47 protein-coding genes and 21 tRNA genes are annotated in these 57671 nt (G+C 34.6%); 30 read left to right on the top strand and 38 right to left on the bottom strand.

Annotated features, from left to right (window positions below; genetic code table 11):
* Positions 1-373: 373 nt before the first annotated feature.
* The 24 genes from CVD28_RS24715 to CVD28_RS24595 all read left to right on the top strand — a co-directional run bounded on the left by CVD28_RS24715 (position 374) and on the right by CVD28_RS24595 (position 6837).
* Positions 374-447, top strand: a tRNA-Glu gene (locus tag CVD28_RS24715).
* A gap of 5 nt (positions 448-452) precedes the next feature.
* Positions 453-527, top strand: a tRNA-Glu gene (locus CVD28_RS24710).
* Between the two features lie 5 nt (positions 528-532).
* Positions 533-604 (top strand) — tRNA-Arg (locus CVD28_RS24705).
* Between the two features lie 7 nt (positions 605-611).
* Positions 612-705, top strand: a tRNA-Ser gene (locus tag CVD28_RS24700).
* Positions 706-714: 9 nt separating this feature from the next.
* Positions 715-789, top strand: a tRNA-Glu gene (locus tag CVD28_RS24695).
* 89 nt (positions 790-878) lie between these two features.
* Positions 879-952 (top strand) — tRNA-Ala (locus tag CVD28_RS24690).
* Between the two features lie 113 nt (positions 953-1065).
* Positions 1066-1497: a GatB/YqeY domain-containing protein gene (locus CVD28_RS24685; protein ID WP_101597353.1), complete on the top strand. Its 432-nt coding sequence runs from the start codon at positions 1066-1068 to the stop codon at positions 1495-1497.
* 33 nt (positions 1498-1530) lie between these two features.
* Positions 1531-1606 (top strand) — tRNA-Met (locus tag CVD28_RS24680).
* A 9-nt stretch (positions 1607-1615) separates the two neighbouring features.
* A tRNA-Lys gene (locus CVD28_RS24675) sits at positions 1616-1689 on the top strand.
* Between the two features lie 85 nt (positions 1690-1774).
* Positions 1775-1852, top strand: a tRNA-Lys gene (locus tag CVD28_RS24670).
* Positions 1853-1876: 24 nt separating this feature from the next.
* Positions 1877-1961: transfer RNA gene (locus tag CVD28_RS24665), tRNA-Leu, on the top strand.
* A gap of 5 nt (positions 1962-1966) precedes the next feature.
* Positions 1967-2043: transfer RNA gene (locus tag CVD28_RS24660), tRNA-Pro, on the top strand.
* Between the two features lies 1 nt (position 2044).
* A tRNA-Val gene (locus CVD28_RS24655) sits at positions 2045-2121 on the top strand.
* A 5-nt stretch (positions 2122-2126) separates the two neighbouring features.
* Positions 2127-2198 (top strand) — tRNA-Asp (locus tag CVD28_RS24650).
* An 11-nt stretch (positions 2199-2209) separates the two neighbouring features.
* Positions 2210-2284 (top strand) — tRNA-Met (locus tag CVD28_RS24645).
* A 192-nt stretch (positions 2285-2476) separates the two neighbouring features.
* Positions 2477-2563, top strand: a tRNA-Leu gene (locus tag CVD28_RS24640).
* Between the two features lie 13 nt (positions 2564-2576).
* A tRNA-His gene (locus CVD28_RS24635) sits at positions 2577-2651 on the top strand.
* Positions 2652-2711: 60 nt separating this feature from the next.
* Positions 2712-2797 (top strand) — tRNA-Tyr (locus CVD28_RS24630).
* Between the two features lie 78 nt (positions 2798-2875).
* A tRNA-Tyr gene (locus tag CVD28_RS24625) sits at positions 2876-2962 on the top strand.
* 1 nt (position 2963) lies between these two features.
* Positions 2964-3054, top strand: a tRNA-Ser gene (locus CVD28_RS24620).
* Positions 3055-3222: 168 nt separating this feature from the next.
* Positions 3223-3298, top strand: a tRNA-Phe gene (locus tag CVD28_RS24615).
* A gap of 441 nt (positions 3299-3739) precedes the next feature.
* A tRNA-Gly gene (locus tag CVD28_RS24610) sits at positions 3740-3813 on the top strand.
* A 190-nt stretch (positions 3814-4003) separates the two neighbouring features.
* A complete protein-coding gene (locus CVD28_RS24600) occupies positions 4004-5278 on the top strand; it encodes an acetyl-CoA hydrolase/transferase family protein (RefSeq protein ID WP_101597352.1) in 1275 nt (424 codons plus the stop codon).
* A gap of 374 nt (positions 5279-5652) precedes the next feature.
* Entirely contained in the window at positions 5653-6837 is a 1185-nt protein-coding gene (locus CVD28_RS24595; protein ID WP_101597351.1) for a NupC/NupG family nucleoside CNT transporter, read from the top strand.
* A 49-nt stretch (positions 6838-6886) separates the two neighbouring features.
* Here the strand turns inward: CVD28_RS24595 and CVD28_RS24590 are convergent, their stop codons facing one another.
* The 6 genes from CVD28_RS24590 to CVD28_RS24565 all read right to left on the bottom strand — a co-directional run bounded on the left by CVD28_RS24590 (position 6887) and on the right by CVD28_RS24565 (position 10106).
* Complete coding sequence (locus tag CVD28_RS24590) at positions 6887-7201, bottom strand: hypothetical protein (protein WP_101597350.1); 315 nt, start codon at positions 7199-7201, stop codon at positions 6887-6889.
* Positions 7202-7339: 138 nt separating this feature from the next.
* On the bottom strand, positions 7340-8068 hold the full coding sequence (locus CVD28_RS24585) for an NUDIX domain-containing protein (protein WP_142384824.1): 729 nt from the start codon (positions 8066-8068) through the stop codon (positions 7340-7342).
* A gap of 41 nt (positions 8069-8109) precedes the next feature.
* Positions 8110-8760 (bottom strand): hypothetical protein, encoded by a 651-nt coding sequence (locus CVD28_RS24580; protein WP_101597349.1) that lies wholly within the window; start codon positions 8758-8760, stop codon positions 8110-8112.
* Positions 8761-8778: 18 nt separating this feature from the next.
* Positions 8779-9027 carry a hypothetical protein gene (locus CVD28_RS24575; RefSeq protein ID WP_101597348.1) on the bottom strand — a complete coding sequence of 83 codons (249 nt, stop codon included), beginning with the start codon at positions 9025-9027 and terminating at the stop codon, positions 8779-8781.
* Between the two features lie 52 nt (positions 9028-9079).
* Positions 9080-9886, bottom strand: a complete 807-nt coding sequence (locus CVD28_RS24570) for a nucleotidyltransferase domain-containing protein (protein WP_257985971.1) — start codon at positions 9884-9886, stop codon at positions 9080-9082.
* A gap of 25 nt (positions 9887-9911) precedes the next feature.
* Positions 9912-10106: a hypothetical protein gene (locus CVD28_RS24565; protein WP_101597347.1), complete on the bottom strand. Its 195-nt coding sequence runs from the start codon at positions 10104-10106 to the stop codon at positions 9912-9914.
* 211 nt (positions 10107-10317) lie between these two features.
* Here CVD28_RS24565 and CVD28_RS24560 point away from each other — a divergent pair, with 211 nt between their 5' ends.
* Both CVD28_RS24560 and CVD28_RS24555 read left to right on the top strand, forming a co-directional pair.
* Complete coding sequence (locus CVD28_RS24560) at positions 10318-11685, top strand: hypothetical protein (protein WP_101597346.1); 1368 nt, start codon at positions 10318-10320, stop codon at positions 11683-11685.
* 112 nt (positions 11686-11797) lie between these two features.
* Positions 11798-12337, top strand: a complete 540-nt coding sequence (locus CVD28_RS24555; RefSeq protein WP_101597345.1) for a hypothetical protein — start codon at positions 11798-11800, stop codon at positions 12335-12337.
* 47 nt (positions 12338-12384) lie between these two features.
* Here CVD28_RS24555 and CVD28_RS24550 read toward each other — a convergent pair whose 3' ends face one another.
* The gene (locus tag CVD28_RS24550; RefSeq protein ID WP_101597344.1) at positions 12385-13206 is read right to left on the bottom strand and encodes a hypothetical protein; all 822 of its coding nucleotides are present in this window, start codon (positions 13204-13206) and stop codon (positions 12385-12387) included.
* A 154-nt stretch (positions 13207-13360) separates the two neighbouring features.
* Here CVD28_RS24550 and CVD28_RS24545 point away from each other — a divergent pair, with 154 nt between their 5' ends.
* Positions 13361-13666, top strand: coding sequence for a hypothetical protein (locus CVD28_RS24545; protein ID WP_101597343.1), 306 nt, complete (start codon positions 13361-13363; stop codon positions 13664-13666).
* A gap of 40 nt (positions 13667-13706) precedes the next feature.
* Here CVD28_RS24545 and CVD28_RS24540 read toward each other — a convergent pair whose 3' ends face one another.
* The 13 genes from CVD28_RS24540 to CVD28_RS24485 all read right to left on the bottom strand — a co-directional run bounded on the left by CVD28_RS24540 (position 13707) and on the right by CVD28_RS24485 (position 25231).
* Positions 13707-14048: a hypothetical protein gene (locus CVD28_RS24540; protein WP_101597342.1), complete on the bottom strand. Its 342-nt coding sequence runs from the start codon at positions 14046-14048 to the stop codon at positions 13707-13709.
* Between the two features lie 107 nt (positions 14049-14155).
* On the bottom strand, positions 14156-15025 hold the full coding sequence (locus tag CVD28_RS24535) for a hypothetical protein (protein ID WP_101597341.1): 870 nt from the start codon (positions 15023-15025) through the stop codon (positions 14156-14158).
* A gap of 23 nt (positions 15026-15048) precedes the next feature.
* Complete coding sequence (locus CVD28_RS28350) at positions 15049-15207, bottom strand: hypothetical protein (RefSeq protein WP_180954303.1); 159 nt, start codon at positions 15205-15207, stop codon at positions 15049-15051.
* A gap of 155 nt (positions 15208-15362) precedes the next feature.
* The gene (locus CVD28_RS24530) at positions 15363-16736 is read right to left on the bottom strand and encodes an HD domain-containing protein (protein ID WP_101597340.1); all 1374 of its coding nucleotides are present in this window, start codon (positions 16734-16736) and stop codon (positions 15363-15365) included.
* Between the two features lie 85 nt (positions 16737-16821).
* Positions 16822-17598 (bottom strand): hypothetical protein, encoded by a 777-nt coding sequence (locus CVD28_RS24525; RefSeq protein WP_101597339.1) that lies wholly within the window; start codon positions 17596-17598, stop codon positions 16822-16824.
* A 137-nt stretch (positions 17599-17735) separates the two neighbouring features.
* Entirely contained in the window at positions 17736-18467 is a 732-nt protein-coding gene (locus tag CVD28_RS24520) for a hypothetical protein (protein ID WP_101597338.1), read from the bottom strand.
* A gap of 139 nt (positions 18468-18606) precedes the next feature.
* Positions 18607-19794 (bottom strand): hypothetical protein, encoded by a 1188-nt coding sequence (locus CVD28_RS28345; RefSeq protein ID WP_180954302.1) that lies wholly within the window; start codon positions 19792-19794, stop codon positions 18607-18609.
* Between the two features lie 116 nt (positions 19795-19910).
* On the bottom strand, positions 19911-20900 hold the full coding sequence (locus tag CVD28_RS24510; RefSeq protein ID WP_101597337.1) for an HD domain-containing protein: 990 nt from the start codon (positions 20898-20900) through the stop codon (positions 19911-19913).
* Between the two features lie 277 nt (positions 20901-21177).
* Positions 21178-21657: an HD domain-containing protein gene (locus CVD28_RS24505; RefSeq protein ID WP_101597336.1), complete on the bottom strand. Its 480-nt coding sequence runs from the start codon at positions 21655-21657 to the stop codon at positions 21178-21180.
* Between the two features lie 36 nt (positions 21658-21693).
* Positions 21694-22899 carry a serine/threonine protein phosphatase gene (locus tag CVD28_RS24500; protein ID WP_101597335.1) on the bottom strand — a complete coding sequence of 402 codons (1206 nt, stop codon included), beginning with the start codon at positions 22897-22899 and terminating at the stop codon, positions 21694-21696.
* A 154-nt stretch (positions 22900-23053) separates the two neighbouring features.
* Entirely contained in the window at positions 23054-23338 is a 285-nt protein-coding gene (locus tag CVD28_RS24495; RefSeq protein ID WP_101597334.1) for a hypothetical protein, read from the bottom strand.
* Between the two features lie 175 nt (positions 23339-23513).
* A complete protein-coding gene (locus CVD28_RS24490) occupies positions 23514-24140 on the bottom strand; it encodes a hypothetical protein (protein WP_101597333.1) in 627 nt (208 codons plus the stop codon).
* 95 nt (positions 24141-24235) lie between these two features.
* On the bottom strand, positions 24236-25231 hold the full coding sequence (locus tag CVD28_RS24485) for a DUF262 domain-containing protein (protein ID WP_101597332.1): 996 nt from the start codon (positions 25229-25231) through the stop codon (positions 24236-24238).
* Between the two features lie 156 nt (positions 25232-25387).
* Between CVD28_RS24485 and CVD28_RS24480 the strand changes: the two genes are divergently transcribed.
* Positions 25388-25789 carry a hypothetical protein gene (locus CVD28_RS24480; RefSeq protein ID WP_101597331.1) on the top strand — a complete coding sequence of 134 codons (402 nt, stop codon included), beginning with the start codon at positions 25388-25390 and terminating at the stop codon, positions 25787-25789.
* A gap of 164 nt (positions 25790-25953) precedes the next feature.
* Complete coding sequence (locus CVD28_RS24475; RefSeq protein ID WP_101597330.1) at positions 25954-26376, top strand: hypothetical protein; 423 nt, start codon at positions 25954-25956, stop codon at positions 26374-26376.
* 40 nt (positions 26377-26416) lie between these two features.
* Here the strand turns inward: CVD28_RS24475 and CVD28_RS24470 are convergent, their stop codons facing one another.
* Positions 26417-27277 (bottom strand): single-stranded DNA-binding protein, encoded by an 861-nt coding sequence (locus CVD28_RS24470; protein WP_101597329.1) that lies wholly within the window; start codon positions 27275-27277, stop codon positions 26417-26419.
* Between the two features lie 390 nt (positions 27278-27667).
* Here CVD28_RS24470 and CVD28_RS24465 point away from each other — a divergent pair, with 390 nt between their 5' ends.
* Positions 27668-28543 (top strand): YitT family protein, encoded by an 876-nt coding sequence (locus tag CVD28_RS24465; RefSeq protein ID WP_101597328.1) that lies wholly within the window; start codon positions 27668-27670, stop codon positions 28541-28543.
* Positions 28544-28567: 24 nt separating this feature from the next.
* Here the strand turns inward: CVD28_RS24465 and CVD28_RS24460 are convergent, their stop codons facing one another.
* The 17 genes from CVD28_RS24460 to CVD28_RS24380 form a co-directional block, all read right to left on the bottom strand.
* Positions 28568-28981 (bottom strand): hypothetical protein, encoded by a 414-nt coding sequence (locus CVD28_RS24460; RefSeq protein WP_101597327.1) that lies wholly within the window; start codon positions 28979-28981, stop codon positions 28568-28570.
* A 96-nt stretch (positions 28982-29077) separates the two neighbouring features.
* The gene (locus tag CVD28_RS24455) at positions 29078-29422 is read right to left on the bottom strand and encodes a hypothetical protein (RefSeq protein WP_101597326.1); all 345 of its coding nucleotides are present in this window, start codon (positions 29420-29422) and stop codon (positions 29078-29080) included.
* Between the two features lie 16 nt (positions 29423-29438).
* The gene (locus tag CVD28_RS24450; protein WP_101597325.1) at positions 29439-30236 is read right to left on the bottom strand and encodes a hypothetical protein; all 798 of its coding nucleotides are present in this window, start codon (positions 30234-30236) and stop codon (positions 29439-29441) included.
* Positions 30237-30278: 42 nt separating this feature from the next.
* Positions 30279-30611 (bottom strand): hypothetical protein, encoded by a 333-nt coding sequence (locus CVD28_RS24445; RefSeq protein ID WP_101597324.1) that lies wholly within the window; start codon positions 30609-30611, stop codon positions 30279-30281.
* 27 nt (positions 30612-30638) lie between these two features.
* Positions 30639-31130 (bottom strand): hypothetical protein, encoded by a 492-nt coding sequence (locus CVD28_RS24440; RefSeq protein WP_101597323.1) that lies wholly within the window; start codon positions 31128-31130, stop codon positions 30639-30641.
* Positions 31131-31379: 249 nt separating this feature from the next.
* Positions 31380-33143, bottom strand: a complete 1764-nt coding sequence (locus tag CVD28_RS24435) for an ATP-dependent metallopeptidase FtsH/Yme1/Tma family protein (RefSeq protein WP_101597322.1) — start codon at positions 33141-33143, stop codon at positions 31380-31382.
* 173 nt (positions 33144-33316) lie between these two features.
* The gene (locus CVD28_RS24430) at positions 33317-35101 is read right to left on the bottom strand and encodes a flagellin (protein ID WP_101597321.1); all 1785 of its coding nucleotides are present in this window, start codon (positions 35099-35101) and stop codon (positions 33317-33319) included.
* 221 nt (positions 35102-35322) lie between these two features.
* Positions 35323-35910: a prepilin peptidase gene (locus CVD28_RS24425; protein ID WP_101597320.1), complete on the bottom strand. Its 588-nt coding sequence runs from the start codon at positions 35908-35910 to the stop codon at positions 35323-35325.
* Positions 35911-36152: 242 nt separating this feature from the next.
* Positions 36153-41366: an OmpL47-type beta-barrel domain-containing protein gene (locus tag CVD28_RS24420; protein ID WP_101597319.1), complete on the bottom strand. Its 5214-nt coding sequence runs from the start codon at positions 41364-41366 to the stop codon at positions 36153-36155.
* 159 nt (positions 41367-41525) lie between these two features.
* On the bottom strand, positions 41526-45173 hold the full coding sequence (locus CVD28_RS24415; protein ID WP_101597318.1) for an OmpL47-type beta-barrel domain-containing protein: 3648 nt from the start codon (positions 45171-45173) through the stop codon (positions 41526-41528).
* Positions 45174-45351: 178 nt separating this feature from the next.
* On the bottom strand, positions 45352-50058 hold the full coding sequence (locus CVD28_RS24410) for an OmpL47-type beta-barrel domain-containing protein (RefSeq protein WP_101597317.1): 4707 nt from the start codon (positions 50056-50058) through the stop codon (positions 45352-45354).
* A gap of 250 nt (positions 50059-50308) precedes the next feature.
* Entirely contained in the window at positions 50309-54670 is a 4362-nt protein-coding gene (locus CVD28_RS24405) for an OmpL47-type beta-barrel domain-containing protein (RefSeq protein ID WP_101597316.1), read from the bottom strand.
* 170 nt (positions 54671-54840) lie between these two features.
* Positions 54841-55680, bottom strand: a complete 840-nt coding sequence (locus CVD28_RS24400) for a hypothetical protein (RefSeq protein ID WP_101597315.1) — start codon at positions 55678-55680, stop codon at positions 54841-54843.
* A 148-nt stretch (positions 55681-55828) separates the two neighbouring features.
* On the bottom strand, positions 55829-56344 hold the full coding sequence (locus CVD28_RS24395; RefSeq protein ID WP_101597314.1) for a TadE/TadG family type IV pilus assembly protein: 516 nt from the start codon (positions 56342-56344) through the stop codon (positions 55829-55831).
* 5 nt (positions 56345-56349) lie between these two features.
* Positions 56350-56850: a hypothetical protein gene (locus tag CVD28_RS24390; RefSeq protein WP_101597313.1), complete on the bottom strand. Its 501-nt coding sequence runs from the start codon at positions 56848-56850 to the stop codon at positions 56350-56352.
* Positions 56851-57031: 181 nt separating this feature from the next.
* Positions 57032-57235, bottom strand: a complete 204-nt coding sequence (locus CVD28_RS24385) for a hypothetical protein (RefSeq protein WP_101597312.1) — start codon at positions 57233-57235, stop codon at positions 57032-57034.
* A gap of 72 nt (positions 57236-57307) precedes the next feature.
* Complete coding sequence (locus CVD28_RS24380) at positions 57308-57511, bottom strand: hypothetical protein (RefSeq protein ID WP_101597311.1); 204 nt, start codon at positions 57509-57511, stop codon at positions 57308-57310.
* Positions 57512-57671 lie beyond the last annotated feature (160 nt).

Raw genomic sequence — 57671 nt, 5'->3', positions numbered from 1 at the left:
GAGTTGATAAGATGCTGAATTTTTAATCAGCCTTATCACTACATAACATAGCTGGTTCGCAAAGTGTAACTTTTTTCTTAAAAGAATGGTAGAAAAATAGGAAAACACAAGCTGGAAAAAAGCTCTGACGGATTCATTCACCGTAAGGTAGGCTTTACCAATATGATTAGATTAGAAAGGAGTTATGTATGGAAACAAATAAGTACCATTGTTGTGCAACCTGTATCCATTTTGAAGCAAAGAGAGAGAAAAACGGTATGACTTATCGCTGTAAACGATTAGGGTTTGATACCAAAACACATTACTCTTTTGATTGCTGGACTCCGAAATCTAATGTAACAAAATTAATAAAAAAAAGAAACAAGTAAAATTTGGCACGTTGGTCAAGCGGTAAGACATCGCACTTTCTATGCGAAATCAGGGGTTCGACTCCCCTACGTGTCACCAATTATGGGGTATTGGTCAAGTGGCTAAGACATCCGACTTTCTATCGGATAACGTGGGTTCGATTCCCACATACCCTACCAATCATGCCCTCTTAGTGTAACGGATAGCACGAATGTCTACGGAACATTTAGAAGAGGTTCAAATCCTTTAGAGGGCGTTTATATGGAGAGTTAGCCTAATGGTAAGGCACTGGTCTTGAAAACCAGCGTGTCGAGTTAGTAGCTCGGCTTAGGAGTTCGAGTCTCCTACTCTCCTCCATATTATTTTGGCGTGTTGGTCAAGTGGTTAAGACATTCGGCTTTCTACCGAATATCGAGGGTTCGATTCCCTCACACGCTACCATCTTATTATAGCAGAGGGCAAGGCTTGGATTAGTCTGGTGAGGCTCATATCCTTACAAGAGGGGTTCGATTCCCCTCTCTGCAACCAATGGGGCATTAGTTAAATGGGATAACATCGGCTTTGCAAGTCGAATTTGAGAGTTCGATTCTCTCATGCTCCACCAATCCAATAAATACTAAAAAGTAATTTTGTAAAAAATACTTGACAAAAAATTAAATGTAGTATATTATGAAGTAAGTGATAGATACACTACATACCAGAAAGAAGGTAAATAATATGACGTTGCAAAAACGGATTATGGAAGATTTGAAAAATGCTATGCGTAACAAAGAAACGCTGAAAAAAGGAGTTCTTACTCTTATCAAAGCTGGACTAACAAGTGCAGAAAAAGAAAAGCGTTCTGAACTAACAGAAGCAGAAGAATTGGCAATTGTTCAGCGTGAGTTGAAGCAAACAAAACAATCTTTGGCTGAAGCTGAAAAAGCAAATCGACCAGATATTGTAGAGCAAGAAAAAGCAAAGATTGAAATTATCGAAGCCTACTTGCCAAAACAACTATCAAAAGAAGAAATTGAAAAAGAATTGGATACGCTTGGTGTTCAAAAAGGAATGACAATGGGAGAAGCCATGAAAATCGCAAAACCAGCATTGAATGGTAAAGTGGACAACGGTCTTCTATCTCAACTCATTAAACAACGCTTGGCGTAATCATGAAAGGGACTTGTTCCCTTTCCTAAAAATGGGTGTGTAGCTCAGTTGGTAGAGTGTCTGAATCATAATCAGATGGTCGTAGGTTCAAGTCCTACCATACCCACCATATTATTTTGGGTGTATAGCTCAGTTGGTTAGAGCACCTGACTTTTAATCAGGGAGTCGAAGGTTCAAGTCCTTCTACACCCATTAATTACTACTTGTTCACTGCAAATGGCGACAACGACTGTAAATCGACAACGGTGGGTGAACTCCCACGCAAGTAGTAATATTCGGGACTGTAGCTCAGTGGTTTTAGAGCATCCGACTTTTAATCGGAGGGTCGAAGGTTCAAATCCTTCCAGTCCCACCAATAAATTTTAATACCTAACATGATGTCGAAATGGTGGAATTGGCAGACACGATAGACTCAAAATCTATTGCCTTCGGGCGTGAGGGTTCGACTCCCTCTTTCGACACCAACTATCAAGATATAGCTCAGTTTGGTAGAGCACTGCATTTGGGATGCAGGGGTCGCAGGTTCAAGTCCTGCTATCTTGACCATAGGGGATTAGCTCAGTTGGTTAGAGCACTTGGCTTACATCCAAGAGGTCATCCGTTCAAATCGGATATTCCCTACCAATTATGGTGGATTCGTATAATGGTTATTACACTCGGCTGTCTACCGAGAAACAGGGGTTCAATTCCCCTATCCATCGTCTATTATTATTGCAGGGTAGTGTAATGGTAAAACGCTGGACTCATTATCCAGAGATTGAGGGTTCGACTCCCTCCCCTGAAACCAATTATGGGGCTTTCGTATAATAGGAAGTACGTTGCTTATACCTTTATTTCTAAGTTGGAAGAGAAATGTGCATATTTTTCAGAAAAGGAAGAAAGGAAACTTGACATGACATGCACGAAATAGATAGTTTCTTGGGAAAGCAGAAGTATGGGTTCGACTCCTTTAAGCCCCTGCTTAATAAAATATAAATATGTCGGAGTGACGGAATTGGCAGACGTGCAGGATTTAGGCTCCTGTGTCCTTTGTGGCGTGTGGGTTCGAGTCCCACCTCCGACACCAAAATAATAAAATGGTGTTCATAGTATAACGGTTAGTACGTCAGATTGTGGTTCTGAAAGTGAGGGTTCGATTCCCTCTGTTCACCCCAAAAAATTTTACTTTTATATTGACAATAGTCAACAAAAGTAGGTATAATTACTATATACATGGAGAGGTAGCGAAGTGGTTAAACGCAACAGACTGTAAATCTGTCACCGTAAGGTTTCGGGGGTTCAAATCCCTCTCTCTCCACCATAATAATTTTAAAATAAAGTGTGTCACAACGAGTAGTGACGAGAAAAACAATGTAAAGTTCATTATTTTAATTCATTTGGGTAGGTATGCAAACTGGTGAAGCAAGTAGTCTGTAAAACTATGACGTAAGATACATTGGGAGTTCAAATCTCTCCCTACCCACCATAGAGGAGTACCCAAGCGGTCAAGGGGCTTGATTGGAAATCAAGTAGCAGGACAATGTTCTGGCGTGGGTTCAAATCCCATCTCCTCTGCCATACATATTAATGGGGTGCTGATAAGACTACATTCACTGCAAATGAACAAGACTGTCTTATTATTCTTTCTCTATTATTTATAAAAAATTACATATGGGGTGCTGGTAAGACTACATTTATCTGTTAAATAAACCTGTCCGTCTTACTTCCTTTTCCCTATATCCATTACGGACAGTAGCTCAGTTGGTAGAGCACAGGATTGAAGCTCCTGGTGTCGCTGGTTCGATTCCAGCCTGTCCGACCATATGCGGTGTGTAAGTGTACTGGTAATGACACTGAATCCATAGATGCCAAGCCATTAAGAAGGTAGCTCCTTCTGGCTCATAGCTGATGCTCCCTGGCTCAAAGAGAGTTCAATTCTCTCCCACCGCTCCAAAATTACATCATTGTTGAATGAACTGGAGCAATCACCAATAGTATGCAGTTCGACTCTGCGGATTGTCTTATAAGACTAAGTTGTGGGAACAGATTGGCTTGGTACTCGCAGGAGTGCGATAGTCGATTATCGTCTAAGGAATGTGGATTCCTCCTGTTGATTTAATAATATTATTGTGAGGAATACAGTTTGGGTGGCTATGTGAATACATAGAGAAGGATGGTTCGAGTCCTCCGCTTCTAAATGGGACAGCGTATCCAAAGGAAGTACATGGTGTTAGGTCGGTTCGATTCCGACATTCCTCTATATGCGGTTGTAGTTTAATGGTAGAACTCCTGCCTTCCAAGCAGATAGTGAGGGTTCGATTCCCTTCAACCGCTCCAAATTAAGTCGCTATGGTGGAACAGGCAGACACGCTATCTTGAGGGGGTAGTGCCGAAAGGCGTATGGGTTCGACTCCCATTGGCGACATAGATAATAAACCAATGAAAAAGAACTTTTGTTCCTACTCATTGGTTTTTGTCTTTTTTAACATCAAGTAAGACTATCAAGGCAAGGAGGAATTAACTATTTATGCAGTCAAAACAAATAAACAAACATGAAATTTTAAACTTTATTCAGGAAGAAACAGATATTATTCTCCCTTTAAGTAATGGAGAACCTACTGTTCTTTTAGATTTATTAGAAGAAGAGTTTAAGCAATTAAAAGGAGTAAAGGTTCATCAAATATTAGCTTTAAAAGAACGTAACTATATGTATGGAAAATACAAAGAACATTTAGAACACATTTCCTACTTTTTAAGCCCAGCTACACGAAAAGCCTTTCAAAAAGGTGGTTGTCGTTTTGTTCCTTGTCACTTCCATCAAATGCCTACTGTTTTAAAACAAACAACAAAGAAACCTTTGGTCATGGCTGTTGCCTCACCAATAGATGAAAATGGTTACTTTACGTTAGGAACACAAGCAGACTATGTATCGAGCATGATTGGGAATGTCCCTTTTATTTTGGAAGTAAACAAACAAATGCCTCAAACATTTGGAGAAAATAAAATTCATATTAACCAAGTAACCGCTTATATTGAAGTCGATTACCCATTAAGTGAATTAACTCCTGCTCCTATTTCTGAATTGGATAAACAAGTGGCAGGGCATATGATTGAGTATATTGAGAACGGTTCTACCCTTCAAATCGGAATTGGTGGAATTCCTAATGCAGTCATGAGCTTCTTAAAACAGCATAGAAATTTAGGGGTTCATACGGAAATGATTACTGATGGTATCGTTGAATTAAGTAAATTAGGAGTTATTGACGGTCTTAACAAAAACAATTATAAAGGAAAAATTGTAGGTACGTTCGCTTATGGAACAAAAAACCTTTATGATTTTATTCATAAAAATGAATCTATATGGCTTTTAGGGGTTGATAAAACAAATGACCCAAGAATCATTGCACAAGAAGATAATATCGTTTCTATTAATGCTACAACGGAAATAGATTTTTACGGACAATGTGCTTCTGAAACAATAGGTGGAAAGCTATATAGTGGAACTGGTGGTCAAGTAGACTTTGTTACAGGTTCACGTTTTGCTAAAAACGGAAAAAGTTTTATTTGTATGCCTTCTACCGCCAAAGGTGGGACAATCTCAAGAATACAACCACGATTAATTCCTAACTCTATTGTGACCACTTCTAAAAATGATGTGGATTATGTAGTAACTGAATTCGGAATAGCTGAATTGAAATACAAATCCTTGGATGAACGTGCGAAAGAATTGATTCGTATTGCTCACCCTCAATTTAGAGACCAGTTACGTTTTGAAGCGAAACAAAATGGCTTCATTCTTTAAAGAAATAAATCATATTTTTATCTGATATAGAGCTTTAGTGGAAGTCGTATATGGAAAAACCAATGAAAAAGAACGCAATTGTTCCTGCTCATTGGTTTTTTTCGTATTTTATAAACAAAGGATTTGCTTATTTTCATAAGTTGACCTTATGCTTTATTATTATATAAGATTTCCAACTATTTATAGAAATGATTTAAAAAAACTCATAGATGGATTATACCCAAATTCCCCTTTATTAATCGGTATTTTATGGATGTTGAGGGAAAAATATCTTGGTTTCCATAGGATAAATGAACTAATAGTCATTGACTATAGTCTAAATAAACAGTATCATACTATTATGTCAAAAAAACAAAAGGAGTGACACATCTTAGATGAACATATTGATAGGAATAATAGGTATAGTAGTCTTTATTGGTCTTGCTTGGCTTATGTCCAACAACAAGAAACAAATTAATTTTAAAGCAGTAGGTATTATGATTCTTTTACAGGTCATTATTACATGGCTTCTTTTAAATACAAAAGGTGGTCTTAAACTAATTGAGGTCATATCCAATGGTTTCTCAAAAGTCATTAGTTATGGAACGGAAGGAATTAACTTTGTCGTTGGAGGATGGATACCCGAAGGACAATCACCCTTTTTCGTAAATGTCTTATTGATTATTGTCTTTACTTCTACCCTTCTCTCTATCCTAACTCATTTACGAATTCTGCCTCTGGTCATTAAATATATTGGTGGTCTTTTATCAAAAGTAACAGGATTACCAACAGTCGAGAGCTTTAATGCAGTCAATAGTATTTTCTTCGGGCAAAGTGAGTCGATTTTAGCGATTAAATCACAGTTAGATACACTCGATAAAAACCGCCTTTTTATTGTATCTACATCTGCAATGGCTTCTGTATCTGCTTCTATCGTTGGAGCTTATATGACCATGCTTCCAGCTAAATATGTATTAGTTGCAATGATTTTAAATATGTTTAGTGCATTGATTATGGCTTCTATTGTAGCACCAATTGGGAAAGACATTAAAGAAAAGGAAATTGACATTAAAGATATTGTTCAATCCAAAAACATCTTTGATGCCATTGGAATTGGAGCACTTGATGGTGGAAAAGTAGTGTTAATCGTATCTGCTATGTTGATTGCCTATATTGGTCTTTTAGCTCTTATTAATGGAGTTTTAAACGGTCTATTAGGTTTTGATTTAAACACTATTATGGGTTATGTATTTGCCCCAATTGCCTTTTTAATGGGTGTTCCTGCAAGTGAAATGGTTACTGCTGGTTCAATTATGGGTACAAAATTGGTAGCCAATGAATTTGTGGCAATCATGCAATTTCAACCATTAATCGAAACCCTTTCTGATAGAACTGTTGGAATTATTTCTACGTTCTTAATTAGTTTTGCGGCCTTTGGTTCGATTGGGATTATATCAGGTTCAATTCAAGCAATAAATGGAGAAAAGGCAAAAGAAGTATCCAGCTTTGGACTAAAAATGTTATTAGTTGCAACGATGTCTTCTGCTCTTTCTGCAACAATTGTAGGATTATTTATGTAAGAAGATAAAAAAAGACCTGTGATAAATTCACAGGTTCTTTTTTATTGGTTTAAATATCTTTTAACACATCGCCAGATTTAACGTAAACAGTTTTACCTTTGTAATACACTTTGTAGTATCCTTTTTCATAGGATTTTCCAACAGTGTAGATAGAACCTTTAGACATATATCCAGCGTGGTTGAAATTACCAGACTTTGATTTAAGGTAATAAGCATGTGTGTTCTTTACTTTCCCTTTTTCACCAAACACACCTACACCCATTGCATCTGCTTGAACTGTATTAGCGATAACAGGAGCAACTACTGCAGTACCCATAGATAAAGCCATAGTCATAATCATTGCGTTTTTACTCATTTTTTTCAAATTACTCACCTCTTTCATTTGTATCTCATGAATTATATGTAAAATTTAACAAAGTATATCGCTTTATGCGTTTGTATTGTCGTACTGATACCGCTTTCATGAAATAAAATATACATAAAAAAAGAGAGTAGAATCACTCTACTCTGCTTTCTTTAATAAATGGTCGTAAACAATTTTTGACCAGGATTCAAAGCTATCATAATGCTCTGGAAGTTCCCTCTCATGAATCCAGATACCAGTTAATGCTCCTTCTTCTTCTGCTTTAATTTCATCAGTGTCTAATACTATTTCATAGATAACTCCTAAATGGTCACTATCTACTCCTTCATTGGATTTAATCAATCCTTTGACATGAATGTTCTGTACGATTTCTGCAGTAATCCCTGCCTCTTCTTGCAATTCACGTTTTAGTCCATTCAGAATACTTTTATTTAAACTTAAGGCAATCACATCTTCTTCTGCTACATGACCACCTAATAATCCTTTCTTTCCAATCAGGCGAATTTCTCCGCTTCCGCTTTCTCTTAAAATAAAGAAATATCTTTTTTTATGACGAACAATACAGTAAGGGATAGGATGTCTTTGTTCAGGGTTATATTCCAATATGCTTCGTCTACCAATCTTAAATGGTATCTTCGGAAGACTTTCAATTGTAGAAAATCCTTCTGGAATATCGACCATAGAGGTTTCATCAAAATAAATAATGTTTTCTTTCGTACTTGGCTTCTTTTCTTCCAACCAGTCGGCTTTAATATGATTTAAGGCTTCCCATTCTTCTGAATTGGGGTCAAAAGTATCTCGATAATCAATTATCTCCTCTAAAGACTTTCCTTGCACCTCTATTTTTAATTGTTCCAATTTAGACATTCAATTACCCCTCTTTCTCGTTTATTTTGCATTTCCTGTTATCAAACAAATACTTCTTCTTTCATTCGGAAATAGCGTTTTCTGTTTTCTATTTTACTCTCACACCAATCTTGATTCCACTCTGCTTTCAGAGTTGCCATGACACTTGTTTTTGGTTTTTTATAATGAGTTTCACAATGTTCTAATATATCGTCTACTGTTACCCATTTATTCCGTTTCGACTTCATATATTCCTTAATGTTTTGCATTGTAATGGAGTAATCGGTTATCTTCTCTCCTGATTTTACCCCACCAATCTGTCCTTCACTATACTCTTTAATATTTTTTCGTAAACGCTTGTAGGATTTTCTCTTATTCGCTAAACGGTTAAATCTTGCAGGGATAGTAACTTTGAAAGAACGCATTCCTACTTCGATTAAGCCAATTTTATGATAAGTAAGGATTTCCTTCACGCATTTCGGAATAGATTGTTTCCGTTTAGGAATGGCAATATACACATAATGACCTTGTTTTAATCGTTCAATCGCTTGGTCAATTAATTTAAAACTTAATGTTGTTTTTAACTCAACAATAATATTGCACTCACCATTGACTCCTAATACATCACACTTACCTACTTCCCCATATACGTTAGAATAACCACTCTCTAACAAAAACTTTTTAACAGGCAGGAATAAATCTGATTCTTTCAAAGCTGTTCTCCTTCTTTCTTAACTGATTTCTACTTTCTCTATTTCATGTTTGAGAATGTCGTGCAAAATATTATTGGCTAAATCCTTTTCGCAATCACAAGAATATAAGATTTTTTTACAAATCGGACATTCAAATTCTTTGTCTTCGCTTTTTGTCACTTCTTGTTTCAGTCTTGCTAACAGAATCCATTGTTGTACTCTGTCCACACTCGGCTTTCCGTTAAAATACATCGTTAATCCGTTTAGTAATGGTCTTTCAAATGCCATTGAAATTCCTCCTTATCAAAAAGGAAGGGATTTCTCCCTCCCTTTGCTTGTATTATAGGTATAAGGCTGTTTTATTGATGTCGATAAGCATTTGATTAATCTTGTCGTAATCAGGTGTAGCAGGAAGAATTGTGCATTTTTCATATGCTTCTTCTAACTGTCTATCCAAATCATCTACAATTTTCAATGCTTGGTCTAATGTATATTTTCCAAGTCTACAATCTAATAAAAACTCACGATTTGGTCTGTAGGTTGAATAAGTTCCTGTATTCAAAATTTCAATAGCAGATGTTTGAAGACGTACAGTGTGCATAAAAAATTTCGTATCGTATCCAAACTCCTCAATCAAATCTTGTCTTCCAGTACCATTTGATTTTTTAATAATCATCTTTTGTTTTTGAGAATTAGCGTATCCTCTAAACTTTCGATAAATCGCTTTTGACAAGAATAAATGACGATTATCAATTAAGATTTGTCCAAGTTCTGTAACTTTGATGTAATCCTCTGCTCTTACATTCAGGATTTCAATATTGTTAGGTACACCCTGCATGGCATCCTTCACAAACTTATTGATATGAATGATATTGATGTCAATGTCATCTTTTGTGTTTTTAAAGTTTTTACCACCAGCCGTATTGTACTCGTTAAAGGCTTCCATACCCAAGTAATACTCAATTGGTGGGATGCAAACGCCTTTATAGTCCTTATCAGAAGTTGGTGTATTTGTCCCATACGCATAACTTCCTGTTGGAGCAAGAAGGATAGTACGTTCTTCCAACCAAGGTGTTGCAGAAGATTTATCCTCTTTCAGTTGATTCAATTGCTCTTCTAATTTTGAGCCTTCATATGTTTCTTTCATATTCTCACCTTTTCTCTCTTTATTTTTATTCTTCAATACGGAAATAGTCGCTACCACTATGGAAGTCAACTTTTATTCCGTTTTCGCCTTTTAGTTTGGCAGAATGAATACCTTCTCGAATGTGATTTCGCATAAACTTTCCTTCATATTCTTTTCCTTTATAAAAGCAAACGACACCGTTCAATTGCCAATCTTTCAAGCAAAGAAATTTCTTTTTCACGCTTATGCTCCTTCATAGTCAGGATATATTTTGTGTTTTTATATACCTATTATATCTCAAAATAATGATATTGTAAATTATTTTTTACTATTTTTAAAACGCATCTTTAAAAAATTGACTTTCTTTTGTGTGAATTGTTACACTATACACTATACTCAATAGAGATTATCGTAAAGTATTTTTTACATAGAAAGAAAAGAGGGAAATACAAATGGTTTTAAATGAGAATCAAATTAAGAAAAAGCGAACTGAAGGTACTGCTATGATGATATTGGATTTAATTAAGGGATTAGAATTGACCTCTATGATGTCCGATATTTTTATGTACACCGAAGACCCTGTTGCGAAAGAATTAATTAAACGCTATGAATTGCAGTTAGTAGGAGCTTTTGAAGACCCCGAAGAATTTAAAAAGAATTTACATATGTTTTATCAGGACACCGCTTCTTATATTAAGAAAAATAAGCTCTATAAAGAGTTTTATTCCTTTTGTTATTTTGTCTTCTCTACCCTTTCAATGAAGCGATTAGAAAGAGAAAAGGATTTTTCCTATGGTGATGCCTTAAATTGCTATTACAACATTCTCTTTCAGCAAATGAATTACTTTGTTCCTCACCCTAAGATTGCATATGGGTTGGATACAAGCGGTAGATTGTTGTTGAGACAAGAAACTTTTCCTAATTTAGATGTAATTATTATGAACGCCTATCTTAATAACAAAAAGAATTTCACAAAAGAAAATCTATATAAGAAATATCAAAAGATTGGATATAACATTCGTTCAGAGTTTGACTTTCAACGCTATCATTCCAATGACCAATTAATTACAAATATGACACTGGTCATGGCGTACTTTATTAACGAACACACTATTCAAATTAATCCGAAAGAGCAATATATGGTTGCTGAAGGAATTGAGTTACCAAAAAGGAAAGTGAACACAGATAAATACAAAACTTTATTACAGGAAAAGAGATACTTTATCCCGAAAAAGGGATTACTTGCACGATATGATAATTTCAAAGACATTAAGGAAATTTATTTTCAGGAAGTGTTTACTGAAAACCGTATTGTTCTACTCTACAAAGTAACAGCCACAAATGGAAAAGAATTTTGTGGGTTTTATGATAATAAATTGGAGTTATTTTACTCTCCCTGGGACTCTACTGATTTTGGTGGTATCTATCATCGGGCAATGGAAAATGTCATTTTAGAAAGTTATTGCTATCTAACCACTGATATAGATGAAAAGATAAAAGGAATGGAGATAGAAAGAAGACTCTATTTAAAGCAAGAAGTTCCTGTACTTTCTACAAAGCCCCTTCCTTCTGTTGAGTTTTTATATGAGGAAAAAGATGAATCTGAACAGAGTAAAAATAAGGAGAAGCAACTCCGACTATTTGATAAGAGAAATTATAAAGAAGGAAAAGTAACAATTCATCCGTTCGTCAGAAGGCTTCCAGCAGGAGCTAAAGCCAGTGATGAAGCAATAGCGTTGGCGAAGTCTTATCACTACGTATTACGTGAAGGAGAGACCTTTGTACGCCCATTTGAAAGGACTTCTTATCGAAAAGAATAAAAGCCCTTCTCCCTTTCATGAAAGGTTAGTAAATAAACTATAATGTTGGTATAGATACACAAATTAGGTGATTGTACTTTCAATCAACATGACAAAGGGAGAGATTTTACTTATGACAAATCAACTACACTATTTTGAGGCAAAAGAAGAAGTTTTATCAGCAATTCAACAATCTTGGAAAAAACACCAATTAGATGCGTTGCAAGTCATTTCGTTGCTTTCTTCTTTATCTGCAGAAATTGCAGATGTAGAACACAAATCTCAAAAAGTTAGAAAAGAGTACGAAGAAGAGAAAAAAGTAAGTAATGACCATTTAATCGGAAAAAGAGTAAAAGTAAATGTGGGAAATGATACATGGGGAGAAGTTATTGTTCCTGGTTTTCCTTACTTGGTAACGTGTGAAGTAGATGGGAAATATGGATTAAGCCCTATTTCGGATGAAATAACAGACGAAGTATTGGTTGAAAAACATTACCATAAACTTACGGTACACAAAACAGATGTAGAGCTATGGAAAACACCTATGGAACGATTTCTGAATCCAGAAAGAATTTCCATGCCTGATATTGATGTCGATTTTGACAATAAAGTGCATGTAGCTTCTGATAAACAATCAGAATTTGATGCTAATTTTACAGAAGAAAAGGAATAAGCACATAAAAAAGACGCATTGGAATTATCCATGCGTTTTTTATTTTTCTATCTCACCATTTTTAATCGGTAAAGTAGAAAACTGATTCCGAGCGTCAAAGACGAAAAGACTATCGCTATACTGGAAAAGGCTAAAACATAAGCATTATACTTGCTGATAGCCACAATTACTTGTTGACCATCCACTCCAAGATAGCTTGAAACGGTATTAAAGATTACTAACAAGGCAAATACCATGACCAAACCATGAGAAGATTCTTTAATATCTGCAGAGCTTAATGCAATATGAGAAGAAATACTGATAGACAGAATAATAAATAACCAAAAATACGGATTCATTACGTTAGACAGAGAAAATAAGCTCTTGAATAACGTAAATGTAGAAACAAACATAGTTTGAATCATATCTATATTAATCTGTCCTGCCTGAACCTTTGTGTTTAGGTATTCTTGGAAAACTTGATAAGAATTTGGAACAAAGAAATACATACACATGATTAAAGCCAAAATTCCGCTAAATACAGGTGCTAATCCAATAAAGAAAAGACCAATTCGTTGATAAATACTTCTTGGATTATAGGCATGTTCCACATATCCTAACACACCATTAGGGTCATTTAACTGCAGAAATTTCACCTTGGTTATCTTGTGACGGAATAACAAGCACATAAGGGCGTGTCCAGCTTCGTGTATAGGCGTTCCAATCCAAGCGGTTAGCAAGATTCCCTTCCTGCCAAATACTCGTGTTATATAGCGGTTAGAACGCTTCTCTAAGTACCCTAAAAGGAATCCAACAGCAATAAAAACACCCAATAGATAAAAAAGTTGGATACCACTAATTAATAAGACATATAAAAATGATTGTTCCATAAATAGCTCCCTTCTATTAAAATCAAAGTATCTCTTTATCATATTCTATCCCTATATCTTTATCTCCATATAAAAGGCTACGAATGGTTTTATATAATCATTTCATGGTCAGTGAATAGAATATAAAAAAGCCATTTGCAAAGGAGAGATAAGAGTGAATCCTGTTAAAACCGTTACCATTATATCTTCCAGTCCAGTCACTATTCATGATATTTACTCTGTTATAAAAGATGCATTAGGTTCTTACTTTTCAAGCAATTATCATGAGTTTCCATCTAAAAATGAAATCGTTTTCTCTGGTGATGAAGATACCATTCTTTCATTAGAAGAAAAAACACCTACTATCTATCAACTGTCTGTTTCATCACAGACAATAGAAGTCGTAAGAGGCATGATTGGTTATTTAGAAGAAGTAATGGAAGAGACAACTGTTGATTGTAGCTTAAATCCTTATTCATGAAAAATAGAGGCGTAAATAAACGCCTCTATTATTTAGGTATTTACTCTTGTTCAGAAAGAGCGTTTGTTAATTTCTCTCTCAATCCTTCATATTCAGGTGGCAATACTTCAATTAGCTCCTCCGCTTGTAGAGAGGTTAAAAGAGGTACATAAGAATCTTTGACATCCTCTACACTTAGCGTAAATAGCTCCCCTTCGTTTGTACGAATCGTTACGGATTCTCCTGTTTCATTAATAGATTCAATGATTGCTACAGGATTCCCTCTAACAAATAATAGATTATCGTTTACTTGTGGATTCCACCAGTCTAACACTTTCTCGATTTCTTCATCCTCTACTTCCAAATGAAATACATTAACCATTTCCTGCAATACTTGTTCCATTTTTTACTCTCCCTTATCATGCGTATAGCATTTCCTTTTTTTTAAAATACTTTATATTTTAGGTGTTCCTTTTTGTTCTCATAACAGACGAAATGAACCTTTCCGTTTTACTGGATAGGCTCATTTTGAAAGAAAGACGTAATACGATTAATTTTCTCTCTTGCATCTTCGACTTCTTTGTTTTTCTCTTGTTCTTTTTCTAATACTGCCTTTACGTTTTCCTCTATTTTGAATTTTTGAGAAATAAGGGCGTGTTCATATTCATTATCTAATTGAGTTATCTCTTTGCGGATTTCTCCCAATTCAAACTCTTTTGTTTTTAATTCCTCTTTTGTTTGTTCAATAGCTTTTTCGATACTTTCCAACTTATCATTTTCAGTGTAGTATGCCGAAAATGTATTAGAAATTAAGGTTTGCCATTCTCCATATACTCTTTCGTATTTTTGAATATACGATTCAGATAGATACTTTTGTAAGAAAAACACAATGACACCTTGAAACATTTCTTTATACTTTCTCATGTTTTCAGGGTTTCGATATTTGTTTTGTGTAAACAAAACCCATTGTTCAGGTTGAGAAAGGGTTTGAATAAATTCATTAGAATCCAAAATATCTTGATACGCTAAAATGCTTTCTTTAATAAAGGCATGGTCTTTATATATGCCATTCCAAATATCAATAAGCGTTCCCAATGGAAAGTTCATTTGCTGTAAAGAATCTTTGATAACAGATGAACTCTTTAAATACTCATTCACAAAGCACGTAACTTCTTCTGCCTTGGATTCACGTAGATTTAATTTCAGTTTAGGTACATCCCAAGCTGGGATAATTTCTGTTCCACGATAAAAAGTAATTTCTTCTATGCCTTCATTCTTTTTATCCAACCATCTTTTTCGTTGTTCTTTTACCAGTTGATAGTTGACCCCTTTTTCATCTTGAAATGTTCCAAGAATATTCTTTTTCCTTTTAGACAGCATCTTCTTCCCTCCTTTTTTCTAAATTAAACAGATAAATAACCAACAATAATTAAACCTGTTCCTACAACACCAAAAGCGTTATACAAATTACGGTGGAAAGGATTTTGTTGCGTCAAGGCAACTGCAAAGAATGTACCAGCAATAGTCGCCCCCATAAGCATTAGAATTTGAGCTGTTCCCAACCTATCTCCTCCTTCTTTTTTATAAAAGAATCAACTTTCTTTTAAATAGTTTATTTTATAATCAATTTTATCATAATCATTGACTAAAAACAATGAAGTAAGTGAGTACACAAAAAGAACACACCCTTATGGATGTGCTCTTGTTCGGAATAAACTTATTCAATGTTTCTAAGAAGTTGATACGCAATCATCATCATTTTCTTTCCTGTTTCAGTCCGAATATAATTCAGGTCTAAATCTCCTAAACGAACCCTGTCTAAATTGTCACAATCCTTAAAGCGTTTGAATAAATCAATGGCACGTTCTTTATCCTGAATTCCTTTTTGTGTTTTGATTTTTCGTAAGCCTACTTCATCACGAATACAATGGTACTTCATAATGAACTTTAAAATACGGACTTCTTCATTATTTAACCCTCTTGTTGTTAATTTAAGCTCTTCCATTTTATAGACACTTTGTAAACCATGTTCTTCATCTTCCCAATCATGCTCTCTTCCAATATCATGATAAAGAGAAGCGTAAATAAGAATTTGGCGGTCTTCTTCAGATAAGTCGTCTAAATAAGACATAATTAGAGATAGGAACAAAACACGTTTGATATGACGTTTTCCATGTATGCCATCTGGTTTGTGAAACCAAGACCCTTTTAACCTTTGGTGAGCATATTCTTGATACATTTCTACAATTCCTGCCCGATTTAATTCTTCAAAGAGAGAATCACTTAAATTATAAAAACCCATATTTTTCACATCTCTCAAAGTTTCAGGAATCACCAGAATTTCTTCTTCTCCTCTATCTCCGATGTTTCCATCTCCTACATAATCCACAATATCCTCTACAAGCACTCTTGCTTGATAAATGCTACTCTCTGTGGAATTAAAACGAAGAGCAAATCGTTGAGCTACTTCAAAGTCCAATGTCCATGAATAGGCTTCTTCTGGTGAAGCTGAATGGTCTTGCATCCCACGATAAATAGTTACATATCCATCAGGTTCAACAGGGATATGTTTCAGAAAACTTTTATCAGGATTCAAAGAAAACAACTTTCTAATAAGTGTTTGGTCAATATCCTGAAATCCGTATTCATTACGTGTATAGAGCTTACGGAATATTTCATATTGTTTTTCTTCTGGAATTTCTTCTATGTGTTCAAAGAAGGTGTCAAATCCAAACTGAGAATCAACTTCTGAAAAAAGAGCAGAATAATTCCCTTTTTCCCAATATCGTTGAAGTCTTTTCTTTTGAGCTTCTACGTTATCACCGTTTAAATGAAGTTGAAATACAGAAGGATTCAGAGATGTAACAGGTGCAAATACAAACCCATCTATATACCAAAAAGGATAAAGACCTTCTTTTGCCATGTATAAATGATTGATGGAAAGACCATTTTCTTCAAATACTTGTTTCAACTCCTGATATGTATATGGATTAGGGTGAATTTTCTTCACATCATCCAAATTATCTTCTTTAACGGGCATTAAATCTTTTCTTTTTAAAGGTAGCTTTACTTCACGAAATGTTTTAGACATTATATACACTCCTTTTCTTGTTTCTTATTCTATCATGTTTCATCATTTTTGTAAATTTTATTTTACAAACAAAAAGAAGCACCATTTAGATGCTTCTAAATAAACCATTGGAAATTTCCTTTTTCATTGTATCTGAAAAAATATCGCAAGTCTGTAACTCCTTTTTCTCATAAAGAGCTTTATACTCTTTTAGTTTGAGAAGCGTATATAGTTGTTCTTCTTTTCTATTGTTTTTCTCCATTTCAGGGTAAGAATAACGAAACAATTGAACAGCCATGAACCAGGCAATATCATTTTCTGTTTTATTTTCTATCAAAGATTCTAATTCATCAAGAATGTCCCAAAGTTTTTCATCATGAAAGACTTTTTTAGCAAAGTAGGAAACTGCTAATTGCTCTTCTCTTTTTTGGAAAATAGGATAATTCTCTAAACGCTTTAAAATCCTCAAATAAAGCCCCTTTTTATTTGATACAGGAAAGTATTCCATCATTCTTTTAAACCAAACAGGGAACTCATATGGGTCTAAAACAATATCGAAATATCGAAGTGAACTATCTTTATACGCACTTGTCATTTTATGAAGTTTGAATTTTAGATTATCACTAATACCCAATCTTAACGCTATTTCATATAACTCATTTGCCATAAACATATTCAATTCATTCGCATTTTTTTGCAACACCCATTCTTTTATGTTTTTTTTCTTCTCTAACCATTTTTGACGATTATAAGAACTATCTACAAATAGGGCTAAATTCCCCATTGAGATAATATCTTCTTTCATAACATAATGTTTTAAAAGAAATGTATTTAATTCTAAAAATTCTTTTCTTATTTTTGAAATATCTCTATTCATTTGCATACTATCCCCTCCTATTTTTTTATCATTATAGTAGTTTCATTTAATAAAAATTCACTATAAATGAGGGATAAGGGAGAAGTATTTCCTTTAAAAAACAAAAACAGAAACCTTGATTAAGGTCTCTGTTTTTTCTGGTATTACATAGTTGGAATAAAGGTTTTTGCCAACTGTATAATGTGTAACTTATACATATATAGATTGATTTTTTCTTTTATGATATCTACCTCTGTATTTTCTGTTACTTTTACATAATCATTGTCATATATTTTTATATTATCAGTTAGCATACCACCTTCAACTTCTCCGATATAGAAGTAATCTTTTGTTTTGTATAAGGCATAAAAAACCCCTTTAAAAGCTGTATCAAAAACGGTTATTTTATCTTTTGGAATGCTGTTTTTCAAGAAGTAAAGGATAGAAGGACAAGTCATTTCTTCTTCTGTAAAAAAGTGTTGTTCAATGAAATTTTTATTTTTCTCTGAATAATGACAAATCGCATATCCATATTCACTTGGAAAATGGTAGGTTGCGTATAATCGACCATCGAGTAATTCGTCAGCATAAACCACTTGTCCACCTTCTATTTTGAACGCTTCTTCTTCGTTTAAAACCTGACAATGTATTTTTCTATGTCTTTCTCTTTCATTTAAGAATTTCTTGAAATCGTCTCCCCTTAAGAGAGTGAAATCTTTTTTCACCATTGGTTCTAATAATACCCGAACCTCTTCTTCTAATTTATAAAAAGGAATAACACTATAATCCTCACGATAAACGAGTTTGGTTACAATCTCCTTTTGTTCATTCATTACCAATTCTACAAAGTGATTTGGTAATTTATCTGTTGTTCCATAATAACGAGTTAAACTCATAAGTAAATCCCTCCTAATTTTATTGGATTTTTTATCTTACAGAAACGGAGGGAAATTTATGAAAAAAGGAATGGTGAATTACGTTTGACTTGCAACAAAAAAGAACCCCGACAATAGTCGAAGTTCTTTCAAATAGAGATTAAGCTCTCATTTTATACATTTCTTCTGCAACGATTTCATCTTCATCATCGAATGATTTACCTTCAATCATTTCAAACAATTCAAGAAGTTCGTCTTCAGAAAGTGGGCTTGACTTTAAGTTGATAGTATCTTCAATACCCAATTCTTTTGCATATCCATAAATCATAGATGCGATAGCTTCCGCTTCTTCACACATAGCTTCTGGATTAACTGAAAGATTCAGCATTTCCAAGATGGAATCACGAATAGCATCAATTTTAGGATTGTTGAAAATGTTCTTTTGTGCAATTCGTTTTGCTGTATTTTTTACAGACCCCAAAGTACGAATAGCAATTTTGTCGTTTTTCTTGATTGTGTTAATCACTCGACAAACATTTTCAAATGCATCATTCAGCGTATTTCCGATAATTTCATATAAAGTTTGAACCGTTTCTTGATTTAGACCTTCATTGATTTGCTTTTGAATGTCTTCGTCAAACATACTAAGGTTTTCTGTAACAGGAAATGCTTTTGCACCAATTGTCATATAAAAACTATTTGCATATTCTTCTTTAGAAGGAATACGTGACATGATAGTGTTAAACACTTTATCTTTGTCAAGAGCATTTAGTTCATCCAGTGAAATCCAAACAATTTCTTTAAAACGTGCAATGATAGTATCCCAATTGGCAACAATTTTATCTCTTGTTGCAAAGTATTCTTCTTTTTTACCAGGGATTTTCACAAACACTTCTTTACCATCAATAATTTGCTTTTCAACCTTTCCGTTCACCATTTCCATAAAGGCGTTGTAAGAATCAATCGTCATGAATTTATTATCATATCCGATAGAATTACGCTTACGTTGAACACGAACTGTTGATTCAATATTGATTAGCTCAGTCTCATATGCTTCTGGAAGGAAAGTAATTTTCCCCATTTTCATATGCTGTTTAAAAAACTCGTTTGTTTCTGTACCTTTTGTTGTTAAGTCAACACCAAAAAGTTTAGGTGAAACTTTTACATAGTTACGTCTGCGACCAATGTGTTCAGAAACGATTAGCCCTTGCTTACGAATGTAAGAAGAAAGGTCTTCAATTCCTACTACAGCACCTTCTCTTTGCAGACCAGCTACCAATTCCTCTGTTTTTTCTACATCAAATCCTAAGTTGTTTACCTCTTTGAATGAAGTTACTACGTTTGCCATATAAAATCTCTCCTTTGAGTAAGTAAAATGATATTTTTAAAATTCATTTGCAACCTGTTTAAATAAAGTAAAGCGGAAGGGAAGAAAAATTTCTCCCCTATCCTATTAAAAGATAATTACTCTTCGTCATAAGAACCAAGGAACATTGTCTTTTGGAACAATTGAACGAATGATTGTTCAGCACCAGCATTTCGGTCAAGGAATTCAAAGTTTGACATTTGAACGTCTAATGACTCAATCAAATGAAACGCAATTGCCTCTCTTGAACGTGGAATAAACAAAGCACCGTATCCTTGCTTTCCTTTAGAAGAACCAAGAACGTGTTCAAGAACAACTCGTTGCTCTTCTGGGATAGATACTTTCGCCAATTCTTCCAGTACAATTTTCATGGATATATAGCTGTCCTCAAACAACTCTCCTTCAATTGTTTTTTCGACACGTTGACCATTCTTTTTAAATGCTTTTGGTTTTCCAATGTCATGCAACATAGAAGACGCTTTTAATAAATCACGATTCAATTTACTAACAAAGTTATCTGTGTTGTGATTCCAATTATCAAAAACATCGGCAACTGCATCACACAAGCGAATTGTACGAACAACGTGAGCAAGTAAGCCACCATCAAAAGAATAACCACTTTGTTGTGAAGCAGGAGCAGTAAAGAATAACTCTTTTACATCTTCTCTGCTAAATACAGCAGTGACAAGATTACGAAGGTTTTCGTCTTTAAAACTCTTAAATACTTCTCTCAACTCTGCTTTCAATTCTTCAATGTTTACCACTGTCACAATTGGTCTTTCAAGTTTTGTGATTTTTTGAATGTCGATGTTTGTGTATTGACCTGCACCAGTGCAAATCACTTCCACTTCGACATAATCACCATCTTGTAACTCTGCAACTGCAGGGGCAACAGGAAGGTTACTCCAAACACGAGCAAATGCTGTACCAGTGTTATCAGTGATACGAACCAAAGGATATTCTCCATTTGAAGAACCTTTGATTTGTTTTGAGAAATCACCAACAAGAACTGCTTTAGCTCCTTGCTCTAATTGTTGAACTTTCACTTTACCCAAGTCTTTTAATTCTTTCACATTGTTGTTTGCCATAAAAAAATCTCTCCTTTTTAATAAATAAAAACCTGTTTAGTACAAAACTGTATTATGTTCTAATCCCATTATAGTTCCAGCTTAATTCAATGTCAAATATTATTGACAAAAAAATTAATTGAATATATAACGGAATTAATGACCTTACAAAAGTTAAAACAAAGTTCATCCTTGTTTGTAAAGTTTATATATTTTATTTTTTTTGGTGCATATTATTCAATGACTAAAAACAATGTTGAACAAAAGAAAAAAACCCCTTACGAAATGTAAGAGGTTCTTAGCTTAATGTAGCTTTTAAAGCTATCAAGGCTTCTTGAATATCTGTTTCAAATGGAGTACCTTTTGCTAAATCTACGTAATATTCTTCTGTTTCCTGAACGTAACGTCTTCGGAATTTTTCGTTTGCTATCGTAGCACTTAACAGGTTATGCAATCTATCAGCTAATTTCACCATTTTGGCTATGATGTCTTTTTTGATTTCTTCGATGTATTCAATCATCTGATATCCTTTTATTTTGGTTACACGCTTAACTGCAGTTAGAACCTTTTCCCCACCATAAAACAAAATTTCTTCCTCTTTAGCGTCAGTATCTTCCAATAAATCATGAAATAAACCTGTCAAGATATAAGGAGTATCAAATCCCTTTTTTTCTAATATCTCTGCTACTGCTATTGGATGTGTAATATAGGCTTTTCCACCTATTCTTTTTTGTCCTTCATGTTTTTCTTTTGCATACATTAAGGCTTGAATTATCATTATTTTCTCTCCTTATCAAAGGGTAAGAATATCTCCTCACCCTGCTTCTTGTTTTTGTTTGAATACATTATTTTTTACTTGTAAACTTGAAAACCCTTCGTTGTTTAAGGTAATCGTTCGCAAGTATCCACCACTGTCAACTCCACCTTCTAAGTTGAAACTTTGCGTATCAGGTGTGTATGGAAGTAAGCCATGATTGCGGTGTCCATGAATTTGATAGCGGTTTGTCCCTTTTTCATTCGTATTAAAGATTTCATCAATAGGTGTTTTGTAATCTCCTACACCACGAATAATTTGCTCTGCAGAAACAAAATGAAGATTTTTAGGGATAACAGGAAGCCCTCCATGTGTGACCAATACTTCCTTATCTTTATAAGTGTAGTACACCAATTCTTTTAATTTTCGACAGAATCGTTTCGCTTCTTTTTTGTTAATTCCGTACTCTTCTAATTCAGGCTTTGTATCTTGTTCAAAGACAAGGGAATATGCTTTTTCTCCATTCGCCCATTTCCACAGGTGACGCTCATGATTTCCCTCTAAGAAAATGACATTTGGAAGTTCCATAATGGAAAATAGAAATTCCAATACCTCTCCATTTTCAATACCTCTGTCAATGAAATCACCAGTAAAAATATATAGTTCATCCTCTTTGATTCCCTCTTTTAAATAGCTCATAAGGGCAGTGTAGCAACCATGAATATCTCCAATGTGGTGAATTGCTTTGTAGTGAGAATAGTCAACAGGAGACAGATAAAAGGCTTCTTTTGCATCCTGATAATGAACAATTTTCATGCCATCTGGTACTCTGCTTGTGTGAAAGCGAAGATAATGTTTTTCAATGGTAGCTTCAGGAACTTGCTTATGTTCATCACGCATAAGGTTTCGTTCTTTTGCTACTTCCATTGGGATAGATGAAAAATCTACAACAATGATTTCATATCTATATTTGTCAGCTAATGCACGATACGCCATCATATCAGATGGTTTAGAATGGGTTGCATCAATAATAACAAAATCCCCATTATACATTCGTTTATCTAAAGTTTCATACAACATATGCCATGCTTCTCGTCTCCCATACATTTGATTGATTTTAAATTCGCCACTTTCTGTTAAAAGCGGTGACTGTAATGCCATTCGGTACATATCTGAATTTAATGCGTATTCATCTACTTTCAATTCTTTTAACAAGGTGCTTTTTCCTACTCCTGGTGCTCCTCTTAGAAGAAATAACTTTCTCATTCTTCTTCTCTCCTTTCTTATTTTTATCTATTTATATAGGTCTTTTTGTTCTCTGTTTTGTAATTTAATTGTATCATGGAATAAAGGTTATGTAAATTTATTTTTACATAAACAAAAAGAGACTATCGAAATAGTCCCTTCTTGTCAAGAAATCTTATCGACTCTTGTTAGGAGAAATCTTGACGCTCCGAATCGTCTGATTCTTCCCCATCTGAATCTCTACGGATGCAGTCTCTCCATACAACTCCTTAATTGTCCTCAACTCGTTAGCCAACGAAGAGTGATTTGTCGTATCAGTGGTTTCCTTCTTCTTAAACACCTTGTTCAAGAAAGAATCCGAAGCCCTTTCTACCAGCTTGTTCAGGAACGCAGTCAGCATATCCTTTGCAAACGGAAGCAGAAAAACCAGAGCACTCAGAGCCACTGCCTTCGCAGACATTGAAAACAAACCTCCTATGATATGTTTATCGAACAATAACCCTATTTATTTGTCCTTCTTGTATCATACTTTCTCTCTACCTGTTTTATAATCCTTTAAGAAACAACCATTTTCTTCTTTTCTTGTTTTTATCCAAACCTTATTGCCGACATAAAAAATGAAGGAACTAAGCCCTTCACTTAAAACAGCAATATTCGGGATGTTTTTCGATAGATTCTTCAAATACATTCCGACAGTATTCTTCTACCTTATCTTCTTCTCCTTCTTCTATTGAAATCATGTCCTCTAAAATAATGGGATTAGCGGTAATGTTATGGCGTAATTCATGCACAAGTGTTTGCCATATTCCCATTGCTAACTCCTCTTTAACATCAGACAGTTCATCCTTTAATGCCAGTTCTTCTGCTAACGAACGAATCAGCTTTACATTAACTACCACTACATTATCCATATAGAAGTTAATCCCTACTGCTCTATCCATGTCCATGCTTTGGTCAGGATACTCTTCGATTAATTGGTCATATTCTTCCTCATTGTTCAGAAATACCACTTTATCGACAATCATGAGCATATTCAAATCCACACATTCTTTAAATATCCGAAAGAAAGCATCCTTGTTAAATTGTAGCGAGTTAAATTGAAAGACTTCCTCTATATTTAACTCTTCTAAATAACGATAACGAAAGAACTTGTCTTCTTCATTATCATAAACCTCAATGCCTTTGTTGGTTTCTTCTTGAATTTCAAAACCTTCTACCTGTAAGACCAATTCCTTTATTTGTTCCTTTGTCATTAGATTCATGGCAAAATCCCCTTTTTCATCAGTTTCTATATTATAAAAATCAAGGGAATTTCTATGCGTAAGATAAAAATAAAAACACCTGATAAACAGGTGCATCAAGAAGAAGCGATGGCTTCATTTTTTTCATATACATTGAAACTTTGTTCAAAGGCTTTTTCAATTTCATTTAAGCGGATTTGTACATTTTCTCTTTTAGCACTTCCACTTTGACAGGCTTGACTATATAAACTCTCTTTTTCTAATTCTTTGTAAAATTCATCAGCCCATAAACCAAAGTATTCAGGAGAAATTCCTTTGTCTTTGGCACGTTGGACTAAATGATAAATCATAGGTAAATGAATCTTTTTGATATACTTCTTCTTTTTCGGGAACGCTTCATCTAAGAAATCTAATCTCGATTGAACTTCCTCTACTAACTCGGTTTCTAACGGTTCTTTCTTGTATCCTTCTACAAACGAACGAAGCTCTTTACTGCTAAAACCAGTCTGTCTATTTTTTGTCAACATTACTAAATGAAGAGCGGATTCTTGGTCAGTATATCGGTTTCTTGAAATACTTGCTTTATTTAAAAAGAAGGAGTGGTCAGATAGATTTTCAACTGTTTTCATATTTTCCGTTCCAAGAAGCACTCTGGTACTTTCAATGGCTTTTAATGGAACGCCATTGTTTAATCTAAAAAACATTTCTTCAATTTCTTCATCTGTAATATTTTCAAATCGAGTAATCGTAAATGTTGTTTGGCTCAAAACTTTTTGAAATGATTCTGGCAGTTCGGAAAATGTCTTTCCAACAATCTCTTCTCCATCAACAGAAGGTGTCCTGTCCGAAAGGGCAAATTCATCTTTTAAATAGGATAAAACAGTGGTTAATCGTTGTTTTCCGTCAATGAAAGAATAGGTTTCACCATCAAATTTAGCAAACATAGGAGGTACAGGGAATCCTACTAACAAACTGTTAATCAATAGTGACTTTCTGTGTATGTCCCAAATGTTCCCTTTCCTTTGAATAGCAATATCAAAATTAAGTTTACCTTTTTCCTCCATAGACTTAAACTGTTTGATGTTCCAAGGAATTGAACTTTTCTTTAACACATCTACCCACTCTCCCTCTTCCCTCTATTTACCATGATTATAACATGAAACCCATTCTTGTACAGAATCAAGTGCTAATAGACCTCACCTTTTTCATTTTTATTTTATCTAACCACTATAATAAACAAAGGAAACAAAAGAAAGGAGTCTATATCAGTGCATAATAAAATTACATTTAAAGAAAGACATGATTTTTTCAAAAAGAAGGATTACATCTTATTCTTTTTCTTTTTGCTCGTAGTAGGAGAAGGTGTGGATAGTTTTTTAATGACTGTAATTATCAATAGTGTATATGCCCTCATATATTTTTCGCTAATTTGGTTTATTGACAGAAAACCTATTTTGCTAAGTGAAAAAATGGTTTCTCAATGTGGGAAAAGGCTTCCTATGAAAATGATTCAACATATTGTTCATAATGGGAGATACATTTATCTAAAATTTGAAAGAAATCAATATATAAAAATCTATGACCCTCAACAAAAATTAAAAAAATTGATTTTATTGAATCAAGAATCACTCCACTTAACCAACCAAAATATTCAATACTTATTAAAGTGAGCAACACGATTAAGCTCACTTTTTTTATGTTCAGAAAACAAATAAATACTAAATTATACCTCCCCCTCCTAACGCATAAGATAAAACATATTTATATAAAACAGGTTTAATTTTTTAAAAACTTTTAAAGGAAAGACATTTATTTAAAGGGAGAGAATTTACTTATGATGTTAAAAAACAGAACGATTTTACAAGAGGTTCAAGAGAGAGTAGAAGCGAAAAGAAAGATTGAAGAAGAACGTAAGGCAAAACGCAAACGTATCATTTTCGTTCGTAGATTAGTTGCTCTATCTTTCTTAATGATTGGTATGTTCACAATGTTCAGCTTTGCCAGTGATTTGTTTGACGAAGATGTTCGTGAAGAGAAAAAAGTAAGTGCAATTGAAAAAGAAATTGCTAAGTATGAAAAAGTTGAAGTTTTTATTCAAGAGGGTGACAGAGCTTGGATTATTCAAGAAAAGCTGACACCTGGAAAGGATATGAGAGATATGCTTTACTTAGTGGAGCATATTAACGAGCGTGACAGTATGGGGAATGTCAAAGCTGGTGAGGTCATTACCTTTTTAAAATTTAAAGATTCTAAATAAGAACAAAAAAGACCGTTGTAGAAATACAACGGTTTTTTCTTTACATATAATTCATGTTGACCATTCTCTTAGCTTTTATTACCGAATCGAGATAATGAAACGTGCCAGTTTTTAATAAATGAACAGGGTATTTGCCTTTAGAAGACTTACGAGCAACCAACTCATAATCGTTATCCATCATACTGGATACCAAATTATAGTGTTGTTTATCAATACGTCTATATCCTAATTGCAAACCTAATTTAGTATCCTTTTCATTTTGAACATCTTCTTTTGCCTCTACTTCTAATTTATGAACTCCAACTTCAAGGGCAATACGCTTCACTTCTTTTTCCTCTCCATTTTCTTCATATTTAAAATCAAAGGCTCTGGAATGGATTCTTCCTTTAAGGGTGATTTCTGTTCCTTCTTCTGCTTTATTTAACAATTTTGCATAATCATCAAAAGCAACGACAGGAATAAAATCAAAACCAGTTCCATTTCTTTTTACTTTAACTTGCCCCTCCGCAACAAACCTTCCGCTTGTACGCTCTTTCAAGTTAGTTTTACCTATGATTTCTCCAGTTATTTGAACAACATTTTGTTGTTTTGTATCTGGTCTTGCGTTTCTTACGCTAACAGGAGCTACGAATACTTCTTTAATTCTTTTACCCCAAGAATTTTTATTAAATGTACGTAACATCCCTTCTATTACCACTAACTTATCTTTTTGTGATAATATCCTTTCAAAAATTGAATCCTTAAATACAATGACCTTTATGGTGTTGCTAATGCTATTAGCCGAAGTAAAACGAATTTCAGTTTCCAATGCAGTAATGATTTTATCATTTGCACCTTTAAAACTATGATTAACTTCAAAAACGCCTGTGCTCACACCTACTACTTTAACTTTGTTTATCATGATGAAAATCCTCCCTGGTTTATCGTTAAAATGTACTGTATATACCTCAATGGCTTTACAACAGAAACATATTCTCCTTTAATAAAATGATATTAAATATCTCCTTAATTGATATAGAACATATTGTTATTATATTATTTATTTCACCTATCTATAATATAGGGACAAGTCAAGGCGTGAGGAAACGAATCGAGAAACGAAATAAAGATTCAATTCCTCCACATTTACATAGAAGAAGAGGTTAATCCCTCTTCTTTTTTTATTGAATAAAAATCACATAAATATTTCAATTTGTTTGCCAATTCTTTTAAATTATCGTTTACTTTCATTGAATATAGTCAACGGAAATGTTATAATTAGACTATAAACTATGTAGAGAGGAACTGATTTATGAAAGAAAATAATAAAACATATAAAAATAGTAAACTTGAAACATTCTTCAACATCTTCTTCATCATTATTGGTGGAATCATTGCAGGATACGGACTGGAATCCATTTTAATTCCAAACAGTGTATCAGATGGTGGTGTGACAGGGATTTCTATTATGTTATCGGCTGTTACAGGGGTTTCTTTAAGTATTTACATTATCCTTCTCAATCTTCCATTTTTGTTCTTAGGTTATAAACAAATCGGAAAGACGTTTGCTATCCGTTCACTTATTGGGATTATCTCCTTATCTATTTCCACATCTGTCTTGCACCATGTTCCAACGATTATTGAATCGAATCCTTTTTTAGTTGTCGTAAGTGGTGGTGTTCTATTAGGGATTGGCATGGGATTAGCCTTGCGTAATGGTGGGGCTTTAGATGGAACGGATATGTTAGCAGTTTTAATTGCAAAAAATACACCGTTTTCAACTGGTGACATTATCATTGCGATTAACATTGTAATCTTCTCATTTGCTACATTAGTATTTGGAATTGAAGGAGCTATTTCATCTTTGATTTCTTACTACATTGCTACGAAAGTAATTGAAGTTATTGAAGTAGGTTTTGATGATTCTAAATCTGTCAAGATTATCTCTTCAGCACCAGAGGAAATTGGCGAAGCGATTCAATCACGTTTAGGTCGTAGTGTAACTTATACAACTGGTACTGGCGGTTTCTCAAAAGAAAAAGTGGTCATTATTCATTGTGTGATTAACCGTATGGAAGAAAGTAAAATGAAACAAATTATCAAACACTTTGATAACAATGCGTTTGTAACATTCAGTGATGTAGCAGAAGTTAAAGGTGGAAACTTTAAGAAACGTGATATTCACTAAAAAAAGAGAGGTGACTTTTTAGGGTCATCTCTCTTCTTCTTTTATCCAATCCAGCCCTTCATCTTGAGCTTCTTCACGATTCGTTGTTCCTACAATTCTACCAGTATTAAAATTAATCACATTTTCTGGTACATCAGAATCGAAACGATTAGGTGTCACCAACATATCAAATTCAACTGCATATTCTTTATCAAAAAATACAATAGAACTCTCTACATCTTCTTGATTTGCCTTTTCTAAATCAACGCTTTCTTCCATTTTTGATACATTCCAACCTAAATCTACAAATAACTCTTCTAAATTTGAATCAAAGTAAATTCCTTTTTCGCCATCCCATTCAACCATATCATTTTGTGTGGGCGTTACCATGTACGCAAGAATTTCATTCGCATTTAAACCTTGTTCTGACCAGTTAAGTAAACTTTGTAATTTAATCATAAATGATTTCCTCCTTTATTTTAAAACCTTTCCTATTATAAGCGTATTAAGCCCTAAATATAAAAAACCCCACAATAATCATTGTGAGGCTTCTACCTATTGTTTGTATTTATCTTTTACTTTATCAACAATTTCAAATCCAATACCAAGTTCTTTTTCAATTTCTTTTGGATTCTTGTTTTCAGCTATCATTTCATTAAATTTCATCAGAATGTTGTATCCTTTTGCTTCTTTTACATAAGGAATCACTTTCTTCAACTCTTCTTGATTCTCAAAGAAGTAGCTGATAATCCCACGAACTAATCCTGAATTATCAATTTCTACATCTGCCAATAAAGAGGCTTTTTCTTTGATTTCTTCTAATTGGTCTTTGTTTTTGTCTAACAATAAAATGTTTAATTTTCTGAATAACTCTGATTCCGTTAATTGTTTGGTTCGCATCGTTAAACACTCCTTTTTATCTTCGAGCTTTTCTTCTTACAATATCAGTTGGTTCTTCCTGTACCGTTTCTGGTGAAGCAGATACCACTTCCGCTTGTGTTATTTCTGAAAGCACTGGTTGACTTTCTGGTTCTGACGAAACTGTGCTCCATGCTCCATCATATCTCACACCATCAATATCGGACAATCTAAGCTCTCTATCTTTTCTTTCAATAAATTCATTTACCGCTCCTTCTTCAGTATATGGGTGACTACTGTAAATTTCCACTACTGAATTTGAAAACTCACGAATGGTCGCATATCTTTCGTGATAAAAAAGCACATACATCGCAAGAGAGAACCCTGCAATGGCTATCATGGATACAGTTGGATTTATCAAGATTTGAGATACAACCTCTTGGTATGTTTCGATTTCTTTTGGAGAATCTTTTACTAAGTATAGTGTAAGTGCATAATACAATGCTACAACAGCAAAACGCATGAGAGCACCCTGAATAAAGAGCTGAATTAAAAACATACTCGACTTCATTTTTCGATAATCTCTACGATAATATGCAGTAATGTCTCCTCTAAGCATTCTCGGCTTAACGAACAACCAAAATAGAACTGCTAATACTGTAAAGCTAAAATCAAGTGTCGCTAAAGCGAGAGGGTACTCATGCCAAAATAGATAAAACCCTGCAAAAATAAAAAAGTTTAATCGAAGCATTAGTCCCTGCCCTTTAGCTTTATGCTCTAATAATTGATAGTGCATAAGGTATGTCTTTTTCTTTTCAAATCTCCGTTTAAGGTTTCCATGCGTAACGGTTTTCATATTATTCACTCCTGTTTGTATATCTTTCCTGTTTTTTTCGTATTATAGATATTTTTTTCCAGTTTTTTTGTTTGAGTAGAAAGTTTTTGCAACGAAAATTCGTTCATTAGGGAAGGTTGTAATGACTTTATCTTTTTCTACGATATAGATGATTTCATCTTCATCCATATAAGATACACGCCCTGGTCGTTTTTTCTTGTTTAATTCGACCTTTCTTACCTTCTTCATTTTTTCTCTCATTCGGCTACTGATTTCAATTAAAGTTAATCCAGGTGAGCACTTTGATGCATACTGAGTCATTGCATGTCCTGTGATTAAAAATTCAGAAATATCATATTCGACTTCATCTACATATTGGAGAAGTGCTGTATCCATAATCCTTTCCTCACCTTCTGTTCTAAATTATTGTGCTGATTGTGTTTCAACCTGAACCTCTTCAGGTGTTACGTTGTACTTCGCTAATTCTGCTTTCAAGTTATCTAATGCTTGTGCCACTTCTTCTGTATCAAAGTTACGGAGTTTATCACTTAAATCTTGAATAAGTGCTTCTTTATCGATGTTTCTGATTTCGTCAGATGCTTTCGTTAAAGCTACTTGAAGACTATCATTAATCGTTTTTTCAATTAATTGTGTCTCTACTACTCCATTTTCTTCTCTTCGATTGGAAAAGTCATCGTATTTTTCTTGAATTTGTTGGCTAACTTCTGGTTTTAAGAATTTATCTAAGTGCAATTTTTCATTTAAATCTCCTACTCCCCATATAAATCCTAAATGGAAAAGAAGATAAATAACACCTAATACCAAAATGACCTTAATAAATGATTTCAATAAGAATCCAATGATAGCCAATACACCGACTATAGCGACAAATAAAATAATCCAATTTGTTTCCACTTCTGCTTCACCTCCTGAATAAAAGTTTCCTTCTATTATATACAGGTAGGGCTTCCTTCAACATTAAAAGGTTGGCAGATTAGATTCTATTACTCTTATCCTAAAGTATATAGAATAGGAGGTTATCTTGATTATATCACAATGGCTTTTAAGCGTAAAGTATTTTTTACAAAAAAGTTTATTTAGTATATAATACTTCATTTTCCATTTGTATGATATAAAAAAAGATGGAGATAAAATCTCCACCTTTTACGCAGATATAGGTTGTTTGAAGACAATCTGATTTAATTCGTCTTCTTCAATCGTTTCTCTTTCTAAAAGTGCTAATGCGATTTCTTCCAATAAATGTTGATGTTCTGTCATAAGCGTAAGCGTCTTTTCATATATCTCTTTAGACATTTTCTTTGCTTCTTTTAACACATCATCATCTTTTACTCCACTTAGAGCTTCCACATATAGCATACCGAATTCATCTGTCATTCCAAGCTCTTTTATCATACCTAATAGGATATTAGTTGCTTGTTTAATATCTTGACTTGCCCCTGTGGTAATCAAGGATTCATCTTTTGTTAAAAGAAACTCTGCAATTCTTCCTGCATATAGAGTTTGAACTTCACTTATCAGGTCTTTTTTCGTGTGAAGACCCGCTTTTTCAGGAATAATAAAGGTTACGCCCCCTGCTCCACTTGTAGAAGGGATAATCGTTACTTTCGGAACACTTTTTTTGGTTAAGAGTTTCGCTACTAAGGCATGACCAGCTTCATGCCACGCTACCAATCGTAGTTGTTCTTGGTTCACGTCTTTAGTAGACTTCTTATCTCCTCTCATAACCACTTTGTAGAAGGCATCATCGACATCATTGTTATCAATGCTTTCTTTTCCTTTACTTACTGCAATAATTGCACTTTCATTCATAAGCGTTTCCAGTCCTGCACCAGAAAATCCAATGGTCATTTTTGCTAACGCATCTAAGTTTACATTGTCCATGATTTTCTTATTTTTCGTGTGTAATTTCAAAATTTCCTTTCGCTCTTTCAATTCAGGAAGTGGAATGGCAACATGTTTGTCGAAACGCCCTGGTCGGATAAGAGCTTCATCCAACATCTCTAAACGGTTGGTTGCTCCAATCACAACAATGCCTTCAGAAGAAGTGAATCCATCTAATTGAGTAAGAAGAGCGTTAATCGTTTGGTCTTTTTCTGTATTGTTATCTGTACCACGTTTTTTTCCTACTGCATCAATTTCGTCTATAAAAATGATGGCTGGTGCTTTTTTTCGTGCTTCAGCAAAGAGTTCACGCACTCTTCTTGCACCTACACCTACATACATTTCTACAAAATCAGAGCCACTGACACTAAAGAATGGTACTCCTGCCTCTCCTGCAATGGCTTTTGCTAAAAGCGTTTTACCAGTCCCAGGCGGTCCGTACAGGATTGTTCCCTTTGGCATCCTTGCTCCCATTTCTTTATATTTTGCAGGGTTTTTCAAGAAGTCGATAATAAATTGAACATCTTTTTTTACCGTTTCATTTCCTGCAATATGGTCAAAGCGAATAGGTGGAATTTTACTTACCTCTGTTGCTTTCGTTTGAACAACTTGGTTCTTCATTTGAGCTTGTGGTGTATTCTTTTTCATGAAGAAAGAGAATACTATCATAATCAATAAAATTGTTCCAAATGTAGATAAGAAACTAAATCCACTTGAAGAGCCTTCTTCTTTTACCTGAATATCCTCTTTCAATAGAAACTCTTTAAAATTTTCCGTTCGTGGATTATCAGTGGTATAGATATTATCTTTTTTATCCGTTACTGTAAAAGTAGAATCTCCGTAGTTAATCGTTGCTTCTTTTAATTCCCCTTTTTCTGCTTTCGTTAGAAATTCATTGTACGTAATTTCTTTTGGCTTTTTATCATCACTGCCTAAATCAAAGATATATGCGGTAGAACCAATAAAGACCAACACAATCAAGAGTGGCAGGATAAATACGTTAAAGAAACCCCCTGTTTTTTTCATGTTACGTTCTCCTTTTTTGTAAAATCGTATATGTCATCTTTTTTTGGTAGTTATCTATATTCTATATTAATGATTTCTTTGACTAAAGTCAATGATTTATGCAATTTTTAATGATGTTAAAGTATAAAAAACAAAAACGCATAGCCCTAAAGCTATACGTTCTGATTACCGTATTATCCCATTAACAATGAAACCAATTGTTTTTGACGTTCCATATTGAATTGGAATACGTTTATATTCATTTGTTCCAACATTTGATTTCTTGTTCTTTCCATGATTTCTTTTGCTGTATCGACATCTCTAATTCGGCTTAGATGGTCATTTTTTATATCATTCATTTGGGATTCATAGCTCATACGATACTCCAAAATTCTTCTCTTAATATCTAATTCACTTTTCCCATTTGAAATCACGTCTAACACATTTTCTTTAATAAAATCAGGGTTTAACAAATCTTCTAACTCTTCATCTGAAGGAATAGATGGGTTTGTTGGATTCGTAGGATTTGTTGGCGTTGTTGGGTTTGTATCAGGTTTTTCTTCCTCCCCAATGTTAATATCTATGTTAATATTCCCATCGTTTCCTCCAACTCCGATATTTATGCCTCCACCAATTCCACCAAGACCAATATCAATTCCGATACTATCATTATCTTCCTCTTCAAGAGAAGGTTGACCTTCATTTGTTGGAGGGGTTGTTACGTTTGTATCTTCATTGTCAGAAGGGTTGGATACATTTCCACTATTATCTTCTGTATTTCCTGTGTTATTTTCATTTCCACCATTTTCAACTGGATTGCCATTTCCAGTATCAGGATTAGATGGATTAACATTTTCACCGTTATCTCCTACGTTTTCGTTTCCACCTTCATTGCCAGTGTTGTTATCTCCCCCACCGTTCTCTACAGGATTACCACTTCCAGTATCGCTACCAGGAGTAGTAGGGTTGGAGTTATTGTCAGTCGTTGGAGGGGTTGTTACACCACCATTATTGTTTTCGTTAGGGTTAGATGGATTTGTTGGTTCGGTAGGCTTAGAAGTAGAACCTGTTGAATCAGGTTTGCGATTAAACTTATTAAAGAAATTACCCATTCCGTCAATTAAGTCTTCTACGCCATCCTCAATTTTACTTACTATCTCTTTTACCTGTTCTTTATTGATTTTGCTATCAAACACTTTTTCTAACATGGATTCATGATTTTTAAATTTAGATGAATAGGTGTCCATTGTTTTTTTATAAGACTCTACAGCCTTTTGTGTGCTCATAGCATTTGTTGGCAAACCCTTGTTCTTCAATAATTCACTGGAAAGAATATCAACAGGATTTCCTACTGTTTTTAGCGTATCTTGTACAAGCGATTGACCTTGAATAAGGGAAGATACAGTCTGTACTAAAGGTTTAGTTACTTCTGTTAATTCTTTGGTTAAAGTATCAATGCCTTTTAATACATCATTTTCTTTTCCAATGTTTGATTTCAAATTTTTAATCGAAGAAATGTCAGGGAGTTTAATTTCTAATAAACCTTGGCTTCCTGTTGATAAGGAAATTTTGTCCTTTCCAAAGAGCTTTTGTCCATTAAATGTTGCTGATTCAAAAATATTTTTCAATTCATCTGTCAATCCATTTACTTCTTTCTTAATGGTTGATTGTTCATCCTTAGAAAGAGTATCCGATTGATACCTTTGTGCTAATTCTTCTAAACGAAACCCTATTTCCTCTCCTGCAGTCAATACAGTATCTACCGTATCAATAAAGGAAAAAGCGTCTTGCATATTTCTTTGTGCCATTTGACTTCCTCTAATATCGCTTTCTAATTTAGAAGAAATTCCATAATCAGCAGGATTATTAATGCTTACCCCTTTTGATAGCTTTTCGTTTGAATCCTCAATTTTATTACTATATTGATTCATTCTGTTGACAATAGATAAGTTGCTTGAATAAATTCCATTAATTCTCATAATGTACACTCCTTCATAGGTTTTTTTAATCTCTAATCCGAGAACCTTTATGAAGTCTGTACCTATTTAATTTCATCACCTTTCGTACTTTTTAACCAATACCAAAGACCTAAGTCTTTTCAAAAAAATAAACTTAACCTATCTGCTTAAATTGAACAAATCATGGATAAGTTTATAAAATTACCATTTATGTGATAATCACATATCCTATTCTATTGCATTTATATGAAAGCAATAAACATATAAATTCCTGATAACGCAATGCAGGGACCGAACGGAAAGACATCGTTTTTACTTTTTCGTTTAAAAATTAGTAAAAGAACCGCAATGATAGCTCCTGAAAAGAACGCATATACAATAAATTTAGACACAAAGAATGTACCTGTAAAAAGACCAATTCCTCCTGCCATTTTTACGTCTCCACCGCCCATAGCTCCTGTAAAAATCATGACCATTAAGAAGAGCAAAAAAGCAATTACACCACCTAATAGGAGTTGTTCATAATAGTCTTGATAAATGTAGATAAATCCACCACCCAATAATGCAACTGCTAAGTTATAAGAATTGGGAATTTCTTGATATTTTAAATCTATAAAACTCGATGTAAGCAATATCGTTGAGGCTAACCCCACTACACCAAGCGTAGGCGACCATCCGAGTTTTTGAAATAATAATATCCATATTCCAGTGTTTGCTACGATTGCTAACCACTTGTATAAGGGACTATATTGATAGCCAATCTTGTCGCTTACAATGTTCATTCCAAATTGAGAGATTACAGCAATCAGTACAATATATAAGATGTCCACGCCTCTCCTCCTTGTTGTTTATAGTCAATTTAATTACCCTAACTTTAACACGAACGTATGAGCGAAACAATAAAGTTTCGGTTGTACCCCTCTTGACCTTACCCTTATTTTATTCATACTTTATTCATACTTATTTATTAAATTTACCTCTATTAAGTTGTATTTTTTATGATACTTTTCATTCTTTCTTCTTGTCTTTTTCATAAAAAAAGACAGTGGTAAAAATCCACTGTCTTTTATTATTATGGTTTTAACTTGATAGTGATACCAGTGTTATAAGGTACGGATTTATCAATTCTTACATAAGAAACTGTTTCTGCTGAAAGTTGTCCAAGGTTATCTACTGTTCTTGCAGTAACCTTCGTAATGCCTTCATTAGATACATTGAACGCTCCTGCGTAAGTTGTCCACCCTTTCGCTGTTGCTCCTTCGAGCTTGTATTCCACACGTTTTACCCCTGATTGACTATCCGTTCCTGCAGTAATACTAACAGAAACAGGTGTATCTTTAGTCCACTCTTGGTTATTCGTGATAGAAGGTACTGTTGGAGGAGTCGTATCAATATTAGAAATCGTTATAGATTTCGTTGTTTGATTTCCGACTAAATCTTCTGCTACAAAGGTGTACGTTCCGTTTTGTGGCACAGGATACGTTGCAGTGCTTCCGTTTACCCATGTTCCATTCGGAAGTTGGATTCTCTTCATTCCAAGGTCAGCATCCGTTGCATTAACGGTAATTTGAACTGGTGAAGTAGTCCATGTGGTCGGATTTTGCGTCAACGTCATTTCTGGTGCTACGCTATCTTGGAATGGAATATGCTTCACATCAGATACGTTTCCAGCTTCATCAATGGCTTTAATATGAATATAATATTTGCCATTGTCTGTTACAGGGATTTGGACTTTTTCACTTCTTGAATCCACTGTATTATCAGGGACAGTTGAAGCGTTCTTATCAATCACGTAAGAATATCCGTCAATACCAGTTGTGACCGTAACCTTTTTCTTTTCAGAAGCAACCGTATCGCCTTTATTGCTTACTGCTTTTACGGTATATTCATATTCCGTTCCATTATCCGTTGGCTTTTGAATATTCATGAAGATATTGCCACCACTTGCGTTTACATCAATAGTAGATACTGCACTTGGTTTTGCTTTATCAGTAGCTTCTCTATCTTCATAGTCAGATAGAAGACCTTCATAAATCTTCGTATTACCTCTGAATAATTGGGCTTTTGTTGCATAGCCAAACTTAATGTCATCGATATAAAGATTTCCAGTTGTTTGAGAACCAATATAGAATGAACCACCACGAACCGCTACATCATAATCAGAAGCGTTGGATACTTTCGTATTAATACTGAAAGTTGTCCATTCACCACCAGCAGGAACATTACGAGCATTGAAACTCCAAGCTCCCCTCCAAGGTCTCGTTGTTAGTTTTTCACCAGCTTCAATATCCCTTGAAATTCCAGTATTTAGTGTAATGGTTTTTGTTGTTGTGTCAATGGCTCTAACTTGGTACATATATTTAACACTCGTAGGAACGGTATCTGTTGTAATATAACTACCTAAGTTTATTCCAGATAAACTATCAACTTTGATTTTGTTGCTTCCTTTTACTGCTGTTTCAGTAGCAGAAGGAGTAAGTGTATTAATCGTTTCTCCCCAACCACCGTCACCGTTTGGCATAACCGTTCCACCTACGTCAGATTTTGCTTTGAACGTCATACTTAAATCTGTTCCGTTCGGGAATCTTTTTGAACCAAACCAAGCAATAGAACGATTGCCAGAGGTTGCAGGGAATTGATACCAGTTACCACCATTGTAAGTGTTATTGATTTTAAATGACTTGCTTCCAGTAAAGGCTTCTTCTGATGTGATAGATTGTCCTCCACTACCCATTCCAGTTGGCAACTCTTGTCCAGCTTCAAAACTTGTAATAGAAAGAATGTCTTCATCTAACATATCAATAGCCCATTCTGATTTCACATGGTCATCTTTTTGATAAACCGTTAGTTCAGGTACATTTAATTTTACTTGATATGGTGTTTTATTCCCTGCTCTGTCTTCAATCTCAAAATTATAAGTCTGTCCTTTTGTTCCATTGAAGGTAGCAGTTGTACCATAGGTGTATTCACCATTTGGTAATTTAATAGATTTTACACCAGAAGCATCATCACTTGCAGTTAGTGTTACCTTGAAGGTTTCTCCATCCACGCTTTCAACCGTATGTGTAGCGGTTGGTGCTTCTTTATCAATATTTGTAATCGTAACCGTTTTAGTAGAAACATTTCCACCATTGTCTGTTACTTTAAACGTATAACTACCGTTTTTATCAACAACATAAGACGCTACATTTGCACCGTTTACACGATTTCCATTTGGAAGTTCAATGCTTTGGATACCACTAATGCTATCATTTGCATTTACTTGAATGGTTACTCTATCGTTTGTCCATGTTGTAGGATTCACCGTTTCGTCAATCACTGGTACTCCTCTGTCAATTTTCACTGTTTTGGTTGTAACTGCAGAGATATTTCCAACACTGTCGATTACTCTTGAATTGATAGTTGTAACTCCCTCATTTGTAATCGTAATTGGAGATGCATAGGTAGTCCAAGACTTCGTAGTTGCCCCTGAAAGCATATATTCTACTCTTGATACATTAGAACCACCATTATCCCCATTATCATCCATAGAAACTGTTACATTTTCCGTAGTCCAGTTTTCATTGGCTGTTACGGTTGGAGCATTTGGATTTTCTTTATCAATATTTGTTACACTAACTGGAAGTGTGTACGTTCTTCCTGCATTATCTGTAACAAGGAAATTGTACGTTCCGTTTTCCGTAGCAGTATAAGTTGCTGATGCACTATTTACGACTGTTCCATTTGGAAGTTTAATAGATTTTACTCCACTGATTCCATCTGTTGCTGTTACGTTAATAACAACATTGTCCTTAGTCCATGAACTTGTACTCTTGGTTGCAGTTGCACTTGGATTTCCTTTGTCCACTTTAACCGTATAAGGAACAGTTGCACTTGTATTACCAGCTTCGTCAATGCTTCTGAAAGAAATAGTGCTTGTTCCTTCATCATCAAAGAGAATATTTCCATTGTAATTAGTCCACGCCCCACCATTTAAAGAATATTGAATTCTTGCATCGGAAGCTCCATTATCCGTTAAACTTGCAGACAAAGTTACATTTCCTGTCGCCCAAGCACCATTAGTATATCCATTGGAATTAATAGTTGGAGCATTCGGATTTGTTCTGTCAATTCGCACTACTTTCTGTGAAGTAGAAGACACGTTACCAGCATTATCAATGGTTCTTGCAGTAATCGTAGTTTCTCCTTCTGCTGTAACAGAAATCTGTCCAGTATAGGTTGTCCAGCCCTTAGTCGTTGCACCAGATAACATATATTCTGTTCGATTTACACCAGCAGTTCCATTGTCAGAACCATGAGTAATGGTTACAGGTACAGAAGAAGCATCTGTCCAGTTCGTTCCTGCATTAATGGTTGGAGCATTAGGGTCTTGATTATCAATGTTAGAAACACTAACTGGATAACTTCTTACATTACCAACATTGTCTTCGACTTGGAACGTGTAAGTCCCATTTGAAGGAGCTGTGTATGTCACAGTTGAATCAGCAATCCAGTTTCCATTCGGTAATTGGATTCGTTTTACCCCTGTACCGCTATCTGTTGCATTAGCAGTAATCGTAACACTTCCATTAGTCCAAGCACTTGTGCTGGTAGAAAATGTCATAGAAGGAGCAACCGTATCTTGATACATTTCTCCAAGGTAGGTTTCGGAAGTATTGACATTATTTCCGTTAATAGCCTTTACATAGACTTTATAATAGGTATCCGTTGGGAGACCAGTTACGGTTACAGAAGTAGCAGTTGTATCACCGCTTTTTATCACTGCATTATCAGAACTTCTTCTTACTTCATAATGATATTTTGTACCACTTGGGTTTCCATTTGCTCCCCAATTGGCTACGACTTTTCCATCAACAGAAGCATCTAAACTTCCTGTTGTTGGCTGATTGGCTAAAGTATAAATGGTGCTAACTGAAGAATAACCAGTGTACACATTACTTGTATTTTTCGCTCTTACTTTATACTGATAAAGTGTATTTGGAATTAATCCAGTTTCACTTCTGGAAGTTCCAGTTCCCATATTTACCGTTGTTCCATTATGAACACGATTAAGCTCATAGGTGGTGCTATCTACGTTTCCACTTTTATCAAAAGAGACGGTAAATGAATCATTGTCTACATTTGAAAAAGTTGGTTGACCAGGAGTAACAAAGTTATTCACATAAAATTGCTTTGTATTTGAAGACGACACGCCCCCTTTATCATCCATAGCCCAAACTTGTAAGGTATGCCACCCTTCTGCAAGATTGCTTGGCAACGTATAGTTATAGTTAAATGATTGATTTGAACCATTAGCGGTTAATGACGTAAGAAGATTTTCAGTTCCTCCATCAATTGACCATTTAATTTCAAGATTGTCACCAATATCTTCATCTCTTGCTGTACCCGAAATAGGAAGCGTTTGACCACGATAAAAAGTTTGATTATCTGCTGGTGCTGACATGGAGAAAGTAGGATTTGTGTTACGAGGACCCATCCCAACAATCCATGATTCTTTTCTGGATTGGTAAGGAGCAATGCTTTCAGGATTATAATAAAACCCTGCCCCTGAATCACCAGGATAAATAACTTGTCCTTCATAGAAACTACCTACTGCCATTGGATATTGTTGATTATATCGACCAAGGAATATAGAATCCGCATTTGTTACATTGTAAACATCTTGGTAATATCCAGTTACTTGAACCCCATTATTGAATGCTTCCCATCCATTCGGGATAATTCTAAATGGAGAAGCGTCATTTCCATTAACCATTGTATCAATATTAAAGGAAGCTCCTGCAGTCTGATATGAACCAGTTAAGTTTTTCATTTCAATTTCTGCTTTCATATATGCCCCTTGAGACGTGGCATTTACGATGCTTAATCGAAAAATATAATCAAATGTTCCATCTGTTCTGACTTGTTCAATCACCCCATTATTTACTGTAAATGATTTTAAAGTAAAATTACTGAAGTTTCCTGGATATCCAGTAGGGAATGATTCTCCTCTTGAAATATATAATCTTGCTGAATCTTGTCCATAGAAGATAGTTGCTCCGCCATTTATTAATTGAATCCCATATCTCGTATTGTCTTTCATCCATACTCTTAATTGAGAAGATTCGATGGTTTTTTGAGAAGAACTATTGTTTGTAACTGTAATTGTTTCAGCGGCCTCTGCTTTCAAAGGTGATACAACTAATGGAATACTTGGTGCAAAAACAGATACTAAGACTACTGCTGACATTCCTGAATTAGCCAATACTTTATTCCATTTTCTTTTCTTACTTTTTAGTTTAGCCAAGGTATTTTCCCCCTTTCTTTCAAAATAAATTTTTTTACTAAATCATATTATCATATACTTTAGTCAATATATTTAAAACTTCTTTTATAGTCAATTTTATCACATAAATAAATAAAAATAAACAGCGAAGATACATTACCTCCACTGTTTATTAAGGTTTTATGGCTTTAATTTAATCGTGATTCCAATATTATGTGGAACACTTCTATCAATTCTTGCATAGGAGGTTGTTTCATTAGAAAATTGACCTACATTATCGACTGTTCTTGCAGTAATTTTCGTTTCTCCTTCATTGGATACTTGGAATGTTCCAGTATATTTAGTCCAGCCTTTTCTCGTTGCCCCTTCTAATTTATATTCCACTCTATTAACGCCAGATAATGTGTCTGTTCCAGCTTGGACAGAAACAGAGACAGAAGGTGTGTTCACCCAATCTTGATTATTAGAAATAATCGGAGAGGTTGGAACAATCTTATCAATATTAGAAACAATGATGGATTTATTTGTTTGATTTCCAAAATAATCTTCCGCTACAAAGGTGTAAGTTCCATTTTGAGTAGCTGTGTAAGTGGCATTAGCACCATTTACCCAAACTCCATTTGGTAACTTAATTCGTTTCATACCTGATACCTTATCTGTTGCCTTTGCTGTAATGACAATAGATTCAGTTGTCCACTCATTATAAGAAACAGAAAGCTCTAACGTAGGCATTTCATTGTCTACATAATGATAATGAGAAACAGAAGATATATTTCCAGCGTTATCTACCGCTACTACATGCAAGTAAAATTCATCGTTGTTTGGCACTTGAATGTCATTGCTTGTTGTTTCAATCGTTCTATCAGGAATGGTGTTAGGTGACTTATCTATCACATAACTATAACCCTTTAATCCAGTTTTTAACTCAACTTTTTCTACATTGGATTGTACTTCATATTTTGAATTTCTTGCTTTTAACATAAATTCAGAAGCAACTCCCATATCTTCAGAAGAGAAGCTAAAATCTGCACCGTTATTATGGTCAGAGGTTAAACGAATCGTTGGCTCTGTTGGTGAAGCGGTATCCATTCCCATTCGGTCAACCCATTCGGTTTCGGTAGTCGTTTGAGCTAAATAATATAAAGTGTTCGCAATAATTCTCGTTTCTGCTTCACTTATAGAAGGGAAAGAGTGACCTGAATTAATAATCGCTGTATTATTATAAGTATGAACGTAAAAATTGTTTGTCCCTACTTCTCCTGTTTTTGGTGATATATTAATTTCTTTGAATGGCATACCAACAAATCCTGTTGGATTTACCGTTTGCATCCAGACTTCTCCTTTACCAAACACATTCAAGCCATGTTGAGAAGGAATCGTATAGCTCTGTCCAATTTCTCCTACTTTAAATGGATATTCGGTTAATAAACCTTTTTTAGCAATTTGCACTTTATTACCAGTAGGCCAGTAGCTTGAATAGTCACAACGTACATTTTCGATTAATTCAAAAGAAACCGTAGGGTATAAGTTCCCACTTGCATCTCTTCCTGAATAAGTCGGACATGCGTTATACGTTTGATTAGAGAAAATTTCAACTCCTAATTCTGAAGATAATTTATTTACCCCTCTATCTAAACCTTTGTATCCAATGGTATGATGCGAAGTCATAAATCCTCCACCGTCTTCAATGAAGGTACGGATATATTCTATTGCATTATCATTTGGATATAGTCTTTCAGGCTGTAAATTCCACATTCCATAGAAAATGGTATCATAATTCCAAATACCATCTGTTTCTTTTATATGTTTAGATGGATTAGCGTTAAAACTGGATAATGAAACAGTATCAATTATTACATCATCAATTCCTTCTTTCAATAACCATGTTTTTAAAATACCAGAGTTTGGAACGGAATTTCCGTCTAAGTCAATTTGCCCTTCTGATAATCCTGTATTTGGTATTCCTGATTCATCTGGATAAATGTTTAACACTTTTACGGTTGATTTTGAAGGAATACTTTCCCATTCACCATTTGCATTTTTACGATGAAGAACATACGTAGTTGGAATGTCAAAAGGATTATTCCAATTTAATTCAATCGTATTGTCTTCTTCATTTGGTTCTCCTTCTAAAATCAGTTGATGATAGATATTATCAATCTCTACGGTATAGCTTTGTTGATTTCCAACCGCATCTTCCGCAATGAATGAATAGTTTTGATTTTTGTTTGCCACATATTGTATCGTAGAAGCATTTACATAGTTTCCATTAGGAAGTTTAATTCTCTTAATGCCTACATTATCTATTACAGTTAAGGAGATGGTTACAGTATCTTTTGATAAGGTAGAACTCGAAACAGTATGAGTAATGCTTGGAGCTTGTGTATCGTTTCCAATAACAGATTGTGGAGAACGATTACCAGCATTATCTACCGCCACAATTGTTAGATTTTGATAATCATTTGGATTAATAGAGATTTTAGTCGATGTCGTTTCTTTTAAGAGAACACCATTTTTATAAATTTGATATTTTTGAACGCCTGAAAGGACATTTACCGTTTTTGTTTGACTTTTCGATGATTCTACCCCATTTTTATCCATGCTGGAAATGTTGTACGTATAATCTGTGCCATTATCTGTAGCAGAATTCCATGATAATTCAATTTGCCCCCCTACATATTTCGCTTGAACATTGGATGGAGTGGTTGGAGAAGTCTTGTCTGTCGCTTCCGTATCTGTAAATTGTGACAAATAGGATTGGTCTTCTGAAATTCCAAGATTTACACCATTTCTATAGATTTTAACTTTTGTAGCATAACCCATCTTTAAATCGTCAATATATAGAATCCCATCCGTAGACCATGTATTTCTCATATCAAATCCATCTGCATAGAAGTCGAAATTCGGATGATAGGCTTTGGCATTAAATGATAAAGTATGCCATTGGTTATCATTTGGAATCGTAGCAGAGCCAAACGCAACACCAGCCCAATCATTAACAAGAACCCTTTCACCAGCATTAAAAGCCTCTTTTAAAGCTGTATATGCCCTTCCAATAGGACTTCCTGAAGCAAAGGGTTGAATTCCTTTATGAGTTTCATCCATTTCAAATTGTTGGGTTGCACTGTTCCAATAATAGAATAATAGACCATAGTTGTGATTTTGGTCTCTTGAACTAACAATGTGATAAGGATAACCAGGTGTAAAACTTAAATTCCCTGATTTTGTGTACACTTTAAAACTATTAGGAGGCGAATTCCAGTTCACTTGTTGAGCATAATAAACCTCTTCACCAGTCGTTGTTCTTAGTGGAAGCCCTGCTTTTCCCCAAGGACTCCCATTGTGAGCACTTACCACATGCGTTGTGCCACCTACTGCTTTGACATTAAAGGTAATACTTAAATTAGAATTATTGGGGATGCTACGACCACCATAATAATGAGCACTGGAATCGGAGTAGGTACTTGGATACCAATAAGCATTTCCTGTATTCCCTCTTCTCGTATCCGTTAATTTCAAACTGTACGAACCTGAATGTCTATCTTCCGTTGCAAATGATTGATTTCCAATTTTACCGCTCCCACCACCATAAAGGCTTGGTCTCTCTTGTCCGTTCTCAAAAGAAGTATTATACAAAATGTTGTCGTATGGCATCTCTACACCCCAACGTAAATAAGCAGAATTTCCTTGATTATCTGCTTGAATTAAGTCAGGAACAGCAGTGTTAGAAGCATAACTTTCAGTTGGGAGTAAACTTACCGAACTTACCGTTGCCAAAACACTTAAGAATGTAGAAATAAGCAATTTCTTTTTCTTTCTTTTTCTCACTTTATCACCTCTTTTGTTTATTTTTTTATTGCTATTGTATTCTATTAAAAAAACCCTTATTTTATAGAATCGTTTCTATTTTCTTCTTTTATTTGAAATCGCATGATTGTTTTGAGTATAGTAACGTGCAAAAAATAGAAAAAAGGGACTTATGCAAAATAGCAAAGCCCCTTTCTTGTTAGGGTTTAAGTTTAATTGTAATACCAGTGTTGTGAGGGACACTTCTATCAATTCTGACGTAAGAAGTATCTTCTCCTGAAATCTGACCTACATTGTCAATTGTTCTTGCAATAATTTTGGTTTCCCCTTCATTGACAATTTGGAATGTTCCAGTATATTTAGTCCAACCTTTTATGGTTGCCCCTTCTAACTTATATTCCACTCTATTTACACCAGATAATGAATCTGTTCCAGCTTGGATAGATACAGCTACAGAAGAAGCGTTTATCCAATCTTGGTTATTAGCGATAGAAGGAGAGCTTGGTGCTGATTTATCTATATTAGACACTGTTATCGTTTTGGTTGTTTGGTTTCCAACCAAGTCTTCAGCTACAAACATATAAGTTCCGTTTTGTGTAACGGTATAAGTGGAATTTTCTCCATTTATCCATGTTCCATTTGGCAACTTAATACGTTTTACTGCGGTTTCTTTATCAGAAGCAGTAGCAGTCAGAACCACATTTCCTTTAGTCCATGCTGTTTGGTCTGCAACAACATTCAAGGTAGGTGCTCCACTATCGACATAGTGATAATGAGAAACTTCACTCATGTTTCCTACTTTATCAATCGCTACAACATGGACATAGAAATTACTGTCAATGTCTTTGTTCATGGTAAAAGAGGCATTTCTTGTATCAATCGTTTTATCAGGTACAGTTGTTGGATTGTTGTCAATCACATAAGAATATCCATCTAAACCAGTTGTAATCGTAGCAGTTTCAGTGTCCGAAGTTGTTTTTGCTCCGTTTTGCTGTCCAGTTGCTTCTACATAATAATCATACGTAGAACCATTGTCTGAAACAGGAGTAAAATCTACTTTTACTTTGTTATTTAATCCGTCAGCGACCACCGTTTGAATCACTGGTTTGTTTGGTGCATCGACATCTTGTGAAGTATGGTCATCCCAAGAAGTAGATTGTGTCTTTTGAGCTAAATAGAACAACGTATTGGCAAGAACCTTTTGTTCATCAGGTGTTGCTTGTCCGTTACTATGTCCAGTTTGAATCATAGCTGTGTTGTTCCAAGTAGAGAGATAGAAGTTCGCACTTCCTTGTCCATTTATATCTGTCATTCTTCCACTAAAATTAGTGTAGTCCATCCATACGTTTCCATAAGTCACTTGTCCAGTATTATGAGAAGCAGGGACAGTTAAAATGGTATTAACATCTCCGATTGACCAAGGATAATTGGTTAAGAAACCTTTATTTTTTACTTTAACGGTTACAGTTCCAGAACTTCCACCTGTTGAACCAACTCCATTTGCAACAGGGTCAAGAGTCGATACTTTCATGTTCAAGTCGTCTCTTAATTGGTTTGCATTGGTATTCCAAACCATCGGATACATAATGGTATCGTGTCCTGATAAATAACCTTGTCCATCTGCAATCCATGATTTTAAGGCACTTACCGCTTGTGGGCTGTAATCATCTTCCGCTCTAAATCCGTTACCGTCTAACGCTCCTTCAAATACTACATCATATTTCCAAGAACCATCAGGATTTTTTAAATACGCATTTGGATTTGCGTTAAATTCAGGGATAGATACAGTATCGACATCAATCAATCCTTGCCCATACCCTTTTGCATGTTCACCATTCGGTTGCTCCATCCATTTTTCAATCGATGAAGATATAGGAATCGTTTTGGATTCTCCATTCCAACCTGTAAACGTAGTTGTTGCATCTGTTCTTGGATACACATTCAATACTTTTACATTGCTTTTTGCTGGAATAGATTGATAGCTTGATTCAGTGCTTTTCTTCTTATAAATCATATATTTATAGCCTTGCCATGCATCTGCCATTGTCCAATTTAAGTGAACATAATCTTCTTCTGGAACAGGTGTAGCAGTTAATTCAGGCTTAAAGGTAATATTGGAAACCGTAAGTTCATACGTTTTTTTATTTCCTACATTATCCTCGGCTTTTACTTCATATTTTCCATTACGGTTAGCAACGAATGAAGCAGTTCCACCATTAATGACTGTACCATCTGGAAGAGTAATAGATTTTACACCTGATTGACTATCAGAGGCAGTCATATTCACTCTTACATTCCCTTCTGTTAAACCAGAAGTAGATAAAGAATGTGAAATAGCAGGAGCAGTTTTATCAATGGTTGTTACACTCACGACTTTAGTTGCAACATTTCCGCTATTATCTGTCACCTTAAAGGTGTAGTTACCATTTTCTTCAACAAGATAAGAAACAGCATTCATATCATAAACTTTATTTCCATTTGGAAGCTCAATACTTCTAATCCCATTTAAGGCATCATTCGCATTAAGATTAATCGTTACTTTATCTTTTTGCCAAGTGGAAGGACTAAAACTATGAGTTACATTAGGAGCGGTTTTATCAATTTGATATTCTCCTATTGTTCTCGTAAATTTATTTCCAGCATTATCTTCTCCTTCAATGTGGATATAGTTTTTACCCTCTTGACTAACGGTTACGTTAATATCCGTAGCAGAAGAATAAGCACTCCAACTTCCTGAATTACTTGCAGGAGGCGTTGAACTCTGTGTCACTGCATAGCGTTGATGCTTAAATCCGCTACCACCTTTATCAGAAAACTTTATATTCACATTTACATTGTTTGAAGTCCAGCTTTGAGAGGTAGGATTTACAATCGCTTCTGGATTTTCTTTATCATCTGTTATAATGATATTTCTGCTAAATTCTTCTGACCAAAGATTTGCGTCATTCTTCACTTTTAAGGCAATTCGATATTCTCCTACACCATAATTTCTAAAATTAGTTAAAGGTGTGCTTCCTGAATAAATTTGAGTATTATTCTTATATACTGTCCATGATTTTTCTGTTACATTTCGACCAGCAGGGTCATAAGATGTATCAGAAATATCTAATGTTTCATACATAGATTTCGTATGAGCATCAATCGTAAAATTCGCAACAGGTTTTGCAACAACAGAAGAAGTTGTAATATAACGTGATTCTGGTGAAGACCAAACACCTTGATGGTCTTTTACTCTTAATTGGACAATATAATCATTTCCAAGTGGTAAGGAACTTGGTACTTTCCCAATAGTCCAATCACTATCAGTTGTCTTTTTCCATTTCCACTCATACTCTGCAATGCCCTTATCTGTACGTGATTCCATATCCAAATCATAAGAATAATCTTGAATCGTGATAGCGAAGTTACTTCCATTATTTCTTACAATACTTGAAAACGATGCCACTGGTCGTCTATGAGCATAAACATAACGTGGGTTTGGATGTTTGTCTCCAAAACTAATATCATATTGACCAGGTTTATCAAACACCATTTGAAGGTCTTTTTGCCACTGATTCGCCCAAGACGCTTGTCCTAAACTATTTTCAAAATAATTATAGTTATGGTCAATTCTCCATCTTCCAAGCGGATATTCTGCTGTTTGTGTATTGGTTGCTAATGACGTTGGAGTAACAGAAATATCAATTGGCTCACCTACCAAGACATATTGACTATCGCCTGTTTCTTGCTCGTTTAACTGGCTAATAATATAATCGGCTGTTTTATTAATTGAATCCTCAAAGTTATTGTTATCAAAGAAAGCACCTTCATTGTTAATCTTTCTTATAAAACTATTGGTTTGGTCTTTATTTGTGTTTGTACCTAAACCAACATAATGAAGTTCCTCATTAATAACCCTTGGAAGAATCTCACCTAATGCTGTTGAACTATCAAAATCTGCTACTTTATCATCATCTACATTTACAATAAACCGTTCTGAACCATCATTCCATTTTGGTTGTTTAATAATGTCATTGAAGCTCTTCGTAAGTATTTTTTTGATATTGTAGTTAATGGTATTTCTAAGCAAAGGTGCAAGGTTTCCTGAATGGGTTGTATAATATTCTGCAGTTGTGGTTTGGACAAAAATTGTTCCAATTCCATAATTAAATTCAGCCACAGTTGGTCTACCAGCACTATTAGACATATAAACTATCGTACCTTGTGGTAAGTTTGTAAGATAAGAGTGAGATGCATAACTTCCTGTTACTGTTGAGGGAATTCCTTGTGTAACTGCATGATTTGGAATCACAACATAGTTTGTGCCATCATAATTGCTAATATGCTCAATTCCAGCGGGTCCGTTAGTCCAGAAACTACTTCTCCAACCCTGGTCGGCCGCATTGAATTGTAAAATACCTCCACCTCTAATCCAGTCTGTAATTCGATTCATGTTTTGATTTAAAACAGTGTAAAATGACTGTGGTTGGTCAGAAGTAATAAAGATATGAGAATATCTATATAAATCTAAACTTGGTAATTGTGACGATGTTTTTACCTCTGGTGTGTAACCTAAATTTCTTAACGTATCAATCACAACTTCTCTACTATCCCAAGCCTCTGCGTCTTGAAGAACTAATGCTGTTTGGGTTTTATACCCTTCTACACCTGTAATGTTAATACGGTTACTTCCAATACCCTTTTCGATTAATTTATCTTTCAATGCAGTTTGGTATCTATTCATATCTACATCTGTTTCGTTTGTTGTTAAAACAATATCTATGTTTGCTTTTGATGATAATTTTAATTGTAATTCATCTTCGCCTGACGCATATGCTTTAGGAGTATATACATTACTTGAAGAGATAAGAGCTAAAGATACCATACCAGCAACTAATTGTTTTGAAGTTTTTTTCTTTTTACTCAATTATTGTTACCCCCTTTTATTATTCAATGTAAAATTCACAACATAGTCTAAAGACTATATTCTCATTCCTATATCAGTATTTTAATGAAATTTTCATTCATTTATTACCGTATGTATCATCAAAAATTGATTCTTAAATAAAATCTATCAGGAATAACATACCATTTTTATTGACTATAAACAATGAATCCGTTGTTCTATCCATTTCTATATAAAAAAGAGACCTTGCATAAGCAAAGTCTCTCTTCTATTATTTTGTTTCATTGAAGCGGATTACATCGTAAATGTTCCCATCAATGAAACCGATTTGTGCTTTTTGAGAAGCATCTTCGCCACCAGGGAAGTAAACGGTTTGAATATCATAAGGTGATACCAGTAATTTACGTTGTGCAGTTGCACTTGCATAAACTTTTGCACCGTTTGGAGCATCTTTTGGCATTGTCACCGTTTGAGTATAGTGGTCTCCTGCTTTACGCATTGTACCAACGAACGCCTTATGGTATCCGTTATCTCCAACGATTTCAACCTTATAATCAACTTTATCTTGAACCACTTCGACATCTACTGCTTTCTTCACATCAACGGAGAAGGTGATATTACCACCAGACAACATTGGTTGTGGAGCGAAAGCCCAAACTTTCGGTGTGAATGGATTTCTTGTACTAAATTCTAATGGATTTACTACTTCTTCAAGCGTAAAGTCTTTAATCGTCAACTTATCAACAATGATAGTATCACTTACGATATTGCTTACGTTACCAGCTTTATCGACAGCTACGATAGATACTGTTTTTACTACCCCAAAGTCTAATGTCCAAGGAATGGTTATAGGACTATTTGGTGTTGGTTTAGGAAGAGTATATTCTCTGTCTCCTTCAATTACTTTAACAGTTTCAATTCCACTTCCTGCAATATCAGAATATGTCAATGTTAATCGAACATCTCTTGTTGCAGAGTATTGGTCTCCATTGTTAATCACAATATTTGCAAGAGGTTTTGTTGTATCAAGGAAGATAGTATCTGTACGCACATCGGAAATATTTCCTGCTACGTCAGAGATTTTCAAGTAAACAGTTTTTACTCCATCTCCATTGGAAAGTACCCAAGGGGTTTCTTCCGTATAAGGCATTTTTGTCCAATTTACATTATCATTAGACAAGTAAATGTCTTTTACTCCTGTTAAAGCATCGCTACCCTTCAATTTAAGTGTAACGGATTTTTCTTTTGTGAAAGGAGCATCCTCATTGATGACAAATGCAGAAGCAGTTGGCTTTGTCATGTCCAAGATAATAATGTCTTCAACTGGTGGTGCAATGTTTCCGACTTTATCTTTGTATTGAACCCAAACGTGTTTTAATCCGTCTACTGGTGAAAGTACCCAATCTTTATAAGTTGAATAGCTTTCCCAAACTGACCAAGCACTTTCTTCATTTCTGAATTGCATATGAGTGACACCAGAGTATAAATCTTCTGCATGAAGTTCTAAATCTACCTCACGTTTATTTGTAATCAACACATTTTTCTTAATATTGCTTACAACGTGATTAATTGTTCTTACATGTCCGAAGTTATCTTCTGATTTGAAGACATACGTTCCATTTTCACTTACACGATACGTTACTTGGCTTCCGTTTACCCAATTTCCATTCGGTAATTGAATCCGTTTTACGCCTGTTGCACTATCTGTTGCTTTCGCAGTCAATACAATATCTGTATTCGTTAGATTTACAATATCAGGAGTAATCGTTAAGTTTGGAGCGTTTTGGTCGATTTTCATTGTCTTAGAAACAACGCTTGAAATATTTCCAGCATTATCGACTACTCTTGCAGTAATCGTTGTTGTTCCATCATTTGAAATTCGTACAGGAGCATTATACGTAGTCCATCCTTGTGTTGTATCACCAGATAAACTGTATTCTACTCTAAAGCCTGATACTCCACCGTCTCCATTATCTTTAATGGTTGCTACCACATCTTGGTCAATCCAAGTGTTTTCAATACCATCAATCGTGATAGTTGGTGCGTTTGGTGTAACTTTGTCAATATAATTGACATTAACACTCTTAGTAATGGTGTTTCCAGCATTATCGACTACTACAAAGTCTTGAACACCGTTGGTTGAAACAACATACGTAACGTCTGTATCAGTTACCCAATTTCCATTAGGAAGTTTTAAACGATTCACACCACTGACTGAATCTCTTGCACTAAAGTTAATAGTTACGTTTTTATTAGTCCATGTAGAAGGATTTGCAGAATAACTTACGGTTGGGTCAGTTTTATCAACTTGATATTCTCCAATTGTTCTTGTCATTTTGTTTCCAGCTACGTCTTCTGATTCAATGTGGATAAAGTTTTTGCCCTCTTGACTAACGGTTACGTTAATATCCGTAGCAGAAGAGTAAGCACTCCAACTTCCTGAATTACTTGCAGGAGGCGTTGCACTTTGCGTTACTGCATAGCGTTGTTGCTTGAATCCACTACCGCCTTTATCTGCAAAACGAATATTTACAACAGCATTATTTGGAGACCAATCTTGTGAAGTTGGATTCACAATGGCTTCTGGTTTTTCTGTATCTGTTGTAACGGTAATGTTACGTGCAAATTCATCTGACCAAAGGTTTGCATCGTTTTTCACCTTTAAGGCAATACGATAACTACCCTCTCCTGCATTAAGGAAATTGGTCATTGGTGTTGCACCTGTATAAACAACAGTGCCATTTTTCGTTACAGTCCATAATTTCTCTGTTACATTTCTTCCTGCAGGGTCATAAGAAGTATCAGAAATTTGTAATGGAACAAATTTAGAAATTGTACTCTCTCCTACATTGAAGTTTGCGACAGGTTTTGCAACAACAGAAGAAGTCGTGATATAGCGTGATTCAGGGTCAGACCAAGCTCCTTGATGGTCTTTTACTCTCAATTGAACAATGTAGTCATTTCCAAGCGGTAATGTCGTTGGAACTTGTCCATTTGTCCAGCTATTATCCGTTGTTCTTTTCCATTTCCATTCACGTTCAACAATACCTTTATCTGTACGTGATTCCATATCCAAGTCATAAGAGTAGTCTTGAATATTAATAGAGAAGTTGCTTCCATTGCTTCTTACGATACTGGCAAATGAAGCGACAGGCTTTCTGTGAGCGTAAACATAACGTGGGTTTGGATGTTTGTCTCCAAAACTAATGTCATATTGACCAGGCTTATCAAAGACCATTTGAAGGTCTTTTTGCCATTGGTTCGCCCATGACGCTTGTCCTAAATTATTCTCAAAGTATTCATAATTATGGTCAATTCTCCATCTACCTTGAGGAAATTCAGGAGTAGCAGTGTTTTTTGCTAATGAGGAAGGAGTAACAGAAACATCAATTGGTTCTCCTACCAATACATATTGACCATCCGTAGTTTGCTCTTCTTGTAATTTTTGAACAATATAGTTAGCAGTATTTTCTAAAGCAGTTTGATAATTCGTGTTAGAATAAAATGCTCCATTATTGTTATTGCGTTGAACGAAGTTCTCTAATTGAGATTGGTTTGTAGTTGTTCCTAATCCAATAAAGTTAATTTGTTCATTGATAAAACGTGGCAACATTTCCCCTAATGCAGAAGAACTATTGAAGTCAGGAACAATTTGGTCGTCTACGTTTACCATGAATCGTTTAGACGTATCTCTCCATTTAGGTTCTTTGATAACTTCACGAAAATCTTTTGCTTTTGTAACATTTAACTTTACATTCTCAAGAGAGAATTGTCCAATGTCGCTACAACCATGACTGTAATGGTCACTGAAGAAACCGAAACCAAATCCAAAATGTTCATCTAATGGAAGATTTCCAATTTCCGCACCAGTATTTTGATTATAGACAGTAAGTTTATTCTTTTCCATTTTTAATTTAAAAGAACCACTACTACCCATATTAATCGTACCAATTCGGGTTGCTTTGGAGTTAATACTACCATTTGCTCCCCAACCACCAATAAAAATCTGTTCACTCGGACTGTTGCTCCAATTTTTTAATTTGAATAGAGTTGCTTGTCCTTGTTTTGGAAACATCAAGGCATATCCATTCATAAGTCCATTGGTTACATGTGTGTTGATTAACACCCCTCCACCATCAAAGCTATCCCCATAGTTGAGACTATAAGAAAAGCTCATTTCTTGCTCTTTGATTTCAGGGTCAGTATTGTTTGGCGTATAGATTTTGTTAAAACCTTCATAGCTTTCATTTCCGTACATTTGTATTCTTGTACCGTTATTTTGGAAATAAATTCTACCAACATGAGAATGAACATCATTGTTCCAAGCAAATGATTCTTGTAGGTTTTGAGAGTTTGTTTCTACTGCTTGAATATTGATTCGGTTTAAATTAACACCTTTTTCAACTAATTTGTTTTTTAAGTCATTTCCGAAGTTCGCTACATTCATCTTCGTATTTCCTAATGTAAGAACAACGTCAACGTCTTTATTCGATGTTAAAGATAATTGTAAATCATCGGCAGTTTCCGCATGAGCAGGAGTAACAACAGCAGTCACATTAGAAGCAATAAGGGTCAAAGCTAATGCACTGGTTAAAACTCTTGTTGTTTGTTTTGTTTTTCTTTTCTTTGCCACACGTTATCCTCCTTTCTTTTTTCGTAATTTCATTTATTATCTTATGCATCTATAATATGCTTTATAGATTACAAAAATAATAATAAAGACTATATTCAATAATATATATATTCCATTATAATGAAATATTCATTTTTTATTAAGGCAATTTTTGCTTTAGTTGGTTTATCTTACTTTTTTTCTTTAAGTTCTTTTGTATCTTTATTGTAAGTGAAATCAAAAGCCTTTCCGTCTACATTTGCATGAATGGTTTGAATGATATCTTGTGTTTCCACTTGAATTTTTGCATTGTTACCATTTACGTCTTTATCTTTCAATACAACCGTTTTAATAAATTCTTTCACAATGGATTCTTCCATATCAGAAGTTGGTTGCATAATGTATGCTCCATCCATATTGAATGTCAGTTCTTGATTCCATTCAGCTACAATAAATTCCTTTTTCTCTTTCTTTTCTATATCTGTCATGCTTTCTTGTGGAATGACAATATCATGTTCATGGTCGTGTCCTTCTTCACCTTCATGACCTTCATGGCTATCCGTTTCTTCTCCACTTTCTTCATTTGCTTGTTCTGCTACTTTCTTTGCTTCTTCCATTACTTTAACTGGAAGTTCATTTTGAATATAGCTCATTTCGTTGACCTTTTTATCTTTTAAAAATGTCATGTTGGCTTCTGCTTCGTATTTCACTTTTTCGTTTTTATTAAAGCTATGAGCTTGAATATCATTAATGTCAGCGTAATAATCTGCTCCATTGTAATGAATACGATTAGAAGATGCATACATGTTGAACGCATAAATCATATCATCATGAGATACAAACTCTGTTGATTTACCCATTATTTGACTTATGGTTACATTTAATTGTTCACGTTGCTCTTCTAATTTGTGAGCCTCTTCTTTATTGACATCCTTTTCTTTGTTTAACTCCATATACGCATAGGCATTAGAACCAACTAATCCAGCTATTACAAGCCCTGCAACAATGGCTGTTCCTTTCTTTTTTGTCATTCTTATTCTCCCTCCTATTATCTACATAGTTTCTCTTTTGAGTTTATCATATTCGTAGACTATAAGCAATATTATATGTATTTTTGACTATTGGGAATAAAGAAAGAAAAAAAGAGGATAAATTTTCTTTATCACTCTTTCCTTCTTTTTAATGATTGCTTTTAAATTGTACTTGGCTTACTCCGACTGTTTTCATCATTACGCCACTTTTGTAGTAGAATAATCCTTTTACTGGATATTCTGCATAAATGACTACACTTGGCTTATAGATTTTCACTTTACCAGCAGGAGTATCAAAATCAAATCCAGATTCAGAAGTAATATTGACAATATTTACTTGAATGGTAGGTTTACTCTTTAACACGCTATTTTCTTTTGGTGTTAAATCATCATTTAACAATAGGTCATGTTTCAAAATGTCCATTGCAACCTTTTCGGCAGATGCTTCATCAATTTCTAAAATTCCTTGTGGAACTAAATCTTCTTTGATTTGTGTTACTGCCGAAGCAGAAGCATTGTCTGTTACTGATTTTAAATGACCTTTCTCATATACATAATGAGAGACATCTATAAATGTGAAATAAAGTATTGGAATAAGAACAGCCATCCAAAGAATCATATAAATGGAGACAAAACCTTTTTTATTCTTAATAAACCGTTTCATCAGTCTTACCACCTTTCTGACATGACTGTTTCAACAAGTGTATATTTGTCTGCTACATTACTTCCGTCATCCCCAAAGAAACTTAGTGGGGCTTTGATAGATGTATTAGCAGGAACACGCACTGTAATCTGAATCATTTCTTTAGAATCTCTCTTAATGTAATTACTTCCACCATCATGCAAAGGTGTTACACCAACAGCATTTAGATTTCCAGGTTTTGTTGTTGCAGTAACTTCAATACTGTTTCTATCATAACCCAATTGAACCAATCTATCTTTGAATTGTTCAATATCAGAATCCACAGGTTGAGAAATCGAATTCGTTAAACCGCCTTGGATTTTCGCTTTTTGAGCAAGGTCATGAACTTCTGTCTGGAGCATGATTCGGGGGAATATTAACGTGAAAAATCCAATTGCTAATAAAATAACCATTAAGGCACTTGACATAGCAATAATCGCTTCAATCGAAACAAACCCTTTTTTATTTTTAACTACTTTCCGTAACATCTCTTTCCCTCCTCTTTTCGTTGACTATAGTCTTTTGTTTCATGTTATTATAATATGAAAAATGACGCAATATATAAGGGTATCTACTTGGTTTTATATGAAAAAAACCATTTATACATAAAAAAACACTTTAAACGCTATGTCTAAAGTGTCTCTTTATACTTCGTAAGAATTTTATTTATTACTCAGTAGCTTTTGGTAAGTTTTCGTAGTTTGTTTGTACTGCTTCTACTTGGTCGATAGCAGTATCACGTACACCATTGGAAGCTCCTTGGAATGAAGTGATAGCGAAAGCACCCAATCCAATAATCAAACCAGCCACGATTACTGTTTCGATGGACACATATCCAGAGTTTTTACGTAAAGTATTCATTACTTTTTGCATGTTGTTTTCCCCTCCTTTCAAATAAAAATTGGTAATTAGACGAAATAAAAAGGGAGAATATCCCCCTATTTATTACTCAGTAGCTTGAGGTAGGTTTTCGTAGTTTGTTTGTACTGCTTTTACTTGCTCAATAGCAGTATCACGTACACCGTTAGAAGCTCCTTGGAATGATGTAATTGCAAATGCTCCTAATCCAATGATTAAACCAGCTACAATTACCGTTTCAATAGACACATATCCTGAATTTTTACGTAAAGCGTTGATTGTTTTTTGCATGATTATTTTCCTCCTTTAATTTTCATATAGTTTTTAGATTTTTATTTTTAGTAGAAGAGGATTCATTCCCCTTCTCAATTAAGAGACTACGTTATTATTCAGTAGCTTTAGGTAGGTTCTCGTAGTTTGTTTGAACAGCTTCTACTTGGTCGATAGCAGT

The sequence above is a fragment of the Bacillus sp. M6-12 genome (genome assembly GCF_002860285.1).
GTDB lineage: Bacteria > Bacillota > Bacilli > Bacillales > DSM-1321 > Peribacillus.
The sequence above is the reverse complement of the archived record's forward strand: the minus strand, read 5'-3'. Positions and strand labels throughout refer to the sequence as shown.

Bases quoted from the DNA above. Each gene is read 5' to 3' on its own strand.
- CVD28_RS24685 (WP_101597353.1), top strand. From the start codon at position 1,066: ATGACGTTGCAAAAACGGATTATGGAAGATTTGAAAAATGCTATGCGT.
- CVD28_RS24460 (WP_101597327.1), bottom strand. From the start codon at position 28,981: ATGATTAAATTACAAAGTTTACTTAACTGGTCAGAACAAGGTTTAAAT.
- CVD28_RS24435 (WP_101597322.1), bottom strand. From the start codon at position 33,143: ATGAAAAAAACAGGGGGTTTCTTTAACGTATTTATCCTGCCACTCTTG.
- CVD28_RS24400 (WP_101597315.1), bottom strand. From the start codon at position 55,680: ATGACAAAAAAGAAAGGAACAGCCATTGTTGCAGGGCTTGTAATAGCT.
- CVD28_RS24535 (WP_101597341.1), bottom strand. From the start codon at position 15,025: ATGCTGTCTAAAAGGAAAAAGAATATTCTTGGAACATTTCAAGATGAA.
- CVD28_RS24455 (WP_101597326.1), bottom strand. From the start codon at position 29,422: ATGCGAACCAAACAATTAACGGAATCAGAGTTATTCAGAAAATTAAAC.
- CVD28_RS24550 (WP_101597344.1), bottom strand. From the start codon at position 13,206: ATGGAACAATCATTTTTATATGTCTTATTAATTAGTGGTATCCAACTT.
- CVD28_RS24520 (WP_101597338.1), bottom strand. From the start codon at position 18,467: ATGAGTTTAACTCGTTATTATGGAACAACAGATAAATTACCAAATCAC.
- CVD28_RS24555 (WP_101597345.1), top strand. From the start codon at position 11,798: ATGACAAATCAACTACACTATTTTGAGGCAAAAGAAGAAGTTTTATCA.
- CVD28_RS24540 (WP_101597342.1), bottom strand. From the start codon at position 14,048: ATGGAACAAGTATTGCAGGAAATGGTTAATGTATTTCATTTGGAAGTA.
- CVD28_RS24430 (WP_101597321.1), bottom strand. From the start codon at position 35,101: ATGAGAATTAATGGAATTTATTCAAGCAACTTATCTATTGTCAACAGA.
- CVD28_RS24510 (WP_101597337.1), bottom strand. From the start codon at position 20,900: ATGGCAAACAACAATGTGAAAGAATTAAAAGACTTGGGTAAAGTGAAA.
- CVD28_RS28345 (WP_180954302.1), bottom strand. From the start codon at position 19,794: ATGGCAAACGTAGTAACTTCATTCAAAGAGGTAAACAACTTAGGATTT.
- CVD28_RS24500 (WP_101597335.1), bottom strand. From the start codon at position 22,899: ATGAGAAAGTTATTTCTTCTAAGAGGAGCACCAGGAGTAGGAAAAAGC.
- CVD28_RS24380 (WP_101597311.1), bottom strand. From the start codon at position 57,511: ATGCAAAAAACAATCAACGCTTTACGTAAAAATTCAGGATATGTGTCT.
- CVD28_RS24495 (WP_101597334.1), bottom strand. From the start codon at position 23,338: ATGTCTGCGAAGGCAGTGGCTCTGAGTGCTCTGGTTTTTCTGCTTCCG.
- CVD28_RS24560 (WP_101597346.1), top strand. From the start codon at position 10,318: ATGGTTTTAAATGAGAATCAAATTAAGAAAAAGCGAACTGAAGGTACT.
- CVD28_RS24600 (WP_101597352.1), top strand. From the start codon at position 4,004: ATGCAGTCAAAACAAATAAACAAACATGAAATTTTAAACTTTATTCAG.
- CVD28_RS24525 (WP_101597339.1), bottom strand. From the start codon at position 17,598: ATGCAAATGAATAGAGATATTTCAAAAATAAGAAAAGAATTTTTAGAA.
- CVD28_RS24465 (WP_101597328.1), top strand. From the start codon at position 27,668: ATGAAAGAAAATAATAAAACATATAAAAATAGTAAACTTGAAACATTC.
- CVD28_RS24490 (WP_101597333.1), bottom strand. From the start codon at position 24,140: ATGAATCTAATGACAAAGGAACAAATAAAGGAATTGGTCTTACAGGTA.
- CVD28_RS24445 (WP_101597324.1), bottom strand. From the start codon at position 30,611: ATGGATACAGCACTTCTCCAATATGTAGATGAAGTCGAATATGATATT.
- CVD28_RS24390 (WP_101597313.1), bottom strand. From the start codon at position 56,850: ATGTTACGGAAAGTAGTTAAAAATAAAAAAGGGTTTGTTTCGATTGAA.
- CVD28_RS24570 (WP_257985971.1), bottom strand. From the start codon at position 9,886: ATGAAAGAAACATATGAAGGCTCAAAATTAGAAGAGCAATTGAATCAA.
- CVD28_RS24385 (WP_101597312.1), bottom strand. From the start codon at position 57,235: ATGCAAAAAGTAATGAATACTTTACGTAAAAACTCTGGATATGTGTCC.
- CVD28_RS24585 (WP_142384824.1), bottom strand. From the start codon at position 8,068: ATGTCTAAATTGGAACAATTAAAAATAGAGGTGCAAGGAAAGTCTTTA.
- CVD28_RS24595 (WP_101597351.1), top strand. From the start codon at position 5,653: ATGAACATATTGATAGGAATAATAGGTATAGTAGTCTTTATTGGTCTT.
- CVD28_RS24505 (WP_101597336.1), bottom strand. From the start codon at position 21,657: ATGATAATTCAAGCCTTAATGTATGCAAAAGAAAAACATGAAGGACAA.
- CVD28_RS24530 (WP_101597340.1), bottom strand. From the start codon at position 16,736: ATGTCTAAAACATTTCGTGAAGTAAAGCTACCTTTAAAAAGAAAAGAT.
- CVD28_RS24395 (WP_101597314.1), bottom strand. From the start codon at position 56,344: ATGAAACGGTTTATTAAGAATAAAAAAGGTTTTGTCTCCATTTATATG.
- CVD28_RS24470 (WP_101597329.1), bottom strand. From the start codon at position 27,277: ATGATAAACAAAGTTAAAGTAGTAGGTGTGAGCACAGGCGTTTTTGAA.
- CVD28_RS24475 (WP_101597330.1), top strand. From the start codon at position 25,954: ATGATGTTAAAAAACAGAACGATTTTACAAGAGGTTCAAGAGAGAGTA.
- CVD28_RS24575 (WP_101597348.1), bottom strand. From the start codon at position 9,027: ATGGCATTTGAAAGACCATTACTAAACGGATTAACGATGTATTTTAAC.
- CVD28_RS24450 (WP_101597325.1), bottom strand. From the start codon at position 30,236: ATGAAAACCGTTACGCATGGAAACCTTAAACGGAGATTTGAAAAGAAA.